This window comes from Enterobacter sp. BNK-8, assembly GCF_048685095.1.
GTDB classification, from domain to species: domain Bacteria; phylum Pseudomonadota; class Gammaproteobacteria; order Enterobacterales; family Enterobacteriaceae; genus Enterobacter; species Enterobacter quasiroggenkampii.
On sequence record NZ_JBLQTN010000001.1, the window covers coordinates 3882152 to 3939535 of the forward strand.

Annotated in this window: 57 protein-coding genes (2 of these 57 only partly in view); 27 read left to right on the top strand and 30 right to left on the bottom strand. The window is 54.9% G+C overall.

The window, feature by feature from the left end; genetic code table 11:
• On the bottom strand, nucleotides 1-12 hold the 5' end (the start) of the coding sequence (rpmA, locus tag ACMGGU_RS18770; RefSeq protein ID WP_004385076.1) for a 50S ribosomal protein L27. 246 nt of this gene lie to the left of the window's left edge; only the first 12 of its 258 coding nucleotides appear in the window; it begins with the start codon at nucleotides 10-12; its stop codon lies off the left edge, out of view.
• 19 nt (nucleotides 13-31) lie between these two features.
• Nucleotides 32-343 carry a 50S ribosomal protein L21 gene (gene rplU, locus ACMGGU_RS18775; RefSeq protein ID WP_003025032.1) on the bottom strand — a complete coding sequence of 104 codons (312 nt, stop codon included), beginning with the start codon at nucleotides 341-343 and terminating at the stop codon, nucleotides 32-34.
• Nucleotides 344-600: 257 nt separating this feature from the next.
• Here rplU and ispB point away from each other — a divergent pair, with 257 nt between their 5' ends.
• Both ispB and sfsB read left to right on the top strand, forming a co-directional pair.
• Nucleotides 601-1572, top strand: coding sequence for an octaprenyl diphosphate synthase (gene ispB / locus ACMGGU_RS18780; protein ID WP_420300840.1), 972 nt, complete (start codon nucleotides 601-603; stop codon nucleotides 1570-1572).
• A 229-nt stretch (nucleotides 1573-1801) separates the two neighbouring features.
• A complete protein-coding gene (gene sfsB, locus ACMGGU_RS18785; protein ID WP_420300841.1) occupies nucleotides 1802-2089 on the top strand; it encodes a DNA-binding transcriptional regulator SfsB in 288 nt (95 codons plus the stop codon).
• A 61-nt stretch (nucleotides 2090-2150) separates the two neighbouring features.
• On the opposite strand, the gene murA is transcribed toward sfsB, so the two are convergent.
• The 7 genes from murA to mlaF all read right to left on the bottom strand — a co-directional run bounded on the left by murA (nucleotide 2151) and on the right by mlaF (nucleotide 6944).
• Nucleotides 2151-3410: a UDP-N-acetylglucosamine 1-carboxyvinyltransferase gene (gene murA / locus ACMGGU_RS18790; protein ID WP_045910105.1), complete on the bottom strand. Its 1260-nt coding sequence runs from the start codon at nucleotides 3408-3410 to the stop codon at nucleotides 2151-2153.
• Between the two features lie 50 nt (nucleotides 3411-3460).
• On the bottom strand, nucleotides 3461-3715 hold the full coding sequence (ibaG, locus tag ACMGGU_RS18795) for a BolA family iron metabolism protein IbaG (RefSeq protein ID WP_420300842.1): 255 nt from the start codon (nucleotides 3713-3715) through the stop codon (nucleotides 3461-3463).
• 126 nt (nucleotides 3716-3841) lie between these two features.
• A complete protein-coding gene (gene mlaB, locus ACMGGU_RS18800; RefSeq protein WP_420300843.1) occupies nucleotides 3842-4135 on the bottom strand; it encodes a lipid asymmetry maintenance protein MlaB in 294 nt (97 codons plus the stop codon).
• Nucleotides 4135-4770 (bottom strand): phospholipid-binding protein MlaC, encoded by a 636-nt coding sequence (gene mlaC, locus ACMGGU_RS18805; RefSeq protein ID WP_045910107.1) that lies wholly within the window; start codon nucleotides 4768-4770, stop codon nucleotides 4135-4137. Before mlaC ends, mlaB begins: the two co-directional genes overlap by 1 nt.
• Nucleotides 4771-4788: 18 nt before the next feature.
• On the bottom strand, nucleotides 4789-5337 hold the full coding sequence (mlaD, locus tag ACMGGU_RS18810) for an outer membrane lipid asymmetry maintenance protein MlaD (protein WP_008501455.1): 549 nt from the start codon (nucleotides 5335-5337) through the stop codon (nucleotides 4789-4791).
• A gap of 4 nt (nucleotides 5338-5341) precedes the next feature.
• The gene (gene mlaE, locus ACMGGU_RS18815) at nucleotides 5342-6124 is read right to left on the bottom strand and encodes a lipid asymmetry maintenance ABC transporter permease subunit MlaE (protein WP_010436044.1); all 783 of its coding nucleotides are present in this window, start codon (nucleotides 6122-6124) and stop codon (nucleotides 5342-5344) included.
• Between the two features lie 7 nt (nucleotides 6125-6131).
• Entirely contained in the window at nucleotides 6132-6944 is an 813-nt protein-coding gene (gene mlaF / locus ACMGGU_RS18820) for a phospholipid ABC transporter ATP-binding protein MlaF (protein WP_008501452.1), read from the bottom strand.
• A gap of 227 nt (nucleotides 6945-7171) precedes the next feature.
• On the opposite strand from mlaF, the gene ACMGGU_RS18825 reads away from it, so the two are divergent.
• From ACMGGU_RS18825 to npr, 11 genes are all read left to right on the top strand, one after another.
• Nucleotides 7172-8149, top strand: coding sequence for a calcium/sodium antiporter (locus tag ACMGGU_RS18825; protein WP_045334591.1), 978 nt, complete (start codon nucleotides 7172-7174; stop codon nucleotides 8147-8149).
• Between the two features lie 13 nt (nucleotides 8150-8162).
• On the top strand, nucleotides 8163-9149 hold the full coding sequence (gene kdsD, locus ACMGGU_RS18830; protein WP_008501450.1) for an arabinose-5-phosphate isomerase KdsD: 987 nt from the start codon (nucleotides 8163-8165) through the stop codon (nucleotides 9147-9149).
• A gap of 14 nt (nucleotides 9150-9163) precedes the next feature.
• Nucleotides 9164-9730, top strand: a complete 567-nt coding sequence (gene kdsC / locus ACMGGU_RS18835) for a 3-deoxy-manno-octulosonate-8-phosphatase KdsC (RefSeq protein WP_008501449.1) — start codon at nucleotides 9164-9166, stop codon at nucleotides 9728-9730.
• Nucleotides 9727-10302 (top strand): LPS export ABC transporter periplasmic protein LptC, encoded by a 576-nt coding sequence (gene lptC / locus ACMGGU_RS18840; protein ID WP_024906353.1) that lies wholly within the window; start codon nucleotides 9727-9729, stop codon nucleotides 10300-10302. The genes kdsC and lptC overlap by 4 nt, the downstream gene beginning before the upstream one ends.
• A complete protein-coding gene (gene lptA, locus ACMGGU_RS18845; RefSeq protein WP_020883526.1) occupies nucleotides 10271-10825 on the top strand; it encodes a lipopolysaccharide ABC transporter substrate-binding protein LptA in 555 nt (184 codons plus the stop codon). Before lptC ends, lptA begins: the two co-directional genes overlap by 32 nt.
• Before the next feature lie 6 nt (nucleotides 10826-10831).
• A complete protein-coding gene (gene lptB / locus ACMGGU_RS18850; protein WP_008501446.1) occupies nucleotides 10832-11557 on the top strand; it encodes an LPS export ABC transporter ATP-binding protein in 726 nt (241 codons plus the stop codon).
• Between the two features lie 47 nt (nucleotides 11558-11604).
• Entirely contained in the window at nucleotides 11605-13038 is a 1434-nt protein-coding gene (gene rpoN / locus ACMGGU_RS18855) for an RNA polymerase factor sigma-54 (RefSeq protein ID WP_048225120.1), read from the top strand.
• Between the two features lie 22 nt (nucleotides 13039-13060).
• A complete protein-coding gene (hpf, locus tag ACMGGU_RS18860) occupies nucleotides 13061-13348 on the top strand; it encodes a ribosome hibernation promoting factor (RefSeq protein WP_013098943.1) in 288 nt (95 codons plus the stop codon).
• Between the two features lie 82 nt (nucleotides 13349-13430).
• Nucleotides 13431-13922, top strand: coding sequence for a PTS IIA-like nitrogen regulatory protein PtsN (gene ptsN / locus ACMGGU_RS18865; RefSeq protein ID WP_008501443.1), 492 nt, complete (start codon nucleotides 13431-13433; stop codon nucleotides 13920-13922).
• Nucleotides 13923-13967: 45 nt separating this feature from the next.
• Complete coding sequence (gene rapZ / locus ACMGGU_RS18870) at nucleotides 13968-14822, top strand: RNase adapter RapZ (RefSeq protein ID WP_045910110.1); 855 nt, start codon at nucleotides 13968-13970, stop codon at nucleotides 14820-14822.
• Entirely contained in the window at nucleotides 14819-15091 is a 273-nt protein-coding gene (gene npr, locus ACMGGU_RS18875) for a PTS phosphocarrier protein NPr (RefSeq protein WP_003861872.1), read from the top strand. Before rapZ ends, npr begins: the two co-directional genes overlap by 4 nt.
• Before the next feature lie 41 nt (nucleotides 15092-15132).
• Here npr and mtgA read toward each other — a convergent pair whose 3' ends face one another.
• From mtgA to lptF, 5 genes are all read right to left on the bottom strand, one after another.
• Entirely contained in the window at nucleotides 15133-15858 is a 726-nt protein-coding gene (mtgA, locus tag ACMGGU_RS18880) for a monofunctional biosynthetic peptidoglycan transglycosylase (RefSeq protein WP_063622540.1), read from the bottom strand.
• Entirely contained in the window at nucleotides 15855-16508 is a 654-nt protein-coding gene (elbB, locus tag ACMGGU_RS18885; protein ID WP_048029292.1) for an isoprenoid biosynthesis glyoxalase ElbB, read from the bottom strand. The genes mtgA and elbB overlap by 4 nt, the downstream gene beginning before the upstream one ends.
• 232 nt (nucleotides 16509-16740) lie before the next feature.
• The gene (gene arcB / locus ACMGGU_RS18890; RefSeq protein ID WP_048225127.1) at nucleotides 16741-19074 is read right to left on the bottom strand and encodes an aerobic respiration two-component sensor histidine kinase ArcB; all 2334 of its coding nucleotides are present in this window, start codon (nucleotides 19072-19074) and stop codon (nucleotides 16741-16743) included.
• A 135-nt stretch (nucleotides 19075-19209) separates the two neighbouring features.
• Complete coding sequence (gene lptG / locus ACMGGU_RS18895; RefSeq protein WP_420300844.1) at nucleotides 19210-20292, bottom strand: LPS export ABC transporter permease LptG; 1083 nt, start codon at nucleotides 20290-20292, stop codon at nucleotides 19210-19212.
• A complete protein-coding gene (gene lptF / locus ACMGGU_RS18900; protein ID WP_048028830.1) occupies nucleotides 20292-21392 on the bottom strand; it encodes an LPS export ABC transporter permease LptF in 1101 nt (366 codons plus the stop codon). The genes lptG and lptF overlap by 1 nt, the downstream gene beginning before the upstream one ends.
• A gap of 266 nt (nucleotides 21393-21658) precedes the next feature.
• Between lptF and pepA the strand changes: the two genes are divergently transcribed.
• From pepA to ahr, 5 genes are all read left to right on the top strand, one after another.
• The gene (pepA, locus tag ACMGGU_RS18905; RefSeq protein ID WP_252077685.1) at nucleotides 21659-23170 is read left to right on the top strand and encodes a leucyl aminopeptidase; all 1512 of its coding nucleotides are present in this window, start codon (nucleotides 21659-21661) and stop codon (nucleotides 23168-23170) included.
• A 119-nt stretch (nucleotides 23171-23289) separates the two neighbouring features.
• Nucleotides 23290-23733, top strand: a complete 444-nt coding sequence (gene holC / locus ACMGGU_RS18910; protein WP_008502815.1) for a DNA polymerase III subunit chi — start codon at nucleotides 23290-23292, stop codon at nucleotides 23731-23733.
• Nucleotides 23733-26588: a valine--tRNA ligase gene (locus tag ACMGGU_RS18915; RefSeq protein ID WP_420300845.1), complete on the top strand. Its 2856-nt coding sequence runs from the start codon at nucleotides 23733-23735 to the stop codon at nucleotides 26586-26588. Before holC ends, ACMGGU_RS18915 begins: the two co-directional genes overlap by 1 nt.
• Before the next feature lie 123 nt (nucleotides 26589-26711).
• The gene (locus tag ACMGGU_RS18920; protein ID WP_111967955.1) at nucleotides 26712-27215 is read left to right on the top strand and encodes a GNAT family N-acetyltransferase; all 504 of its coding nucleotides are present in this window, start codon (nucleotides 26712-26714) and stop codon (nucleotides 27213-27215) included.
• Nucleotides 27216-27298: 83 nt separating this feature from the next.
• Nucleotides 27299-28318 carry an NADPH-dependent aldehyde reductase Ahr gene (ahr, locus tag ACMGGU_RS18925; RefSeq protein WP_063622544.1) on the top strand — a complete coding sequence of 340 codons (1020 nt, stop codon included), beginning with the start codon at nucleotides 27299-27301 and terminating at the stop codon, nucleotides 28316-28318.
• Between the two features lie 43 nt (nucleotides 28319-28361).
• On the opposite strand, the gene ACMGGU_RS18930 is transcribed toward ahr, so the two are convergent.
• The gene (locus ACMGGU_RS18930) at nucleotides 28362-30002 is read right to left on the bottom strand and encodes a dihydroxyacetone kinase subunit DhaK (RefSeq protein WP_248222411.1); all 1641 of its coding nucleotides are present in this window, start codon (nucleotides 30000-30002) and stop codon (nucleotides 28362-28364) included.
• A gap of 137 nt (nucleotides 30003-30139) precedes the next feature.
• Here ACMGGU_RS18930 and ACMGGU_RS18935 point away from each other — a divergent pair, with 137 nt between their 5' ends.
• Complete coding sequence (locus ACMGGU_RS18935) at nucleotides 30140-31642, top strand: helicase HerA-like C-terminal domain-containing protein (RefSeq protein WP_008502820.1); 1503 nt, start codon at nucleotides 30140-30142, stop codon at nucleotides 31640-31642.
• Here ACMGGU_RS18935 and ACMGGU_RS18940 read toward each other — a convergent pair.
• Nucleotides 31622-32563, bottom strand: coding sequence for a TIGR01212 family radical SAM protein (locus ACMGGU_RS18940; protein ID WP_420300985.1), 942 nt, complete (start codon nucleotides 32561-32563; stop codon nucleotides 31622-31624). The two genes, ACMGGU_RS18935 and ACMGGU_RS18940, sit on opposite strands and share 21 nt — an antisense overlap.
• Before the next feature lie 687 nt (nucleotides 32564-33250).
• On the opposite strand from ACMGGU_RS18940, the gene gltB reads away from it, so the two are divergent.
• Together gltB and gltD are read left to right on the top strand one after the other, a co-directional pair.
• On the top strand, nucleotides 33251-37711 hold the full coding sequence (gene gltB / locus ACMGGU_RS18945; protein WP_262821030.1) for a glutamate synthase large subunit: 4461 nt from the start codon (nucleotides 33251-33253) through the stop codon (nucleotides 37709-37711).
• A 9-nt stretch (nucleotides 37712-37720) separates the two neighbouring features.
• Nucleotides 37721-39139 (top strand): glutamate synthase subunit GltD, encoded by a 1419-nt coding sequence (gltD, locus tag ACMGGU_RS18950; RefSeq protein ID WP_014833470.1) that lies wholly within the window; start codon nucleotides 37721-37723, stop codon nucleotides 39137-39139.
• A gap of 65 nt (nucleotides 39140-39204) precedes the next feature.
• On the opposite strand, the gene ACMGGU_RS18955 is transcribed toward gltD, so the two are convergent.
• From ACMGGU_RS18955 to zapE, 10 genes are all read right to left on the bottom strand, one after another.
• Nucleotides 39205-39879 (bottom strand): DUF1120 domain-containing protein, encoded by a 675-nt coding sequence (locus ACMGGU_RS18955; protein ID WP_420300846.1) that lies wholly within the window; start codon nucleotides 39877-39879, stop codon nucleotides 39205-39207.
• A gap of 185 nt (nucleotides 39880-40064) precedes the next feature.
• On the bottom strand, nucleotides 40065-40625 hold the full coding sequence (locus ACMGGU_RS18960) for a hypothetical protein (RefSeq protein ID WP_048028813.1): 561 nt from the start codon (nucleotides 40623-40625) through the stop codon (nucleotides 40065-40067).
• Nucleotides 40622-43036 carry a fimbrial biogenesis outer membrane usher protein gene (locus tag ACMGGU_RS18965; protein WP_420300847.1) on the bottom strand — a complete coding sequence of 805 codons (2415 nt, stop codon included), beginning with the start codon at nucleotides 43034-43036 and terminating at the stop codon, nucleotides 40622-40624. The genes ACMGGU_RS18960 and ACMGGU_RS18965 overlap by 4 nt, the downstream gene beginning before the upstream one ends.
• A gap of 15 nt (nucleotides 43037-43051) precedes the next feature.
• A complete protein-coding gene (locus ACMGGU_RS18970; protein WP_045910125.1) occupies nucleotides 43052-43756 on the bottom strand; it encodes a fimbria/pilus chaperone family protein in 705 nt (234 codons plus the stop codon).
• 120 nt (nucleotides 43757-43876) lie between these two features.
• The gene (locus ACMGGU_RS18975) at nucleotides 43877-44557 is read right to left on the bottom strand and encodes a DUF1120 domain-containing protein (protein WP_045910126.1); all 681 of its coding nucleotides are present in this window, start codon (nucleotides 44555-44557) and stop codon (nucleotides 43877-43879) included.
• 447 nt (nucleotides 44558-45004) lie between these two features.
• Nucleotides 45005-45502: a ClpXP protease specificity-enhancing factor gene (gene sspB, locus ACMGGU_RS18980; RefSeq protein ID WP_045355426.1), complete on the bottom strand. Its 498-nt coding sequence runs from the start codon at nucleotides 45500-45502 to the stop codon at nucleotides 45005-45007.
• A 5-nt stretch (nucleotides 45503-45507) separates the two neighbouring features.
• Nucleotides 45508-46146, bottom strand: coding sequence for a stringent starvation protein SspA (gene sspA / locus ACMGGU_RS18985; RefSeq protein ID WP_025756674.1), 639 nt, complete (start codon nucleotides 46144-46146; stop codon nucleotides 45508-45510).
• Between the two features lie 308 nt (nucleotides 46147-46454).
• A complete protein-coding gene (gene rpsI / locus ACMGGU_RS18990; RefSeq protein ID WP_003860436.1) occupies nucleotides 46455-46847 on the bottom strand; it encodes a 30S ribosomal protein S9 in 393 nt (130 codons plus the stop codon).
• Nucleotides 46848-46862: 15 nt separating this feature from the next.
• Nucleotides 46863-47291, bottom strand: coding sequence for a 50S ribosomal protein L13 (rplM, locus tag ACMGGU_RS18995; protein ID WP_003860434.1), 429 nt, complete (start codon nucleotides 47289-47291; stop codon nucleotides 46863-46865).
• A gap of 302 nt (nucleotides 47292-47593) precedes the next feature.
• Complete coding sequence (gene zapE / locus ACMGGU_RS19000; RefSeq protein WP_045910127.1) at nucleotides 47594-48718, bottom strand: cell division protein ZapE; 1125 nt, start codon at nucleotides 48716-48718, stop codon at nucleotides 47594-47596.
• A 189-nt stretch (nucleotides 48719-48907) separates the two neighbouring features.
• On the opposite strand from zapE, the gene zapG reads away from it, so the two are divergent.
• The 3 genes from zapG to degS all read left to right on the top strand — a co-directional run bounded on the left by zapG (nucleotide 48908) and on the right by degS (nucleotide 52004).
• On the top strand, nucleotides 48908-49306 hold the full coding sequence (gene zapG / locus ACMGGU_RS19005; protein ID WP_008502832.1) for a Z-ring associated protein ZapG: 399 nt from the start codon (nucleotides 48908-48910) through the stop codon (nucleotides 49304-49306).
• Between the two features lie 171 nt (nucleotides 49307-49477).
• A complete protein-coding gene (gene degQ / locus ACMGGU_RS19010; RefSeq protein WP_045910128.1) occupies nucleotides 49478-50845 on the top strand; it encodes a serine endoprotease DegQ in 1368 nt (455 codons plus the stop codon).
• 91 nt (nucleotides 50846-50936) lie between these two features.
• On the top strand, nucleotides 50937-52004 hold the full coding sequence (degS, locus tag ACMGGU_RS19015; RefSeq protein WP_008502834.1) for an outer membrane-stress sensor serine endopeptidase DegS: 1068 nt from the start codon (nucleotides 50937-50939) through the stop codon (nucleotides 52002-52004).
• Nucleotides 52005-52060: 56 nt separating this feature from the next.
• Here the strand turns inward: degS and mdh are convergent, their stop codons facing one another.
• Nucleotides 52061-52999 (bottom strand): malate dehydrogenase, encoded by a 939-nt coding sequence (mdh, locus tag ACMGGU_RS19020; RefSeq protein WP_045910129.1) that lies wholly within the window; start codon nucleotides 52997-52999, stop codon nucleotides 52061-52063.
• Between the two features lie 397 nt (nucleotides 53000-53396).
• Between mdh and argR the strand changes: the two genes are divergently transcribed.
• From argR to yhcN (ACMGGU_RS19035), 3 genes are all read left to right on the top strand, one after another.
• Nucleotides 53397-53867, top strand: coding sequence for a transcriptional regulator ArgR (gene argR / locus ACMGGU_RS19025; RefSeq protein ID WP_008502836.1), 471 nt, complete (start codon nucleotides 53397-53399; stop codon nucleotides 53865-53867).
• A gap of 375 nt (nucleotides 53868-54242) precedes the next feature.
• Nucleotides 54243-54506, top strand: a complete 264-nt coding sequence (gene yhcN / locus ACMGGU_RS19030; RefSeq protein ID WP_045910130.1) for a peroxide/acid stress response protein YhcN — start codon at nucleotides 54243-54245, stop codon at nucleotides 54504-54506.
• Between the two features lie 110 nt (nucleotides 54507-54616).
• Nucleotides 54617-54883: a peroxide/acid stress response protein YhcN gene (gene yhcN, locus ACMGGU_RS19035; protein WP_008502838.1), complete on the top strand. Its 267-nt coding sequence runs from the start codon at nucleotides 54617-54619 to the stop codon at nucleotides 54881-54883.
• Nucleotides 54884-54944: 61 nt separating this feature from the next.
• On the opposite strand, the gene ACMGGU_RS19040 is transcribed toward yhcN (ACMGGU_RS19035), so the two are convergent.
• The 3 genes from ACMGGU_RS19040 to aaeB form a co-directional block, all read right to left on the bottom strand.
• Nucleotides 54945-55217, bottom strand: coding sequence for a barstar family protein (locus ACMGGU_RS19040; RefSeq protein ID WP_008502839.1), 273 nt, complete (start codon nucleotides 55215-55217; stop codon nucleotides 54945-54947).
• A 45-nt stretch (nucleotides 55218-55262) separates the two neighbouring features.
• Nucleotides 55263-56717: an NAD-dependent succinate-semialdehyde dehydrogenase gene (locus ACMGGU_RS19045; protein WP_032664520.1), complete on the bottom strand. Its 1455-nt coding sequence runs from the start codon at nucleotides 56715-56717 to the stop codon at nucleotides 55263-55265.
• 90 nt (nucleotides 56718-56807) lie between these two features.
• On the bottom strand, nucleotides 56808-57384 hold the 3' portion of the coding sequence (gene aaeB, locus ACMGGU_RS19050) for a p-hydroxybenzoic acid efflux pump subunit AaeB (RefSeq protein WP_252077680.1). 1391 nt of this gene lie beyond the right edge of the window; 577 of the gene's 1968 nt are visible here — the last part of the coding sequence; its start codon lies beyond the right edge, outside the window; its stop codon occupies nucleotides 56808-56810.

Here is a 57384-nt window from a genome sequence, read left to right on the forward strand (position 1 = left end):
TTTATGTGCCATTTAAATCTCTCCTCAGGTCTTAGGCGCTGATGCCAGTAATTTTCACATCAGTGAACCACTGACGGTGGCCCTGCTGCTTACGGTAGTGCTTACGACGACGAAACTTAACGATTTTAACTTTCTCGCCACGACCGTGTGCAACAACTTCAGCTTTGATAACGCCGCCATCAACGAAAGGAACGCCGATTTTGACTTCTTCACCGTTTGCGATCATCAGAACTTCCGCGAACTCAACAGATTCGCCAGTTGCGATGTCCAGCTTTTCCAGGCGAACGGTCTGACCTTCGCTTACTCGGTGTTGTTTACCACCACTTTGGAAAACCGCGTACATATAAACTCCGCTTCCGCGCACGTCCTCGTATGAATCAGAGTGCGCTATAAATATTCACAATAGGGCGCGAATATTACGCAAAACGCGAGCCTTTGACAAGTGCTACCGTCAATACATGAAGAAAAAAAACACAACACGTACGGTAACGTTTATCTGAGCCGTTTTTTCAGTACAATCAGCACTACTATTGATAAACCGAAACCCTTCGTTACCCCATTGTAGATGGGATCAACAGGATAAAAAGCCCGGCTTTTGCGATGAATTTAGAAAAAATCAACGAGTTAACCGCGCAAGATATGGCGGGTGTGAATGCAGCAATCCTGGAGCAACTCAACTCTGACGTTCAGCTGATCAATCAGTTGGGCTATTACATTGTCAGCGGCGGCGGTAAACGCATTCGTCCGATGATTGCCATTCTGGCTGCCAGAGCCGTTGGTTATCAGGGAAATGCTCACATCACTATCGCAGCGCTCATCGAATTTATCCACACGGCGACGCTTCTGCACGACGATGTGGTGGATGAATCGGATATGCGTCGTGGCAAAGCCACGGCTAACGCCGCGTTCGGAAACGCAGCCAGCGTCCTGGTGGGGGATTTTATCTATACCCGCGCCTTCCAGATGATGACCAGCCTGGGTTCCCTGAAAGTGCTGGAAGTAATGTCTGAAGCCGTTAACGTCATCGCTGAAGGCGAAGTGCTGCAGCTGATGAACGTCAACGACCCGGACATCACCGAAGAAAACTACATGCGCGTCATCTACAGCAAAACCGCGCGTCTGTTTGAAGCGGCGGCCCAGTGTTCCGGCATTTTGGCTGGCTGTACCGAAGCACAGGAAAAAGGCCTGCAGGACTATGGCCGCTATCTGGGCACAGCCTTCCAGCTGATTGACGATCTGCTGGACTACAGTGCGGACGGCGAGACGCTCGGCAAAAACGTTGGCGATGACCTGAACGAAGGCAAACCGACCCTGCCGCTGCTCCACGCCATGCGTAACGGAACGGCAGATCAGGCGAAAATGATCCGTGAAGCGATTGAGCAGGGAAATGGTCGCCATCTTCTGGAACCTGTGCTTGAAACCATGGCGATCTGCGGCTCGCTGGAATGGACGCGTCAGCGTGCGGAAGAAGAAGCCGACAAAGCCATCGAAGCACTCCAGGTCATTCCCGACAGCCCATGGCGCGAGGCACTGATTGGTCTTGCCCACATCGCCGTTCACCGCGACCGTTAATCTTGCTTTCTCTCCCCGCGTTCCTGGCGGGGAGATTCCAGTACACACCCGTAAATTCCGCATTCACGTAAATTCATCGGTTTAGAGACCGCATGAATAAAGCCGTGTCTTATTCTGAATATTCCTTCAAGTAACGCGAACTTTTTAGAACAAGAGTTCGAAATGGGTATAGTAAACCCGTCGTTTCAGAAGAAACGGCGTAGGTGAATCCGAACTTAAGGACGGCGTTATGGATACGAAATTTATCGACTGGCACACGGCTGATATTATTGCCGCACTGCGCAAAAGAGGCACTTCACTGGCAGCAGAGTCCCGCCGCCATGGACTGAGTTCTTCAACTCTGGCAAACGCCCTCACCCGCCCCTGGCCAAAAGGAGAATTAATTATCGCGACGGCGCTGGATACGCATCCGTGGGTGATTTGGCCTTCGCGCTACCACGATCCCGTTACCCATGAATTTATCGACAGATCGCGCATGATTCGCCAGAGAAAAATAAAAAAAGAACCGCAGGAATAACGCGTTTTTTGACAGGAACAGCAACCCCCCGGTCATGTCTGGCAGGGGGCTGCCGGAACGATTACTCGCCCTTCACACGCTCGATATTGGCACCCAGCGCGCGCAGTTTATCTTCGATACGCTCATAGCCACGATCGATGTGATAAATACGATCCACGATCGTTGTACCTTCCGCGATACAACCCGCCAACACCAGGCTGGCAGACGCACGCAGATCGGTTGCCATCACCTGAGCGCCGGACAGTGTCTCAACGCCATGGCAAATCACGGTATTACTTTCGATCTCAGCACGTGCACCCATACGGATCAGCTCCGGTACGTGCATAAAGCGGTTCTCGAAAATGGTTTCAGTGATGAAGCCAGTCCCTTCGGCGACCAGGTTCAACAAGGTGAACTGCGCCTGCATGTCCGTTGGGAACGCCGGGTGTGGCGCCGTACGCACATTGACCGCTTTTGGACGCTGTCCATGCATATCGAGGCTGATCCAGTCTTCACCGATTTCGATATCCGCTCCGGCATCACGCAGTTTCGCCAGCACCGCATCCAGCGTATCAGGCTGTGCGTTGCGACAAACAATCTTCCCGCCAGAGATCGCGGCAGCGACCAGGAAGGTACCGGTTTCGATACGGTCCGGCAGTACGCGATAGACCCCCCCGCCCAGACGTTCAACGCCTTCGATGGTGATACGGTCGGTACCCTGACCGGAGATCTTCGCACCCAGCGCCACGAGGAAGTTGGCGGTATCCACAATTTCCGGTTCGCGCGCGGCGTTTTCGATGATAGTGGTCCCTTCTGCCAGCGTTGCCGCAGACATAATGGTTACCGTTGCGCCTACGCTCACTTTGTCCATAACAATGTGCGCGCCTTTCAGACGACCATTGACGGACGCTTTAACGTAGCCTTCTTCCAGCTTGATCTCTGCGCCCAGTTTTTCCAGACCAAAGATGTGCAGGTCAACCGGACGCGCACCGATGGCGCAGCCACCTGGCAGCGAAACCTGACCCTGACCGAAACGCGCCACCAGTGGGCCAAGCGCCCAGATGGAAGCACGCATGGTTTTCACCAGATCGTAAGGCGCAGAGAAGTTGTTCACCTTGCTGGCATCGATCCAGACGGAACCGTTACGCTCGACTTTCGTGCCCAACTGGGTGAGCAGCTTCATGGTGGTGTCGATATCTTTCAGCTTCGGTACGTTCTGAATCTCTACCGGCTCTTCCGCGAGCAGCGCAGCAAAGAGGATGGGCAGCGCGGCGTTTTTCGCGCCAGAAATTGTGACTTCGCCCTGGAGACGCGTTGGCCCCTGTACACGAAATTTATCCATTGTGTGCTCTCTTATAAATTCAACCGTGCTGCGGGCCTGTCGCCCTCAGCTCAAAAACCGTTTAGTTTGCGATCGCGTGCCCACTCTTGCGGGGTGTACGCTTTAATCGACAGGGCGTGGATGCGGTTATCCGCAATATATTCCATCAGCGGCGCGTACACAGCCTGCTGTTTCTTCACACGGCTCATACCGTCGAACATCTCACCCACAGCAATAACCTGGAAGTGACTGCCATCGCCAGTGACGTGGGCTTCCTGAAGGGAGAGTGCATTCATCAGCACTGTCTGGATTTCATGATTTTCCATGGGTTCTTAATCATCTGATAGTGAAAACAAGCCCAACATCTTAGAGCAAAGTGGCGTCGTCTTAAACAAGCAAAAAGCCCCGACGATGAAACTGTCAGGGCTTTCGGAAGTAACGCACTGAAAATATTAACGAGGCAATACGTCCTGAGGGAGATTGTAGAGCTGCGCAAGGGTCACGACATTCTCGCTCGCGCCGCGAAGCGTGACGCTCGCCCCCAGCTTTTTCCCTACTGCAACCAGATGGGCAAGCAGCGCAACGCCTGCCGTATCCACCCGCGTGACGTCAGTTAAGTCAATGAGCGTCACGCCCTGCATGGCCTCATGGCGTTTATCCCATAAGGGGTTCAGCAGATCCTGATCCAGCTCACCGGACAGCTTTAATGTCTCGCCTTCACGCGACCAGCTGAGTTGCTGTGACATTACTTCTTCTCGTCCAGCGTGATTTTCTGACGAGCAATGGACTGCAGCTGCGCGGTCAGGCCATCAATTCCCTTGGTGCGCAGCAGGTCACTCCACTCGTTCTGTTTGGTGGTGATCATGCTTACGCCTTCGGCGATCATGTCATACGCCTGCCAGTGGCCGGTCTGGCTGTTTTTACGCCACTGGAAATCCAGACGCACCGGCGGACGGCCGTTAGGATCGTTGATCGTTACGCGAATAGGGACGATGGTCGCATCACCCAGCGGCTGCTCCGGGGCGATCTGATAGGTCTGACCGTGGTACATTGCCAGCGCCTGACCATAAGCCTGCTTCAGGTATTCACGGAAAGCGGCAAAATAGGCCTCACGCTGCGCCGGGGTCGCGTCTTTGTAATAGCGGCCCAGCACCAGCGCTCCCGCATATTTAATCTGCACGTACGGCAGCAGCTCCTGGTCAACCACATCACGCAGGTAATCAGGATTAGCACGAATCTTAGGCTGCTCGTTTTTAAGACGATCGAAGGTTTTCTTCGCGGCCTCGTCCATCAGTTTGTACGGGTTACTCTGATCCGCCGCGTGCACCGCGGTGAGAGGGGCGATGACCAGCATGGCAACCATTAACAGTCGTTTAAACATGAATGACTTCTCCTGATATTAATTCGCAGCACCTGGGGTCGGCGCAGCGTTGGTATGGTCTTCACTCTGCGCAGGGGCATTGTCAGACTTTTTATCATCCCCTTTACTGTTGTAAAGGAACTGACCAATCATATCTTCCAGCACCATGGCGGACTTGGTGTCCTGGATCACGCTCCCGTCCTTAAGGATAGTCGTTCCCAGCTCGGGGTCTTCAAAACCGACGTTAAGCGCCAGATATTGTTCGCCCAGCAGACCGGAAGTCCGGATAGACAGGGAGCTGGTGTCCGGAATGTGGTTGTAACGCTCTTCGATATCCATCGCGACGCGCGGCAGATAGGTCTTCTCATCCAGCGTAATGTCAGATACGCGGCCGATCACCACGCCGCCAATACGGACCGGTGAACGCGCCTTCAGCCCGCCGATGTTATCGAAGGTGGCATAGATGCGATACGTCGGCTCGGTGCGTACAGACGTGATATCTGCCGCTCTCAGGCAGATAAACAGCGCGGCCAGCAGCGCCAGCAGCAGGAATACACCGACCCAAATTTCATTTTTTCTCGTTTGCATGAACTCAATTCCCAAACATCAGTGCGGTGAGCACAAAATCCAGACCCAGTACGGCCAGCGACGAATGAACGACTGTACGTGTAGTAGCGCGGCTAATGCCCGCCGACGTCGGAATCGCATCGTAACCATTAAACAATGCAATCCAGGTAACCGTAATGGCAAATACCACGCTCTTAATCAGGCAGTTAACCAGATCCATTCGCAGGTCAATGGCGTCCTGCATGGCAGACCAGAAGAAACCGGCGTCAATGCCTTTCCAGTGCACGCCAACCAGCGAACCGCCCCAGATACCCACGGCGACAAACAGAATCGTCAGCAGCGGTAAAGAGATGACCCCCGCCCAGAAACGCGGCGAGATCACGCGACGCAGCGGATCGACCGCCATCATCTCCATGCTGGAGAGCTGCTCGGTCGCGCGCATCAGGCCAATTTCAGCGGTTAAGGCTGACCCCGCGCGCCCGGCGAACAACAGCGCCGCCACAACGGGCCCCAGTTCACGCAGCAGCGAGAGCGCCACCAGCATCCCGAGGCTGGTTTCCGCACTGTAGGTAGTCAGCACCAGGTAGCCCTGCAGACCCAGCACCATCCCGATAAACAGACCGGAGACAATGATGATGAGCATCGACAGCACGCCGACATTATAAAGCTGCCGCACCAATAGCGGCGCGTGCTTACGGAATTCCGGTTTGCCGACCAGCGCGTTGAATAACATCAATCCGGCACGCCCGAACGTCCTGATGGTTTTTATGCCACGGTGTCCGAGAGCGGCCAACGCATTTAACAGCATGAGTGGCTTAACTCCCTATTCCCAGTAAATCGTCACGATAGTCGCCCGCCGGGTAGCGGAACGGCACAGGGCCATCGGCAATACCGTCAAGGAACTGCCGCACGCGTGGATCGCAATTTTCCTGCAGCGCCTGGGCGCTACCGTGTGCGACGATCTTTTTGTCCGCTACGATGTAGGCGTAATCGGCAATGCTCAGCACTTCAGGTACATCGTGAGACACCACAATGCAGGTGACGCCAAGCGCGCTATTCAGTTCAGAGATGAGCTTCACCAGCACGCCCATCGTGATGGGATCCTGCCCGACAAACGGTTCGTCGAACATGATTAAATCAGGTTCTAGTGCGATGGCGCGCGCGAGCGCGGCACGACGCGCCATCCCGCCGGACAGCTCCGAAGGCATCAGTTTCGCGGCGCCCCGCAGCCCGACGGCTTCAAGCTTCATCATCACCGTGCTTTTCAGCAGCGCAGGCGGCAGGCTGGTATGCTCGCGCAGCGGATAGGCCACGTTATCAAAGACGTTCATGTCGGTGAACAAGGCCCCCGACTGAAAGAGCATGCTCATGCGTTTGCGAACAGTATACAGGCGCGAGCGTGACATCTCCGGGATGTTTTCGCCATCAAAGAGGATCTCACCGCTATCCGGTGGGATCTGCCCACCAATAAGGCGAAGCAGGGTCGTTTTACCGATCCCGGACGGCCCCATGATGGCAGTGATCTTGCCACGCGGCACGGTCAACGAAATATCATCAAATATCAATCTGTTGGCGCGAGAAAAACTCACCCCGCGGACATCGACTAAATTCGCCATAGTTTGGCTCATTTATGGTTCCTTTCTTATCCTGCTCACGTTAAGGCATGTAGCCTGAATCAGCCCTAAACTCAGCATTTTTACAGAATAATAACCGTAGAGGTTAGCGAAAGCTGGCATTTGTTTTACTTTTCCGGCGCATAAAGTCAAAATTAGGAATTCGTTACGCCTCAGACTGTATGCAGTCCAGCCATTCCCGAGCAATGGACCGACGAGTATACCTGAAGAAAGGACTTTTGATGCTTTTAGCAACAGCACTGTTAATAATTGGTTTACTGTTGGTGGTCTACAGTGCTGACCGTTTAGTGTTTGCTGCATCTATCCTGTGTCGCCTGAGTGGCGTACCGCCTGTCGTCATCGGGATGACCGTGGTCAGCGTAGGAACGTCACTTCCTGAAATCATCGTCTCTGTCTCGGCATCGCTGCATGGCCAGGTAGACCTGGCAGTCGGCACCGCGATTGGCTCTAACATCGTCAATATTTTATTGATTTTGGGCCTGGCCGCGCTGCTCCATCCATTTCGCGTGCATTCTGATGTTCTGCGCCGTGAATTGCCGCTAATGTTACTCGTAAGCCTGCTGGCAGGGTGCGTATTTTACGATGGCGTACTGAGCTACAGCGACGGCATTTTCTTGCTGGCGCTGGCCGTTATTTGGCTGCTGTATAGTGTTAAAATCGCCCGTCAGGCTGAAAAGCAGGGTCAGGATAGCCTCACGCGTGAGCAGGTCGCCGAGCTTCCACGAGAAGGCACGCTGCCTGTTGCCCTGCTCTGGCTGGGCGTCGCGCTGATCATCATGCCGATGGCAACGCGCATGGTCGTGGATAACGCGACGGTGCTGGCGAACTATTTTGCCATCAGCGAGCTGACCATTGGCCTGACGGTGATTGCCATCGGCACCAGCCTGCCGGAGCTGGCCACCGCCATTGCGGGGGCCCGTAAAGGTGAGGATGACATTGCCATTGGTAATATCATCGGCTCTAACATTTTTAATATCGCCATTGTGATGGGCCTGCCGGCCCTGATTTCGCCAGGGCCCTTTAATCCCCTGGCGTTCTCACGTGATTACGGCGTGATGTTGCTGGTCAGCGTGATTTTTGCCCTGCTCTGCTGGCGGCGGCAACGACAGATCGGTAAAGGCGCAGGCGCGCTGCTGACGGGTGGATTTATCGTATGGATGGCGATGCTGTACTGGCTCTCGCCTCTTCTCTCTGGGTAAACGGAAACGCATTATGTCGCAAATAGAATTGCAGCCGGGTTTTGACTTTCAGAAAGCAGGCAAAGACGTTCTGGAGATTGAACGTGAAGGTCTGGCGCAGTTAGATCAGTACATAAATCAGGATTTTAGTCTGGCATGTGAGAAGATATTCTACTGTGCCGGCAAAGTCGTGGTGATGGGGATGGGCAAGTCCGGCCACATTGGACGCAAAATGGCGGCAACCTTTGCCAGTACCGGCACCTCGTCCTTCTTTGTCCACCCGGGGGAAGCCGCGCACGGGGACCTGGGTATGGTCACGCCGCAGGATATCGTCATCGCACTCTCCAACTCCGGTGAGTCCAATGAAATCCTGGCGCTGATCCCGGTACTGAAGCGACTGCAGGTGCCGCTGATTTGCATGACCAGCCGTCCGGAAAGCAGCATGGCGCGCGCCGCCGATATTCACCTGTGCGTGAAGGTTCCCAAGGAGGCCTGTCCACTCGGCCTGGCGCCGACCTCCAGCACCACCGCGGCACTGGTTATGGGCGATGCCCTTGCCGTTGCGCTGCTGGAAGCCCGTGGCTTTACGCCGGAAGATTTCGCGCTGTCCCACCCGGGCGGCGCGCTCGGGCGCAAGCTCCTGCTGCGGGTAAACGATATTATGCACACCGGGGATGAGATCCCTCACGTCAGTAAAGAAGCCTCCCTGCGTGATGCGCTGCTGGAAATCACCCGCAAGAATCTGGGGATGACGGTCGTGTGCGACGATCTGATGAAAATTCAGGGGATCTTCACCGATGGCGACCTGCGTCGCGTGTTCGATATGGGTGTCGATGTCCGCACGCTCGGTATTGCCGATGTGATGACGCCCGGCGGCATCCGCGTCCGTCCGGGTACGCTGGCCGTGGACGTGCTGAACCTGATGCAGTCCCGCCATATCACCTCCGTTATGGTTGCCGATGGCGACCAGTTGCTGGGTGTGGTACATATGCATGATCTGCTGCGCGCAGGCGTAGTGTAATGAAGGATAAGACAATGAGTAATGCGGGTGCATCCCTTGCAACCTGTTATGGGCCGGTCAGTACACAGATGATGGCAAAGGCGGAAAACATTCGTCTGCTGATCCTGGATGTGGATGGGGTCCTCTCCGACGGCCTGATTTACATGGGCAATAATGGTGAAGAGCTGAAGGCGTTTAACGTTCGCGATGGCTACGGTATCCGCTGTGCGCTCACCTCGGGGATTGAGGTGGCGATCATCACCGGGCGAAACGCTAAACTGGTAGAAGACCGCTGTGAAACCTTAGGTATTACCCATCTGTATCAGGGCCAGTCCGATAAGATGGCAGCGTTCAATGATTTACTGGGTAAACTGGCTATCGCGCCGGAAAACGTGGCCTACGTCGGGGACGACCTGATTGACTGGCCCGTGATGGCTGAAGTTGGGCTGAGCATCGCCGTTGCCGATGCGCATCCGCTGCTGATCCCGCGCGCCGACTACGTTACCCACATCAACGGTGGCCGCGGCGCTGTCCGTGAAGTCTGCGATCTGCTTCTGCTGGCGCAGGGCAAGCTTGATGAGGCCAAAGGGCAATCGATATGAGTAAAACCAGACGTTGGATTATCATTTTGCTTTCGCTTGTCGCACTGGTATTGATTGGCGTGAACCTTGCCGATCGCGACGATACGCAAACGGAAGTGATCAACAATAACGATCCAACCTATAAAAGCGATCACAGCGACACCGTGGTCTACAGCCCGGAAGGCGCGCTGAACTATCGCCTGATTGCCCAGCATGTTGAATATTTTTCAGATGACGGTATTTCGTGGTTTACCCAGCCTGTCATGACCACCTTTGATAAGGACAAAGTGCCGACGTGGTCAATTAAGTCAGATCGGGCAAAACTGACAAATGACCGTATGCTTTATCTGTATGGTCACGTTGAAGTCAACGCCCTGACCGCCGACTCGCAACTGCGAAAAATTACGACGGATAATGCCCAGATCAACCTGGTAACCCAGGACGTGACGTCGCAGGATCTGGTCACACTGTATGGCACAACATTTAATTCCAGCGGTTTGAGAATGCGCGGGAACTTACGCAGCAAGAACGCCGAGCTGATTGAAAAGGTTAGAACCTCCTATGAAATTCAAAACAAACAAACTCAGCCTTAAAGTAATTATCGCCAGCGCGATGCTGGCGACCAGTCTCCCCGCGCTTGCTGTAACGGGCGATACCGACCAGCCGATCCATATCGAGTCCGACACCCAGTCTCTCGATATGCAGGGTAACGTCGTCACCTTCACGGGTAACGTCGTCATGACCCAGGGCACCATCAAAATCAACGCCGACAAAGTGGTCGTGACCCGTCCGGGTGGCGAGCAGGGCAAAGAGATTATCGATGGCTATGGTAATCCGGCGACCTTCTACCAGATGCAGGACAACGGCAAGCCGGTGAAAGGCCGCGCCACGCACATGCACTATGAGCTGGCGAAGGACCTGGTCATCCTGACCGGCAATGCCTATCTGGAACAGCTGGACAGCAACATTACCGGCGACCAGATTACCTATCTGGTTAAAGAGCAAAAAATGCAGGCCTCCAGCGAGAAAGGCAAACGCGTCACCACCGTTCTGGTTCCGTCGCAGCTGCAGGATAAAGGCAAGGGCCAGGCCCCGGCACAGAAGAAGAGTAACTAATTCGTTATGGCAACATTAACTGCAAAAAATCTCGCGAAGGCCTATAAGGGCCGCCGTGTCGTAGAAGATGTCAGTCTGACCGTTAACTCCGGCGAAATCGTGGGGCTGCTTGGCCCGAACGGTGCGGGTAAAACGACAACCTTCTACATGGTCGTGGGTATTGTGCCGCGCGATGCCGGCAACATTATCATTGACGATGAAGACATCAGCCTTCTGCCGCTGCACGCGCGCGCGCGTCGCGGGATCGGCTATCTGCCGCAGGAAGCCTCCATTTTCCGTCGTCTCAGCGTTTACGACAACCTGATGGCGGTCCTGCAAATTCGTAACGATCTGACCAACGAACAGCGTCAGGATCGTGCCAACGAGCTGATGGAAGAGTTCCACATCGAGCATCTGCGCGACAGCCTCGGTCAGGCACTCTCCGGGGGCGAACGCCGTCGTGTTGAGATTGCGCGTGCGCTGGCCGCAAACCCGAAATTTATCCTGCTGGATGAACCGTTTGCGGGCGTTGACCCGATCTCCGTTATCGACATCAAACGTATCATTGAACACCTGCGCGACAGCGGGCTTGGCGTACTGATCACCGACCACAACGTGCGTGAAACGCTGGCCGTGTGTGAACGCGCCTATATTGTGAGCCAGGGCAATCTGATCGCCCACGGTACGCCGCAGCAGATCCTCGAAGACGATCATGTTAAGCGCGTCTATCTTGGGGAAGACTTCAGACTCTGATAGGGTAGAGGTAACGTAACGCCGAACCGGAGAAAAATGCTCTGAACATGAAGCAAGGTTTGCAATTAAGGCTCAGCCAACAACTGGCGATGACGCCGCAGCTACAGCAGGCAATTCGCCTGTTGCAACTGTCCACGTTAGAACTTCAGCAGGAGCTCCAGCAGGCGCTGGACAGCAACCCCCTGCTGGAACAAACCGATCTTCATGACGAGGTAGATACCCAGCAATCGCAGGATACAGAAGCGCTCGATACCGCGGATGCACTCGAACAAAAAGAGATGCCCGACGAGCTTCCGCTGGATGCCAGCTGGGATGAAATCTACACCGCCGGAACCCCTTCCGGTACGCGTGCAGACTACCAGGACGATGAGCTACCGGTCTATCAGGGAGAAACCACCCAGTCGCTGCAGGATTACCTGATGTGGCAGGTGGAACTCACCCCCTTCTCCGATACCGACCGCGCGATTGCCACGTCAATTGTCGATGCCGTTGACGACACCGGCTATTTGACCGTCACGCTGGACGATATTCTGGAAAGCATGGGCGACGACGAGATTGAGCTTGAGGAAGTTGAAGCCGTTCTGAAGCGCATCCAGCGTTTCGATCCGGTAGGCGTAGCCGCAAAAGATCTGCGCGACTGCCTGCTGATCCAGCTTTCTCAGTTCAGCAAAGAGACGCCATGGCTCGACGAGGCGCGCCTAATCATCAGCGATCACCTGGATCTGCTGGCGAACCACGATTTCCGCACCCTGATGCGCGTCACGCGCCTGAAAGAAGAGGTGCTGAAAGAAGCGGTGAATCTGATCCAGTCGCTCGATCCGCGCCCCGGTCAGTCGATCCAGACCAGCGAACCCGAGTACGTGATCCCGGATGTGCTGGTCAGAAAAAATAACGGCCGCTGGGTCGTTGAACTGAACTCTGACAGTATCCCTCGCCTGCAAATCAACCAGCAGTATGCCTCCATGTGCACCAGCGTGCGTAACGACTCCGACAATCAATATATTCGTAGCAATTTGCAGGAAGCGCGATGGCTGATCAAAAGTCTGGAGAGCCGAAATGATACGCTGCTACGCGTCAGCCGCTGCATTGTGGAACAGCAGCAGGCGTTCTTTGAGCAGGGTGAAGAGTATATGAAACCGATGGTGCTGGCGGATATCGCCCAGGCCGTCGAGATGCATGAATCAACCATTTCCCGTGTCACCACGCAGAAGTATCTGCACAGTCCACGCGGTATTTTTGAGCTTAAGTATTTCTTCTCCAGCCATGTGAATACCGAGGGCGGCGGCGAAGCGTCGTCCACGGCCATTCGTGCCCTGGTGAAGAAGTTGATCGCCGCGGAGAACCCCGCGAAGCCGCTAAGCGACAGTAAGTTAACCACCATGCTGTCCGATCAGGGTATTATGGTGGCACGTCGTACTGTTGCGAAGTATCGAGAGTCTTTATCCATTCCGCCGTCCAACCAGCGTAAACAGCTGGTCTGACACAACCGATAAGGAAGACACTATGCAGCTCAACATCACTGGACAAAACGTCGAAATTACTGAGGCTTTACGCGACTTTGTGAACACGAAGTTTGCAAAACTCGAGCAGTATTTCGAAAGGATCAATCAGGTCTATATTGTGTTGAAAGTGGAGAAAGTGACTCATATCTCGGATGCCACCCTGCATGTTAACGGGGGTGAACTGCATGCCAGTGCGGAAGGGCAAGACATGTACGCTGCTATCGACGGCTTGATTGATAAGCTTGCGCGACAGCTCAATAAACATAAAGATAAACTGAAACAACACTAATTGTCCGGGCAGTTAACGGGTGCAGGACGGCCTGTTGTGAAACACAACAGGCCATTTGTACAGTTAGCGCTTAGGTGAAATTATGATGAACAACGATTCCGCTCTTCAACTGAGCAATGTCCTTAACCAGGAATGTACCCGCAGTGCGGTTCACTGCCAGAGCAAAAAACGTGCGCTGGAGATCATCAGTGAACTGGCCGCAAAACAGCTGGGCCTGCCGCCGCAGGTGGTGTTCGAAGCGATTCTGACCCGTGAAAAGATGGGCAGTACCGGTATCGGCAACGGCATCGCGATCCCGCATGGCAAACTGGAAGAGGATACCCTGCGTGCCGTCGGTGTGTTTGTGCAGCTTGAAACACCGATCGCCTTCGATGCCATTGATAACCAGCCCGTCGATCTCCTCTTCGCGCTGCTGGTGCCTGCTGACCAGACGAAAACCCATCTGCATACGCTGTCGCTGGTCGCCAAGCGTCTGGCTGACAAAACCATTTGCCGTCGACTGCGCTCGGCTCAAAGTGATGAAGAGCTCTATCAAATTATCACTGAAGCAGAAGGCAATCAGGATGATGCATAACCAGGAGATGGCCTTCACATCTGTTGTCCTGAGGAGAAACGGAACATGGTGCTGATGATTGTCAGTGGCCGTTCAGGGTCGGGGAAATCCGTTGCTCTGCGCGCGCTGGAAGACATGGGTTTTTACTGCGTCGATAACCTGCCGGTCGTGTTGTTGCCCGAACTGGCCCGTACGCTGGCGGAGAGACAAACCTCGGCCGCCGTCAGTATCGACGTTCGTAACATGCCTGAATCGCCAGAGATCTTCGAACAGGCCATGAGTAACCTGCCCGATGCGTTCTCGCCGCAGCTGCTGTTCCTTGATGCAGACCGTAATACCCTGATCCGCCGCTACAGCGATACCCGTCGTTTGCACCCGCTTTCCAGTAAGAACCTCTCTCTGGAAAGTGCTATCGATGAAGAGAGCGATCTGCTGGAGCCGTTGCGCTCTCGTGCCGACCTGATTGTCGATACCTCTGAGATGTCCGTTCACGAGCTGGCAGAAATGCTGCGTACCCGGTTGTTGGGTAAACGCGAGCGCGAACTGACGATGGTGTTCGAATCCTTTGGCTTCAAGCACGGTATCCCGATCGATGCGGATTATGTTTTCGACGTGCGCTTCCTGCCGAACCCGCACTGGGATCCGAAACTGCGGCCCATGACCGGTCTGGATAAACCCGTCGCGGCCTTCCTCGACAGGCACACAGAAGTTCACAATTTTATCTACCAGACGCGAAGCTACCTTGAGCTATGGTTACCTATGCTGGAGACAAACAATCGTAGCTACCTGACGGTAGCGATTGGCTGTACCGGCGGTAAACATCGTTCGGTTTATATCGCCGAACAGCTGGCCGACTATTTCCGCTCGCGCGGAAAGAACGTTCAGTCCCGTCATCGCACGCTGGAAAAACGTAAAACATGACCGTAAAACAGACCGTTGAGATCACCAATAAGCTGGGCATGCATGCGCGCCCGGCGATGAAGCTGTTTGAGCTGATGCAGGGTTTCGATGCAGAAGTTCTGCTGCGGAATGACGAAGGTACCGAAGCGGAAGCGAACAGCGTGATCGCGCTGCTGATGCTGGATTCCGCCAAAGGGCGTCAGATTGAAGTCGAAGCCACCGGCCCTCAGGAAGAGGAAGCGCTGGCGGCGGTGATTGCGCTGTTTAACGCGGGGTTCGACGAAGATTAAGGTCTCTCCCCTTCAGGCGGGTGGCGCTGCGCTTACCCGCCCTACATAAGTTTGTTGCTCTCCATAAACCCTTCTCCTCCCAACTGACGCATCTGGCGCATAATCCACGCCTGACGGCTACGCACGTAGCCTGATGGGGCACTGGCTTTAAAACGGATGGGATTAGGCAGAACAGCCGCGAGCAGCGCCGCCTCCGACATGCTCAGCTTGCTGGCGGGTTTATTAAAATAGCGTTGTGATGCAGCTTCGACACCAAATACCCCGTCGCCAAACTCGGCAACGTTGAGATACACGGTCAGAATGCGCTTTTTGCTCCAGACCGTTTCCATGCCCAGGGTTAATCCCGCTTCCAGCCCCTTTCGCACCCAGCTGCGGCCGTCCCACAGAAACAGATTTTTGGCCGTCTGCTGCGACAACGTTGACGCGCCACGCACGCGGTTTTCATGACGTTCGTTATGCGCCAGTGCCTTCTCAATCGCGGCCACATCGAATCCCCAGTGCTCCGGGAATTTCTGGTCCTCCGCTGCGATGACCGCCAGCCCCATGAACGGCGAGATCTCGTCCATGCTTACCCAGTCAGAATGGGCGACATAGCCGAAATCACCGCTGAGCCACGCACCGAGCTGACGCTCAACCATCACGGCGGAGAACGGAACCGGCATAATGCTGAACAGGGCGAGTCCACCGCCCCAAAACACCGCCAGCACCAGAACGATGCGCAATAAAGTACGTTTTACCCACGCACCTGCGCCGGATTGACGACTCATTCAGCCAGCACCAGCACGCGGGCGACCAGCTTTTCGATTCCCGTGGCCGCTTCTGCAATATTCTGCGCCAGCATATAGGCCGGCGTGGTAACAATTTTATTATCTTCATCAACCACAATGTCATCCACCGGGCACGGAACGTGTTCGCCCCCCATTTCCTCGACGATCTCCGCGGTATCAATATCCGTCCCGATGGTCAGGCGCAGCGGGAAATCAAAAATCTTAGGCAACATCGCCGGTGCGATACAGATAAAGCCCAGCGGTTTCCCTGCCGCATGCATGGCCTGCGACAGCGCTTTGAGATGAGGATCGATCTGACACTCCGCGCCCTGCGCGGCAAAGGTACTGAGATTTTTGGCCGCGCCAAATCCACCCGGCACAATGAGCGCATCAAGCTCTGCGGCGTCTGCCTGAATAAGAGGATGGATGTCACCTCGCGCAATACGTGCGGCTTCAATCAGCACGTTACGGGTTTCCGCCATTGGTTCACCGGTCAGATGGTTAATCACATCCGCCTGATTTTTGTCTGGCGCAAAACAAATCACCTCTGCTCCCTGCTTAGCCAGGGCCAGCAGCGTAATGACGGCTTCGTGTATCTCAGAACCATCGTAAACACCACATCCGCTGAGCACGACACCAATCTTTTTCATCATGACAATCCTTTTCTGCAACTTGCTGAAGCACATTAATAATTTTGATTAAAACGCTATGCTTCACACATTTCACTGATTCATGTAACAAACCATTTAAGATTTGCTATCTTATCTGCGTGCGGCCTAAATTTTTCAGGCAGCGCCCTTTCGAAAATAACGTTTAAAAACAGGCGCAGCCACGATTTCCCTGGTGTTGGCGCAGTATTCGCGCACCCCGGTTAATCCGGGGTCATTTTTTTCTGGCGTCAACCCAGGCTTTAAGCACCGCAACATCGTTTTGCCACTCTTGCTTCATCTCTTCAACCCAATCACCCACGTTATCTTCCCATGCAGGTAAATCAGGCGACTGAATCTGTTGTCCCAGTTGCTGCAGGTGGCGTAAGCCAACCGAGCCGGCTGCACCTTTGATTTTATGTCCTTCTTCCACGATACCCTTCTGGTCACGGGCCGTCAGGTTGGATTCCAGCACGCTCAGATAGCCCGGCATCATTTTTTCGAACACGGCCAGACCGTCGGTAATCAGTTTCGGCCCCACCAGATCGATATACTGCTCCAGCATCGCGGTATCGAGTATCGTTTGGGCTTTTGCGCTATCAACAGACGTCATGGTGCTCTCCTCTTCATCATGGGTATCCCAGAACTTTTTGATCATAGCGGTCAGAGCAGGCACCGCCAGCGGCTTGCTGAGTACATCGTCCATACCGGCATCGAGATACTCTTTTTTATCTTTCAGCACGTTCGCTGTCAGGGCAACCAGCGGCGGCAGTTCGTCGGCCGCGTACTGACGCGTCAGCTCGCGCGAGATATCCAGCCCGGTCATATCCGGTAATTGAATATCCAGCAGAACAAGATCGTATTCGCCGGGTTTAAACATCTCCAGCGCGGCTTTGCCGGTCATCGCGACATCCACGCTGTTGCCCAGTTTTTCCAGCACCGAGCGCGCCACGATCACGTTCAGCTCAATGTCTTCCACCAGCAGGACGTGCAGGGCAGGTAGCGGCATATCGTCATTTTCAAAGGTATCTTCTACCTCTTCCGCCACCGCTGGCGCATGGACCGTCAGCGTGAAGGTTGACCCTTTCCCCGGCTGGCTGGCTACGGTGATATCACCGCCCATGCTCTTCGCCAGACGTTTAGAGACCGCCAGGCCAATGCCTGTTCCGGTCGCCGGTTTCCCGCCGTTGCTGTCTTTCACCTGGTAGTACATGGCAAAGATCTTGTCCTGCTCTTCCTGCGGAATACCAATTCCGGAGTCCTCTACCTCGAAGTGCAGCATGTCGCCTTCGTCATAGCGGATACGCACCGCCACCTGCCCCTTCTGGGTGAATTTCACCGCGTTGCTGATCAGGTTCCACAGGATCTGGCGCAGTCGCGTGCCGTCAGTCACCACCTTATGCGGCAGCGGCAGGGTGGGCTCCATAACAAAGCTCAGGCCCTTCTGCTGCGCCTGCAGGCCGGACAGGTTTTCCAGATCGGCAAGGAAGCTGGTGAAATCAACCGGCTGGTTATCAAGCTGAACTTTACGGCGCTCCATCTTATCCATATCAATAATATCATTGAAGATATTACCCAGCGTGACCGCTGAGACATGGATAGTCTTGAGGTATTTTTCCTGCTCTGCGGTCAGGTCGGTATCCAGCAGAATACGGCTCAACCCGACGATGCCGTTAAGCGGCGTACGCAGCTCGTGGCTGATGGTGGAGATAAAGGTGGTCTTGTCGCGGCTGGCGCGCTCCAGGGCATCCTGATAGCGCTTACGCTCGGTGATGTCGCGGCCAAAGCCCATCAGGCCGTGGCGTTTGCCCACGCGGTCATAGTAGGGCACCTTACGGATCTCAAAGCAGGCTTTGCGTCCGTCCGGGTAGTCCAGCCACTGTTCATAGGTCAGCGAGACGTTATGACGGAAGACTTTTTCGTCGGTCTCCATGACCTTGGCAGCCGCCTCTTCAGAGTAAACGTCCTGCGGCTTCAGGTGAATCAGCTGCTTCTCGCTTTTCCCGGTAAGCAACTCCATCGCCCGGTTACAGCCGGAAAATTCTTTATCTTCATTACGGTAGAACACCAGATCCGGCGACGCATCCAGGAACGACCGCAGGAAAGAAGATTGCTGCTCAAGCTGGATCTGCGTGACCTCGCGCTCTTTCATTTCGATTTTCAGCTGCTCCAGGGTGGCCTGACGCTCGGCCTCCGCCTTCTCACGATCTGAAATCTCCTGATTCAGCTGCGCAATGTTGTCTTTGAGCTGGACGTTGAGCTTCAGGTCGCGCTCGCGCATCTCTTCCAGTTTATCCACCAGCTTAGATAAACGCTGACGGGACTCTTCCAGCTGTTCAACCACTACGGAAAGGAAATAGACCGCCCAGGGAGTAATAAGCAAGCCAAAGAAGATGGAGCGGATGACGTCGATACTCTCGACCTGACCATGCAGAACCATGGTAACCGCCATTTGCACGACAATCGCCAGAACGACCAGCGCCAGCGCAAGCAGCATGGAAAAACGCACCAGCCCAAGCTTCATCATCAGGTCGACGTAATACTGGGCAAGCATTCGAATTTGCTTCATAGAGGATCCCTTCACGACGTTATCGCTCAATAATACTCAAATTCGCGGCGGGACGTTGAAGGTTGTGAGAAAAAGTGCGGGGTGAAACAGGAGATTAGCCTCGCTCCCGGGCAACCGGAAGCGAGGTAAGGTCAATCAGGAGCGTTTCAACAGCAGCCAGAGACTGATCAGGAGGAAGCTGGCGCTTGGCAGCAGCGCACCGATAATCGGCGGAATGCCATAAACCAGCGTCAGCGGACCGAAGATCTGATCGAGCACGTAGAACACAAAGCCGAAGCTGATGCCGGTCACGACGCGAACCCCCATCGGCACGCTGCGCAACGGGCCGAAGATAAACGACAGCGCCATCAGCATCATTACCGCCACGGACATCGGCTGGAAGATTTTGCTCCACATGTTGAGCTGATAGCGTCCCGCATCCTGTCCGCTCGACTTCAGGTATTTCACATAGTTGTGCAAACCACTGATGGAGAGCGCGTCAGGATCCAGCGCCACGACGCCGAGCTTATCGGGCGTCAGGTTGGTTTTCCACGTACCGGTTACCGTCTGAGAACCCGTAATCTGTTTCGGATCGGTCAGTTTAGATTCATCAACCTGGGACAACCGCCACTGCTTATGTTCGGCGTCAAACTTCGCCGAAGAGGCGTGGCGAACGGACTGCAGACGGCGCTGGTCATCGAAAGCGTAGATGCTCACTCCGCCCAGTTCATCATTCCCCTTCACCCGTTCGATGTAGACGAAGTTTTTTCCGTCTTTGGCCCATAAACCTTGCTGAGTCGAGAGCAGTGAGCCGCCGTACATCGCCTGAGCACGATAGTTACGCGCCATCTGTTCGCCCTGCGGCGCGACCCACTCGCCAATCGCCATGGTCAACAGCACCAGTGGGATGGCGGTTTTCATTACCGACAGCGCGACCTGCATGCGGGTAAAACCCGAGGCCTGCATAACGACCAGCTCGCTGCGCTGCGCCAGCATACCCAGCCCCAGCAGTGCCCCCAGCAGGGCCGCCATCGGGAAGAAGATCTGCACATCTTTCGGCACGCTGAGTAGGGTATACATCCCCGCGCCCAGCGCGTCATAGCTCCCCTGCCCGGCTTTTTTCAGCTGATCGACAAATTTGATAATGCCGGAGAGCGACACCAGCATGAACAACGTCATCATGATGGTGGTAAAAATGGTTTTACCGATATAGCGATCAAGAACGCCAAACGCCTGCATTAGATGGCTCCTTTACGCGAGAATCGGGCACGTATGCGGCGCACAGGCACCGTATCCCACAGGTTTAACCCCAGCGCCAGTAAGATGTACAGGCTGTTGACGAACCACGTCCAGATCATGGGATCCAGCTTGCCCTTCGCGCCGTTGGAGCGAATCGAGGTTTGCAGCAGGAAATAGATCAGGTAAAGCAGCATCGCCGGAAGCATAGAGAGCACGCGTCCCTGACGCGGGTTCACCACGCTCAGCGGAACGACAATCAGCGCCATCATAAACACGGTGAAGACAAGCGTAATACGCCAGTGGAACTCAGCGCGCGCGCGGTTGGTATCGGTATTCCAGAGGGTACGCATGTCCATTTGCTCGGTATCCGTTGGATCGAGCGACACCGTCTGATGGCCGATAATGGCCTGATAGTTCTGGAAATCCGTAATGCGGAAGTCACGCAACATCGCGGTGCCTTCGAAACGGGTGCCTTTGTTCAGCGTCACGACCTGAGAACCATCTTTGCGCTGAGCCAGCTGACCGGAATCTGCCACCACCACGGAAGGACGTGCGTTACCTTTAGGACGCAGCTGCGCCAGGAAGACATCGTTGAATTTACTGCCGTCAACGCTCTCAATAAACAGCACGGAGTTTCCGTCGGTTGCCTGCTGGAACTGCCCCTGGGCTAACGCCGCCATGCCGGGGTTGGCTTTCGCTTCGGCCAGCACTTCATCCTGATGGCGGGAAGACATGGGCCCCGCCCACATCACATTCACCGCCGCAACGATACCCGTGAACAGCGCCAGTATCATGGCGGCTTTCACCAGGACCGCTTTGCTCAGGCCACAGGCATGCATCACCGTGATTTCACTCTCGGTATAGAGTTTCCCAAGCGTCATGAGCAGGCCAAGGAAAAGACTTAGCGGCAGGATAAGCTGCGCCATTTCCGGGATCCCTAAACCAAGCAGGGAAAGCACCAGATTTGTTGGAATTTCGCCGTCAACGGCCGCACCGAGGATCTTAACCAGCTTCTGACAGAAAAAAATCAGCAGCAGGATGAAGAGGATCGCCAGTTGGCTTTTGAGCGTCTCCCGCACCAGATATCTTATGATTATCACTTTAAATACGCCCGTAAAAACCCGTCTCTTTGCTGGAAAATCGCTTGTTTCATGGCTTAAACGTCATTTATTCTCTTGAGTCGTCGAAATCATCGCTAAGATTAAAACATCCGGCGGATTCACGCTTCAGGACTTTTTCTGACGTGTCGAAACCGTAGTAACGTAAGATTAACACGAAGTCACCACAACAGCGGACATGAGTTACGAAAGGTTTCAATTCTATCCGTAGCAGCCGCCGTTGTCTTTAAGATTCAGGAGCGTAGTGCATGGAGTTCAGTGTAAAAAGCGGTAGCCCGGAGAAACAGCGGAGTGCCTGCATCGTTGTGGGCGTCTTTGAACCACGCCGACTCTCCCCGATCGCCGAGCAACTCGATAAAATCAGTGACGGCTATATTAGCGCCCTGCTGCGCCGTGGCGAACTGGAAGGCAAACCTGGGCAGACGCTGTTACTGCACCATGTTCCGAACGTACTCTCAGAGCGCATTCTGCTGATTGGCTGCGGCAAAGAACGCGAGCTGGATGAACGTCAGTATAAGCAGGTGATTCATAAAACAATCAATACGCTGAATGATACCGGTTCAATGGAAGCCGTCTGCTTCCTGACCGAGCTGCACGTTAAAGGGCGTAACACCTACTGGAAAGTGCGTCAGGCGGTCGAAACGGCAAAAGAGAGCCTGTACAGCTTCGATCAGCTGAAGACCAATAAAAGCGAGCCACGTCGTCCGTTGCGTAAAATGGTATTCAACGTGCCAACCCGCCGCGAACTGACCAGCGGCGAACGCGCGATCCAGCACGGTCTGGCGATTGCTGCCGGCATTAAAGCGGCTAAAGATCTCGGCAATATGCCACCCAACATCTGTAACGCGGCGTATCTGGCCTCTCAGGCACGTCAGTTGGCCGACGCCTACAGCAAAAACGTCATTACCCGCGTCATCGGCGAACAGCAGATGAAAGAGCTGGGAATGCACTCTTACCTGGCAGTCGGTAACGGCTCGCAGAACGAATCCCTGATGTCCGTCATCGAGTACAAGGGCAACCCGGCCGAAGACGCGCGCCCTGTCGTGCTGGTCGGTAAAGGCCTGACCTTCGATTCCGGCGGTATCTCCATCAAGCCTGCCGAAGGCATGGACGAGATGAAGTATGACATGTGCGGCGCGGCGGCGGTTTACGGCGTCATGCGCATGGTCGCGGAACTTCAGTTGCCCATCAACGTGATCGGCGTCCTGGCGGGCTGCGAAAACATGCCCGGCGGTCGCGCTTATCGTCCGGGTGACGTCCTGACCACCATGTCCGGCCAGACCGTTGAAGTACTGAACACCGACGCCGAAGGCCGTCTGGTACTCTGCGATGTGCTGACCTACGTTGAGCGCTTCGAACCTGAAGCGGTCATTGACGTCGCCACGCTCACCGGCGCCTGTGTGATTGCGCTGGGCCACCACATCACCGGCCTGATGTCGAACCACAATCCACTGGCGCACGAGCTGATTGGTGCCTCGGAGCAGGCCGGTGACCGCGCATGGCGTCTGCCGCTGGGCGACGAATATCAGGAGCAGCTGGAGTCTAACTTCGCGGATATGGCGAACATCGGCGGACGTCCTGGCGGGGCGATCACTGCGGGCTGCTTCCTGGCGCGCTTCACCCGTAAGTACAACTGGGCGCACCTGGATATCGCGGGTACCGCATGGCGCTCCGGCAAGGCCAAAGGCGCAACCGGTCGTCCGGTAGCGCTGCTGTCGCAGTTCCTGCTCAATCGTGCGGGTTTTAACGGCGACGAATGATATAAAATGCCGGGTGGCGGCTTCGCCTTACCCGGCCTACAACGTCATTCAACCGTAGGCCGGGTAAGCGTAGCGCCACCCGGCTTTGCATTTGAATCCAAAACTAAGAAGCCCCATATATGAAGAATGCAACGTTCTACCTTCTGGACAACGACACCCATCAGGATGGCCTCAGCGCCGTCGAACAGCTGGTGTGTGAAATTGCCGCAGAACGTTGGCGCGCAGGCAAACGCGTGTTGATCGCCTGTGAAGATGAGCAGCAGGCCATTCGTCTCGATGAAGCGCTGTGGGCTCGCCCGCCGGAGAGTTTTGTTCCGCATAACCTGTCAGGCGAAGGGCCACGCGGCGGGGCACCGGTTGAAATTGCCTGGCCGCAAAAGCGCAACAGCAGCGCGCGCGACATTCTGATTAGCCTGCGGATAGATTTTGCAGATTTTGCCACCGCTTTCACAGAAGTGGTAGACTTTGTCCCTTACGAAGAATCTTTGAAACAACTGGCGCGCGAACGCTATAAAGCGTACCGCCTGGCTGGTTTTAACCTGAATACGGCAACCTGGAAATAATGGAAAAGACATATAACCCACGCGATATCGAACAGCCGCTTTACGAGCACTGGGAACAGCAGGGCTATTTCAAGCCTAACGGCGACGAAAGCAAAGAGTCCTTCTGCATCATGATCCCGCCGCCGAACGTCACCGGCAGTTTGCATATGGGTCATGCTTTCCAGCAGACCATCATGGACACCATGATCCGCTACCAGCGCATGCAGGGTAAAAACACCCTGTGGCAGGCGGGGACTGACCACGCGGGTATCGCGACCCAGATGGTGGTTGAGCGTAAAATTGCCGCTGAAGAAAGGAAAACCCGCCACGACTACGGTCGCGACGCGTTCATCGACAAAATCTGGCAGTGGAAAGCGGAATCCGGCGGCACGATTACCCGTCAGATGCGCCGCCTCGGCAACTCCGTGGACTGGGAGCGCGAGCGCTTCACCATGGATGAAGGCCTCTCCAACGCCGTGAAAGAAGTCTTCGTCCGTCTGTACAAAGAAGACCTGATTTACCGTGGCAAACGCCTGGTCAACTGGGATCCGAAACTGCGCACCGCAATTTCTGACCTGGAAGTGGAAAACCGCGAGTCCAAGGGCTCCATGTGGCATATCCGCTATCCGCTGGCCGACGGCGCAAAAACCGCCGACGGTAAAGATTACCTGGTGGTCGCGACCACCCGTCCGGAAACCCTGCTGGGCGATACCGGCGTGGCCGTTAACCCGGAAGATCCGCGTTATAAAGATCTGATTGGCAAATTCGTGGTGCTGCCGCTGGTAAACCGCCGTATTCCGATTGTGGGCGACGAACACGCCGATATGGAAAAAGGCACCGGCTGCGTGAAAATCACCCCGGCGCACGACTTCAACGACTATGAAGTGGGTCGTCGTCACGCCCTGCCGATGATCAACATTCTGACCTTCGACGGCGATATCCGCGAAAGCGCAGAAGTGTACGACACCAAAGGCAACGAATCCGACGTTTATTCCAGCGACATCCCGGCCGAGTTCCAGAAGCTGGAACGCTTTGCCGCGCGTAAAGCGATTGTGGCTGCCGTTGACGCACTTGGCCTGCTGGAAGAGATCAAACCTCACGACCTGACCGTGCCGTACGGCGACCGTGGTGGCGTGGTTATCGAGCCAATGCTGACCGACCAGTGGTACGTGCGTGCCGACGTGCTGGCGAAACCGGCTGTGGAAGCGGTTGAAAACGGCAGCATTCAGTTCGTACCGAAGCAGTATGAAAACATGTACTTCTCCTGGATGCGCGATATTCAGGACTGGTGTATCTCCCGTCAGCTGTGGTGGGGTCACCGTATCCCGGCATGGTACGACAACGACGGCAACGTTTACGTTGGCCGCAGCGAAGATGAAGTGCGTCAGGAAAACAACCTGAGCGCAGACGTAGCCCTGCGTCAGGACGAAGACGTGCTGGATACCTGGTTCTCCTCCGCGCTGTGGACCTTCTCCACCCTCGGCTGGCCAGAAAACACCGACGCGCTGCGTCAGTTCCACCCAACCAGCGTGATGGTGTCCGGCTTCGACATTATCTTCTTCTGGATTGCCCGCATGATCATGATGACCATGCACTTCATCAAAGACGAAGACGGCAAGCCGCAGGTTCCGTTCCATACCGTCTATATGACCGGTCTGATCCGCGACGACGAAGGCCAGAAGATGTCCAAATCCAAGGGTAACGTCATCGACCCGCTGGATATGGTTGATGGTATCTCTCTGGAAGAGCTGCTGGAAAAACGCACCGGCAACATGATGCAGCCGCAGCTGGCGGAGAAAATCCGCAAGCGCACCGAGAAGCAGTTCCCGAACGGGATTGAGGCTCACGGTACCGACGCCCTGCGTTTCACCCTGGCGGCGCTGGCCTCGACCGGTCGTGACATCAACTGGGACATGAAGCGTCTGGAAGGTTACCGTAACTTCTGTAACAAGCTGTGGAACGCCAGCCGCTTCGTGCTGATGAACACCGAAGATCAGGATTGCGGCTTCAACGGCGGCGAGATGACTCTCTCCCTGGCTGACCGCTGGATCCTGGCGGAATTCAACCAGACAGTGAAAGCGTTCCGCGAGGCGCTGGACAGCTACCGCTTCGACATCGCGGCGGGCATTCTGTATGAATTCACCTGGAACCAGTTCTGTGACTGGTATCTGGAGCTGGCGAAGCCGGTCATGAACGGCGGCACTGAGGCAGAGCTGCGCGGCACGCGCAACACGCTGATTACCGTTCTGGAAGGCCTGCTGCGCCTGGCGCACCCGGTTATTCCATTCATCACCGAGACCATCTGGCAGCGCGTGAAGGTGATTGCAGGCATCAACGCCGACACCATCATGCTGCAACCGTTCCCGGCATTCGATGCGTCGAAAGTCGATGAAGCGGCGTCTGCGGATACCGAGTGGCTGAAGCAGGCGATCGTGGCGGTACGTAACATTCGTGCTGAAATGAACATCGCGCCTGGCAAACCGCTGGAGCTGCTGCTGCGCGGCTGCAGCGAAGCGGCCGTTCGTCGCGTCACCGAGAACAACACCTTCCTGAAAACCATGGCGCGTCTGGAAAGCATCACCGTGCTGCCTGCGGATGATAAAGGTCCGGTTTCCGTGACCAAAATCATCGACGGTGCCGAGCTGCTGATCCCGATGGCAGGTCTGATCGACAAAGACGCCGAGCTGGCTCGTCTGGCGAAAGAAGTGGCGAAAGTCGACGTGGAAATTGGCAAAATCGAAAGCAAACTGGCAAACGAAGGCTTTGTTGCCCGCGCGCCGGAAGCGGTCATCGCGAAAGAGCGTGAGCGTCTGGTTGCCTTCGCCGATGCGAAGACCAAGCTGATTGAGCAGCAAGCGGTTATCGCTGCCCTGTAATGCTTTTACCCCTTACGCTTCAGGGCGTAAGGGGTAACCTTCCTGAAAACTCCTCGCTTGCACTCCCCTTTCTGCGGTGCTATTAACAGCAGTTATGTGTCAATTTTTGTAATGAGTAATGCTATGAGCGTGATTACCCCCGTCGCGACGACGATGCGTCGGATCACTGAGCAGGATAATCCGGCTATCGCCGCCGTTATTCGCACCGTTTCTGCCGAATATGGCCTGACGGCTGACAAAGGCTACACGGTTGCCGACCCGAATCTGGACGCGCTTTTTCAGCTTTACAGCCAGCCGGGGCATGCCTACTGGGTAATAGAGCAGAACGGCCAGGTAGTCGGCGGCGGCGGCGTGGCGCCCCTCAGTTGCAGCGAGCCGGATATCTGCGAACTGCAAAAAATGTATTTCCTGCCAACGGCACGCGGACAAGGACTGGCCAAAAAGCTGGCGCTGATGGCGCTGGACCACGCGCGCAAGCAGGGCTTTACCCGCTGCTACCTGGAAACGACCGCCTTCCTAAAAGAGGCCATCGGCCTGTATGAACATCTGGGCTTTGAGCATATCGATGCGCCGCTGGGCTGTACCGGCCACGTTGATTGCGAAGTCAGGATGCTGAAAAGTCTGTAACTTTCGTTCCTGCCCTCTTCTGTTAAGCGGCTGTAAACTGAATGCTCTACACTCTCAGTTCACACCACAACGGGGGAAACACGATGTCGAAGATAAAAAGCTACGCCGCACCGCAGGCGGGTGCAGAACTTGAGCTGTACGAGTACGATGCGGGCGAACTAAAAGCAGAAGACGTCGAAGTACAGGTTGATTACTGCGGGATCTGCCACTCGGATCTCTCGATGATCGATAACGAATGGGGCTTCTCCAGCTATCCGCTGGTTGCCGGACACGAAGTCATTGGCCGCGTCGTGGCGCTCGGTAGCGCCGCGCAGGACAAAGGGCTGAAAGTGGGCCAGCGCGTAGGCATTGGCTGGACAGCGCGCAGCTGTGGTCACTGCGATGCCTGTATCAGTGGCAATCAGATCAACTGCCTCGAAGGCGCCGTTCCCACCATTCTGAACAAAGGCGGTTTTGCCGATAAACTGCGCGCCGACTGGCAATGGGTTATCCCGCTGCCGGAAAGCATTGATATCGAATCCGCCGGCCCGCTGCTGTGTGGTGGTATCACCGTCTTCAAACCGCTGCTGATGCACCATATCACCGCCACCAGCCGCGTCGGCGTCATCGGTATCGGCGGACTGGGGCATATTGCCATTAAGCTGCTGCACGCGATGGGCTGTGAAGTCACGGCGTTCAGCTCGAACCCGGCGAAAGAGAAAGAAGTGCTGGCGATGGGGGCGGATAAAGTGGTGAACAGCCGCGATCCGCAAGCGCTGAACGCGCTGGCGGGCCAGTTTGACCTGATCATCAACACCGTTAACGTCGATCTCGACTGGCAGCCGTACTTTGAAGCGCTGTCCTACGGCGGTAACTTCCACACCGTGGGTGCGGTGATGAAGCCGCTGCCGGTTCCGGCGTTTACCCTGATCGGCGGGGATCGCAGCATATCCGGTTCTGCAACCGGTACGCCGTACGAGCTGCGCAAACTGATGAAATTCGCCGGACGCACCAAAGTGGCGCCGACCACCGAACTGTATCCGATGTCGAAAATCAACGAAGCGATCCAGCACGTGCGCGACGGCAAAGCTCGTTACCGCGTGGTGTTGAAAGCAGATTTCTGATGTGACAGTGCCGGGTAATGGCTTCGCCTTACCCGGCCTACTTTCACCGCTGCGCCAATACGTTAAATACTTCCGCTACCGCGACCGCTCCCGGATCCATCACCCCATCCAGGTTCTCTTTATTGACATACGACGAGCGTCCCGCGCCGGCTTTTGCCATTTTCGACGTTGCTTCTGCGCCCTGCTGCGCGGCCTGCGCTGCCGCCTGAATATTGCCTTTCTGTAACGCTTCCAGCGCCGGTTGCAGCGCATCGATCAGCGTGCGATCGCCAAGATCCGCTCCGCCGTACTGCTTCATCTGCGCAAGTCCACTGAGCAAGGCCTCCGGGAGCGTCTGACCATCGTGAAGCTTTTGCCCGGCCGCGGTGAAGAAGATCGACATCAGCACCCCGCTCGACCCGCCCATCACCGTAGCCAGCCGCTCGCCAACCAGCAGTAGCAGCTTAGACACGTCATTAAGCGGGAGCGTGTTCTCCTCCAGGCGCTGCGCAATATCCCGCGCCCCTTGCGCAAAGGTAGAGCCGGTATCGCCATCCCCCACTTTGGCATCCAGCGCGTTCAGGCGGTTTTCCAGCTGGATCAGCGTTGTCGACACGGAGGAGACAAACGCACGCACCTGGGGATTGTCAGACGGGGTGTACTCCACACGGTCATGAATGGCGCTATGCGCCACGGTACGCAGTGGCGCAAACGCGACGGGCTTCTGCCAGCCCAGCGTCTCGACGTCGGCGTGAATCGCCTTTTCGAAGAAATCGTTGAGCTTCAGCAGCGTCAGAGAAAAGCCTTTCATATCCAGCGCGCTGACCAGCGGCGCAGGGCCGATCAGGTACGCGATACTCTCTTTCAGCGCCGAATGCGCCAGCTCTTTGGTCAGCAGCGCCATCTCCAGCGCCGATACGCCGCCAAGATTGTTAATCAGCACCGCAAAACGCCCCTTACCCGCCTGCGTGCTTAACGGCGTCACCAGAGTGTCGATAATGGCTTTGCTGTTTTGCGTATCTACCACGGAAGCCCCGGGTTCGCCGTGAATGCCCAGGCCCAGCTCGACATGGCCTTGTTTAATGCGCCCCTCTTCATCGTCGCTGCCCGGCAGGTTACAGGTTTGCATCGCCACGCCCAGGCTCCAGAGGTTATCGCAGGCCTGTTGCGCAATATCCCGCACCTCGCTCAGCGATTTCCCCTGCTCCGCCGCATAGCCCGCAATCTTGTGCACCAGTGCCGTACCGGCAATACCGCGCGGCTGCTTGTTATCCGGCAGCGCGATGTCGTCTGCCACAATCACCATCTCCACCTTCAGGCCGTAGCGCTTGGCCTTTTCGGCCGCCAGGCCAAAATTCAGGCGGTCGCCGGTGTAGTTTTTGACGATCAGCAGACAGCCGCGATCGCCCGTGACCGCCACAATGGCATTCAGCACCGCATCCACGCTCGGCGAGGCAAACAGATCGCCGCACACTGCCGCCGTCAGCATCCCTTTGCCGACAAACCCGGCGTGCGCGGGTTCGTGGCCTGAGCCGCCGCCGGAGATCACCGCCACGCGGCTTTTGTCCCAGTCGCCGCGTGCGACGATCCTGATGGCCGGATCGATATCAAGCTTGACGAGATTGGCATGTGGCGCAGAAAGCAGTATGCCTTCAATGGCATCGTTGACCAGCTGTTTGCGATCGTTAAAGAAGAATCTGGACATAGTTTCCCACTATTTTGTGAACCGTATGCAAAAGCATAGTCCGCGCTGGATAATGCGCCGCAAAGTCAGGAATTTACTCAACCAAATTGCTATCAGGTTGCCTATACTCCACCCAGGACTAAGAGAGGAAGCGCATCATGAGTACACCATTGTTAATTGCCCGGACGCTGGAAAAAGAGCTCTATTTACTGCCCGCGATGGCGAACCGCCACGGTCTGATCACCGGCGCGACCGGGACGGGGAAAACCGTCACCCTGCAAAAGCTGGCGGAGTCGCTTTCGGAGATTGGCGTACCAGTCTTTATGGCTGACGTAAAAGGCGATTTAACCGGTGTGGCTCAGGAAGGGACGGCCTCTGAAAAACTGCTCGAACGGCTGAAAAATATTGGCATCACGGACTGGACGCCGCACGGTAACCCGGTGGTGGTGTGGGACATCTTCGGTGAAAAAGGCCACCCGGTACGCGCCACCGTCTCCGATCTTGGCCCGCTGCTGCTGGCCCGTCTGCTTAACCTCAACGACGTGCAGTCCGGCGTGCTGAATATTATCTTCCGCATTGCCGATGACCAGGGGCTACTGCTGCTTGATTTCAAAGATCTGCGCGCCATTACACAGTACATCGGCGATAACGCCAAATCCTTCCAGAACCAGTACGGCAACATCAGCAGCGCCTCGGTGGGCGCTATTCAGCGCGGGCTACTGACGCTTGAGCAACAGGGCGCTGAGCATTTCTTTGGTGAACCCATGCTGGATATCAAAGACTGGATGCGCACCGACAGTAGTGGCAAAGGCATTATTAACATCCTGAGCTCAGAGAAGCTCTACCAGATGCCGAAACTTTACGCCGCCAGCCTGCTGTGGATGCTCTCCGAACTCTATGAACAATTACCCGAAGCAGGCGATCTGGAAAAACCGAAGCTGGTGTTCTTCTTTGACGAAGCGCATCTGTTGTTTAACGATGCACCTCAGGTCCTGCTGGATAAGATCGAACAGGTTATCCGCCTGATCCGCTCCAAAGGCGTCGGCGTCTGGTTTGTCTCGCAAAACCCGTCGGATATCCCCGACAACGTGCTCGGGCAGCTCGGCAACCGCGTGCAGCATGCCCTGCGTGCCTTTACGCCGAAAGATCAGAAAGCGGTGAAAGCCGCCGCGCAAACCATGCGCGCCAACCCTGCCTTTGATACCGAAGCGGCGATTCAGGCGTTAGGCACCGGTGAAGCGCTGATCTCGTTCCTCGATGCGAAGGGCAGCCCGTCCGTGGTGGAACGCGCCATGGTCATTGCACCTTGCTCGCGCATGGGGCCGGTGACCGACGATGAGCGCAACGGCCTGATTAACCACTCTCCGGTTTACGGGAAATACGAAGACGAGGTGGATCGCGAGTCCGCGTTCGAGATGCTGCAAAAAGGGGTCCAGGCGACAACGGAATCGCAGGATGCACCTGCCGCTAAAGGGCAATCAGTCGCCGTGGATGACGGCATTCTCGGTGGACTCAAAGACATTCTGTTCGGCAGCACCGGGCCGCGCGGCGGCAAACGCGATGGCGTGGTGCAGACCATGGCGAAAAGCGCAGCCCGACAGGTCACCAATCAGATCGTGCGCGGCATGCTGGGGAGTTTGTTAGGCGGCCGTCGCCGGTAGACGCGGAACCCACGGGCGGCCCAGCGCCGAACCCTGAACGCCATTCTCCTGCAGGTAGCGGTCGATTTCCACCATCCCCGTCCAGCGGTTCTCACACCACAGCGGTGCCAGAAGCGTTGGACGGCGGGCGCTGGCCGAGATGCGGTGGTAGACAATATCCTGCGGCGTGTGGCGAATCATCTCCCCCGCCGTCACCGTATAGTCCTCAAGCTCGATACCGCTTAACCGCCCGGCCTCCCAGGCTTTCGCCATAATGCTGCCCTTCACGATATGCAGCGGATGCAGCTTGATGCCGTCCACCCCGGTTTCAACGACCCTTTCCAGCGTTTCAAGGCCATGCTGTTGACCTTCGCCGGGTAACCCAACAATCAGGTGCGAACAGACCTTCAGCCCGCGCTCGCGGGCCAGGCGCGTGGTGCGTTGGTAGCAGGCAAAATCATGCCCACGGTTAATGCGGTGCAGCGTTTTGTCATGTGCCGTTTGCAAGCCCAGCTCCAGCCAGATCTCGTAGCCTTGTTCTTTGTACTCGCTGAGCAGGTCCAGCACCGCGTCCGGTACGCAGTCCGGGCGCGTTCCCACGCACAGCCCAACGATACTGGCCTGGCTGACGGCCTGCTGATACATCGAACGCAATACCTGCACCTCCGCCCACGTGCTGGTATAAGCCTGAAAATAGGCCAGATACTGCTTCGCGCGGTTCACCAGGCTGGCCTGGTGGGCAAGCTGCTCAGCGATAGAATGGTGCTGCTGCGCTTCATCGGCAAACGACGCGACGTTACAGAAGGTGCAGCCGCCGCGCCCGATGGTGCCGTCGCGATTCGGGCAGCTAAACCCGCCGTGCAGCGTCAGCTTATGAACCTTTTGCCCGTACCGCTGCAAAAGATCCCCACCAAACATATTGACTAATTTCTGTAACTGCATAATCTGATAGACCGTCCCGGAGAAAGGGGACAAGCCTGCCATTTTTAGCCTCTGTCGGCGATGACCTGGATCAATCGCCCTGGACGGCCTTTATCTATATGAATAAATACTCAGGATTACTGCAATTTCATTCACGCCGTACGTGATTACTTTTCCTTATGTTCTGATTGTTTTTTTCATTTATAGCGCCAGCACTGAAAAACAGTGTGTTTATGCGGGTTTGCAGATAATGCCAGATTATTATTCTGCTATAAAACCGCTATTCAGCACGCTACATTGATAATACCGCTTTCATATAGTGAGTCAGATCACACTCCGTTGCGCTCTTTCAGGGCATTCAATCAATGTAAAACTAGTTAAATAACCTTTAAATACAATTGGATAATATCTCTTTAGCACATTTTTGTATAAATAAGATTGCCATTTGACCTGTGTACCAATTCCCGATAAGTTGGAAATCCGCTGGAAGCTTTCTGGATGAGCGGCCTGCTCATCATATTTATGCAGTAATTGAGATTCCCTCTGAAGCAAGTCCTCAAACTTGTTTACCTGCGCGAAAGGATGAAAAAGAGGGCGAATGCGAGGTCCGCGTATGAAACGCAAACCCCGTCGCCATGCTCTTTCTGTGCCTGTGCGCCACGGTAAAGTTCAGTGGGAAGCCCGACGAGCCTGGGGAGGTTCACTGATATGTTGTACGATAAATCCCTTGAGAAGGATAACTGTGGTTTCGGCCTGATCGCCCACATAGAAGGCGAACCTAGCCACAAGGTAGTGCGTACTGCTATTCACGCACTGGCCCGTATGCAGCACCGTGGCGCCATCCTTGCCGATGGTAAAACCGGCGACGGTTGCGGCCTGCTGCTGCAAAAACCGGATCGTTTCTTCCGTATCGTGGCGGAAGAGCGCGGCTGGCGTTTAGCCAAAAACTACGCTGTCGGCATGCTGTTCCTGAATCAGGATCCTGAAAAGGCTGCCGCCTCACGCCGCATCGTCGAAGAAGAACTTCAGCGTGAAACCCTGTCGATTGTCGGCTGGCGCGATGTGCCAACCAACGAAGGGGTGCTCGGTGAAATCGCCCTCTCCTCGCTGCCTCGTATTGAACAGATTTTCGTCAACGCGCCTGCGGGCTGGCGTCCGCGTGATATGGAACGCCGTCTGTTTATTGCCCGCCGCCGCATTGAAAAACGTCTCCAGGACGATAAAGAGTTCTACGTCTGTAGCCTCTCTAACCTGGTGAACATCTATAAAGGTCTGTGTATGCCGGCTGACCTGCCGCGCTTCTACCTGGACCTGGCGGATCTGCGTCTGGAATCGGCCATTTGCCTGTTCCACCAGCGCTTCTCCACCAACACCGTACCACGCTGGCCGCTGGCTCAGCCGTTCCGCTACCTGGCGCACAACGGCGAGATCAACACCATCACCGGTAACCGCCAGTGGGCCCGCGCCCGTACCTATAAATTCCAGACGCCGCTGATCCCCGATCTGCACGATGCCGCGCCGTTCGTGAACGAAACCGGCTCGGACTCCAGCTCGATGGATAACATGCTGGAACTGCTGCTGGCGGGCGGGATGGATATCGTGCGTGCCATGCGTCTGCTCGTGCCGCCGGCCTGGCAGAACAACCCGGATATGGATCCTGAGCTGCGCGCGTTCTTCGACTTTAACTCCATGCACATGGAGCCGTGGGATGGTCCGGCGGGCATCGTCATGTCCGACGGTCGTTTTGCCGCCTGTAACCTGGACCGTAACGGTCTGCGTCCGGCGCGCTACGTCATCACCAAAGACAAGCTCATCACCTGTGCCTCTGAAGTCGGCATCTGGGATTACCAGCCAGACGAAGTGGTCGAGAAAGGCCGCGTCGGTCCGGGCGAGCTGATGGTGATCGACACCCGCGGTGGGCGCATCCTGCACTCCGCCGAAACCGACAACGATCTGAAGAGCCGCCACCCGTACAAAGAGTGGATGGAGAAAAACGTGCGTCGTCTGGTGCCGTTTGAAGATCTGTCGGACGAAGAAGTGGGCAGCCGCGAGCTGGACGATGACACCCTCGCCAGCTACCAGAAGCAATTTAACTACAGCGCGGAAGAGCTGGACTCCGTCATCCGCGTGCTCGGTGAAAACGGCCAGGAAGCGGTCGGCTCGATGGGTGACGATACCCCGTTTGCCGTGCTCTCCAGCCAACCGCGCATCATCTATGACTACTTCCGTCAGCAGTTCGCGCAGGTGACTAACCCGCCAATCGATCCACTGCGTGAAGCACACGTGATGTCGCTGGCCACCAGCATCGGTCGCGAGATGAACGTCTTCTGCGAGGCCGAAGGCCAGGCGCACCGTCTGACCTTTAAATCGCCGATCCTGCTGTACTCCGATTTCAAACAGCTCACCACCATGAAAGAGGAGCATTACCGCGCCGACACGCTCGACATTACCTTCGACGTGAACGAGGCGAGCCTCGAAGAGACGGTGAATGCGCTGTGTGACAAAGCCGAACAGATGGTGCGTAACGGTACCGTGCTGCTGGTATTGTCCGACCGCAACATCGCGAAAAACCGTCTGCCGGTACCGGCCCCGATGGCAGTGGGCGCTATCCAGACGCGTCTGGTCGATAAGAGCCTGCGCTGCGACGCCAACATCATTGTTGAAACCGCAAGCGCGCGCGATCCGCACCACTTTGCCGTGCTGCTGGGCTTTGGCGCGACGGCGATCTATCCGTACCTGGCCTACGAAACGCTGGCCCGTCTGGTGGATACCCGCGCGATCGACAAAGATTACCGCGCGGTGATGCTGAACTACCGTAACGGCATCAACAAAGGTCTGTACAAGATCATGTCCAAAATGGGCATCTCGACCATTGCCTCCTACCGCTGCTCGAAGCTGTTTGAAGCGGTCGGCCTGCATGACGAGGTCGCCAACCTCTGCTTCCAGGGCGTGGTCAGCCGCATCGGCGGCGCCGGTTTTGCTGACTTCCAGCAGGATCTGGTGAACCTGTCCAAACGCGCCTGGCTGGCACGTAAGCCGCTGGATCAGGGCGGTCTGCTGAAATACGTTCATGGCGGCGAATACCACGCCTACAACCCGGACGTGGTGCGCACGCTGCAGCAGGCGGTTCAGAGCGGCGAATACCGTGATTATCAGCAGTACGCTGAGCTGGTGAACAACCGTCCGGCGGCAACGCTGCGCGACCTCATTGCCCTGAATCCAGGTGATGAAGCGGTCAGCATTGACGACGTTGAGCCGGCATCCGAACTGTTTAAACGCTTCGATACCGCGGCGATGTCCATCGGCGCCCTGAGCCCGGAAGCCCACGAAGCGCTGGCGGAAGCCATGAACAGCATCGGCGGCAACTCTAACTCCGGCGAAGGCGGTGAAGATCCGGCGCGCTACGGCACCAACAAGGTGTCTCGTATCAAGCAGGTGGCATCCGGCCGCTTTGGCGTGACGCCAGCGTACCTGGTCAACGCCGACGTGATTCAGATTAAGGTCGCTCAGGGTGCGAAACCGGGCGAAGGCGGTCAGTTACCGGGTGATAAAGTCACGCCGTACATCGCCAAACTGCGCTACTCGGTACCGGGCGTGACGCTGATCTCCCCGCCGCCGCACCACGATATCTACTCTATCGAGGACCTGGCGCAGCTGATTTTCGACCTGAAGCAGGTCAACCCGAAGGCGATGATCTCCGTGAAGCTGGTTTCCGAACCGGGCGTCGGCACCATCGCGACCGGCGTGGCGAAGGCCTATGCGGACCTTATCACCATCGCCGGTTATGACGGTGGTACCGGTGCAAGCCCGCTCTCCTCCGTGAAATATGCGGGTTGTCCGTGGGAGCTTGGCCTGGTGGAAACCCAGCAGGCGCTGGTGGCTAACGGTCTGCGTCATAAGATCCGTCTGCAGGTGGATGGCGGTCTGAAAACCGGCCTCGACATCATCAAGGCGGCGATCCTCGGTGCGGAAAGCTTCGGTTTCGGTACCGGTCCAATGGTCGCGCTGGGCTGTAAATACCTGCGTATTTGCCACCTGAACAACTGCGCAACCGGCGTTGCAACCCAGGACGAGAAGCTGCGTAAGAACCACTATCACGGCCTGCCGTTCAAAGTGACCAACTACTTTGAGTTCATCGCCCGCGAAACCCGCGAGCTGATGGCGCAGCTGGGCGTGAAGCGTCTGGTAGACCTGATTGGCCGAACCGACCTGTTGAAAGAGCTGGAAGGCTTCACCGCCAAACAGCAAAAGCTGGAGTTGGGCAAGCTGCTGGAAACCGCGCAGCCGCATCCTGGCAAAGCGGTCTACTGCACCGAGAACAACCCGCCGTTCGATAACGGCGTGCTGAACGCGCAGCTGTTGCAGCAGGCGAAGCCGTATGTGGACGACAAGCAGAGCAAAACGTTCTGGTTTGATATCCGCAACACCGACCGTTCCGTGGGTGCCTCCCTCTCCGGTTACATCGCGCAAACGCACGGTGACCAGGGGCTGGCGGCCGATCCGATTACCGCGCACTTCAGCGGTACCGCGGGCCAGAGCTTCGGTGTGTGGAACGCAGGCGGCGTTGAGCTGTATCTGACCGGCGATGCCAACGACTACGTCGGCAAAGGCATGGCGGGTGGTCTGCTGGCGGTGCGTCCTCCGGTCGGCTCAGCCTTCCGCAGCCATGAAGCCAGCATTATCGGTAACACCTGCCTGTACGGCGCGACCGGCGGTCGTCTGTTCGCAGCAGGTCGTGCGGGCGAGCGTTTTGCGGTGCGTAACTCCGGTGCCATCACCGTGGTGGAAGGCATTGGCGATAACGGTTGTGAGTACATGACGGGCGGGATTGTTTGCGTTCTGGGTAAAACCGGCGTGAACTTCGGCGCAGGCATGACGGGTGGTTTTGCCTACGTCCTGGATGAAGACGGTGAGTTCCGCAAACGCGTGAACCCGGAGCTGGTGGAAGTGCTGGACGTTGACACGCTGGCTATCCACGAAGAACACCTGCGCGGTTTGATTACCGAACACGTGCAGCATACCGGTTCTTCGCGCGGCGAAGAGATCCTGGCGAACTGGCCGGCGTTCTCTGCGAAATTCGCGCTGGTTAAGCCGAAGTCCAGCGATGTTAAAGCCCTGTTGGGTCACCGTAGTCGTAGCGCAGCAGAGCTGCGCGTGCAGGCGCAGTAAGGAATTCAGATGAGCCAGAACGTATACCAGTTTATCGACCTGCAGCGTGTTGATCCGCCAAAGAAACCGCTGAAGATCCGTAAAATTGAATTTGTTGAAATCTACGAGCCGTTTTCAGAAGGCCAGGCCAAAGCACAGGCAGATCGCTGCCTGTCCTGCGGTAACCCTTACTGCGAATGGAAATGTCCGGTACACAACTACATCCCGAACTGGCTGAAGCTGGCCAACGAAGGACGTATTTTCGAAGCCGCCGAGCTCTCTCACCAGACCAACACCCTGCCGGAAGTGTGCGGTCGCGTGTGTCCTCAGGACCGTCTGTGCGAAGGTTCCTGTACGCTGAATGACGAGTTCGGCGCGGTGACCATCGGCAACATCGAGCGCTATATCAACGATAAAGCGTTTGAGATGGGCTGGCGTCCGGACATGACCGGCGTGAAGCAAACCGACAAGCGCGTGGCGATCATCGGCGCGGGCCCGGCGGGCCTGGCCTGTGCGGACGTGCTGACCCGCAACGGCGTGAAGGCGGTGGTCTTTGACCGTCATCCGGAGATCGGCGGCCTGCTGACCTTCGGTATCCCGGCCTTCAAGCTGGAAAAAGAGGTCATGACCCGTCGCCGCGAAATCTTCACCGGCATGGGCATTGAGTTCAAACTGAACGTGGAAGTGGGCCGCGACGTGCAGCTCGACGACCTGCTGAAGGATTACGACGCCGTGTTCCTGGGCGTGGGCACCTATCAGTCCATGCGCGGCGGTCTGGAGAACGAAGACGCGCCGGGCGTGTACGACGCGCTGCCGTTCCTGATTGCCAACACCAAGCAGATCATGGGCTACGGCGAAACCGCCGATGAGCCTTTCGTCAGCATGGAAGGCAAACGCGTGGTGGTGCTGGGCGGCGGAGATACCGCGATGGACTGCGTGCGTACCTCGATTCGTCAGAATGCGGCACACGTGATCTGCGCCTACCGTCGTGACGAAGAGAACATGCCGGGCTCTAAGCGCGAAGTGAAAAACGCGCGTGAAGAGGGCGTGGAGTTCCAGTTCAACATCCAGCCTCTGGGTATTGAAGTGAATGCCAACGGTAAAGTGAGCGGCGTGAAGATGGCGCGTACCGAGATGGGCGCACCGGATGCGAAAGGCCGTCGTCGCGCCGAGATCGTGGCCGGTTCTGAACACGTGATCCCGGCCGACGCCGTGGTGATGGCGTTCGGTTTCCGCCCTCACAGCATGGAATGGCTGGCGAAGCACAGCGTTGAGCTGGATTCACAGGGCCGTATTATTGCGCCAGAAGGTAGCGATAACGCATTCCAGACCAGCAACCCGAAAATCTTCGCCGGTGGCGATATCGTTCGCGGTTCCGACCTGGTGGTGACGGCGATTGCCGAAGGCCGCAAGGCGGCTGACGGTATACTAAATTACCTGGAAGTGTAAGAAAAAAAGGGAATAAACCTTCCGGTTTATTCCCTTTGCTAAATAAAGCGTAATTAAAATATAAATTACAGATATTTCAGCGTAAAAGTTGCCTGCCCATCAATGCTGGTATCATCGGTAATTGCCAGCGTCGTGGTGTCCTGAATCGCAAGCGAAATAGCCATTGGTACAACGGCCTGAGTAAAGGCCAGTGGTGCCGTTTCTCCGGTGGTTGCAACAGTCACAATTTCACTGGCGTTATTCTGCATCAGCGAACCCACGTTAGACCAGGACGTTCCATTATCAGAGCTATAGGTCGCCCCGACTGCGTTACCATCCGCCGTTATGCTGTCGGTTTTAACAAACATGCTGTAGTTACCAATCTTCACGTTGCCTGCCGTGGTACTCACGCCAAACAGGTTTACCGGCTGGAGGACGTCAACACCGGCTACGGTACCGTTTTTAACGACCACATTCGCCGCCGTGCCGCTACGGTCATCATTCACGCTAAAGCCCACTTTGACAGGCGCCTGGCAGTTAATCGTCAGGGAGAAGTCTTTTTGTCCCAGTTGGTTAACTGCGGTGGCGCTCAGCGAGCCCAGATTGACGGTGCCGTAGTCAATGGTGCCACCGCCGCTCAGCGTTGGGGTACAGGACGAGTTAGTTAACGTACCTTTTAACTTCAAAACGGCGCTCGGGTCAGCTGCAAATGCAGAAGAGACACAAAGAGACAGAACAGTTGCAAGCCATACTTTTTTCATTCGTTAATCCTTAACGTTTAATCTATTTATAACAAACCAATTACGGCATTCATGCCGTTAAATGAATATATATCTTTCCTCACAACGCATTCACTTATCAGAAAGGATAAAAATATTCATTTCATCGACGATAAAAATAATGAAGCTTATTTTCTCTTCATGATTTTTATTTATTACCCGAACCGCTACTTCGTCAGCAGGGTCCAGGTTAAATCACTTTCCAGTGCGGTTTGATCGGTGATGCGGCTAAACGCATTGTCATCCAGCACGGGTGATAGCGTCACCCGGAAATTCATCTGCTGGCCTGAAGGCACCTGATTATTATCAACCGCAATAACCGCTTCATTATTACGCACATAAAACGGCGAAGGCGTGCCGCTTTGCGGAGTAAAATTGAGCTGGTCGACCGTTTTACCGACGGTATAATTTTTACCGTCAACGGTCATCTCATCGATTTTCACCGCCATCCCGCCAGACTGGCCGAATGTGAAGCGCCCTTTATCGCCTGCCGTCCCCTGCAGCAACACCGCCATTTGCTGCGGCTGCGGACAGTAAACGTTAACGTTGAGGGTACGGTCCGCCATTTTGTGCCAGTTCTGCTGGGTTTTATCGATATTATCTCGACGCATTTCGTGGTAATCCACCACCGGCTGCGAGAGCGTTATTTGGCAATCTTCCGCATGTGCAGTCGCCGCGAAGAAAAGTATCCCCAGCGCGGTTAATCCAACTGTTTGTTGATAATTCATCGGCATACTCCGTTTACTTCTTCATAGAAGGCATCTTCATCGCGTTTCTCTGGAAGAGCGAAATCGAGTTTGCACAGACGATTGTTGTTGGCATCCATGGCGTAGAGCGCCGATAGCTGATCCGCATCGTTGATAAAGACATGACCATCATCAACGACCGTAACAATGTAGTTGCCCTTCTCATCCACGACCGTCAGCCCTTTTTTCAGCGGCTGACCATCGGCTTGCTTCATACGCAGCATCACACGACGGCTGTTTAGCACCCTGAAGTCAAGCTCGCTGACTGAAGCGTGACCTGCGGCGATATATCGGGTGCCGTTTGCCAGCGTCATATTCTGCGGCAGCTTGTTGGCATCCACTTCAATACGCGAATTGCGCCACTCGTTTAGCGAAGGTACGACCGCCTGTCCCCAGGCATCGGTCCAGACCGTACCCTGTGGCGTGGCGATTTCTACCCCGCTTTTCTTCTCGCTCAGTCTGGCAATGGCAAAGGTATCGCGAATCGCATACGGCGAGAACGTCACGCCATTTTTGTGCATAGCGATGCCGCCCGCCAGGGTGGCGTTATAGTTACGCTGATTATCACCGCTGGTGCCGCCACCCACGCTCAGCTGGGTATAGTGCAGGTTGGTGTTAATGTTACCGTTGAAGCTATTATCACTGGAGGACTGGTCACGATCCGCGGCGATATAGTAGTGCGTGTTGTCGCCCAGCGAGCCGCTGTTGGCGACACCGTAAGTGGTATTGTCGCCCTGCTTGCGCATGTAGGTGCTCAAAGATTGCCCTGGACTCAACGGAATGCTGACGTTGATGTACAGCATTTCATCATCCTGGTCGTCATCGACGTTGCCCACAGCGCTTTGCCAGTTGGCAGTCACGCTGGCATATTTGAACGTCTTACCCCACGACAGAAGCAGATAGCGGGAATCTTCATAGTCCCCGCTGCTCTGGTTGTAGTTGAAGCCTGCTGAGAAAACGCCTGCCAGATCGGATGAAAAATGTACGCTGCCGGAATAGGCGTTATCGTATCCCTGGTAATCGTCGTCCATTGCTTCTGCCATCTCACGATAGCCGCCGCTGTAGTGCGTCGCGCTGGTGGAAAGCGAGACATGGGAGGAAAGCGTAAGGTCGCTTCCCAGCTCGGTTTTAAGGCCACTGTTGCTGTCACCAAACGATTCCTGGCTTGCCGCAACCGTCGTGGAGACAGACCAGAGGTCGTTAATCAGAAAATCGGTGCGACCGCCAGCCGCCTGGTAATCCTGAGCGGCAGTACCGGAGGCCAGAAGATTCATCCACGGGAAAATGCGCCAGCCGTCGGACACGTTCATCACCAGCGGATCGCTGTAGTCGCTGTCGATGCTGCGCACCTGACCCGCTGACACGGTAAGCCCCTGCGGACGTGAAAGGTTGCGCTGCTTCACGGCGGCTGCAGGAACAATAAAGTGATTCGTTGAGCCGTCAGACTCCACGACGGAAACGTCCAAATCGACGTTGTTACGCGCAATCGGGACGTCATCCAGCGTAAATGGCCCTGCGGGCACGAGCGTACTGAAAATCAGCTGATTATTCTGGCGAATCTCCACGCGAGCCTGGGAAGAACGGGCAATGCCGGACACGCTGACGCCGCTACCGTCTCTTGTCAGCCCGTTGGTCGGCATAAGCTGGATGCCGGTAATGGGTATGCCGCTCAACACATTAGACATGGCGTTAATTTCACCGACCTGCATGGTTAACTTCTGCGGGACAAAAACATGCTCCGCATAGGTGTAAATGCTGTCGGCATTTTTCTTGCCATTGTCATCCGTCAGGATGTAATTACTGCGAAGCGACCAGTCAAAAGCGTTGAAACCCGCTTCCAGATTGGCCTGCGAATAGCGGGAATTGTCGCTACCGCCATATTCATTACGGGTACTGAACAGCGAATAGTTGAGCATCCCGGCGGCACCGCCGTGCTGGAAGTTTCGGATATCCGACGACAGGCTGTTTACCGCTTCAGGCGGCAGGTATAACTCAACGGCTTCCTGGTTTGGCAACGCGTTGATTACCGCTTTCGGGTAATCGTCACGGATGTCATGGCACGCCTCGCCTGCCTTCAGCGGAACCGGCATAAGACCGGCGAAATCAAGCAGATCGTTATCAAAACACAGCACGCCGTCCTTATCGAAACGGACGGCGGCCATGCCGCGATCTTCACCATTCACTTTGACGTTCACGGAATGGGTTCCGGGCAGAAAACGCGGTGCTTCAGCGAAGTAATGGTTCAAATCGCTCGTTAACCCCAGCGTTTTCATTACTCCCGTATCAAACGTCACTTCCCTTGCGAGTACGGAAGCGGAGTCAAACATCATCAGAGGCAAGGTGCCGCAGAGAACTGCGCGGACACAAAGTGCAATACGGCTTTTTTTATTCACCGTTTTATCCCTATTTTATTTATTTAATTCAGAGGTAAAGCTCGGCACTTCAACGCCATAGCGGCTGGCCGGGAAAAATTTAACGTGGCTGTCACCACTGGTTGTTTTATTCAACGCAGCCGTCATCGTCTCACCTGGCAGAAGGTAAGTTTTGGAAAGCGTGGCGTTTGCGCCTGAAGGCTGTAATACGACTTTTTGTGCCAGACGGACAACGTACTTACTTGGATTGGTGACTTTTACAGACGACCCGACGGTTGACCATTTGAGGTATTTCCATGCGTCCGTCACAACCCCCAGCGTAGCCGGGCGTATTAGCACTGGAATATCCTGGCGGATGTTAATACCAATTTTAATTTTTTTATCGTCATTTTTTGGCGGAATGCCGTCAAACGTTACGCGTTTGAAATGCTCAACGTCCAGCGGTTGCTTGCTTTGCAAAATAAAACGAAGTTGCTGCGTTTGACCGGGTTCAAGGCGAACTACAGGCTGCGTGACGATCAGCTTAAGCCCCTGATCATCCGGCAGGTCAACCACGTTCGTATATAAAAGGGATGGGTGTGAATCCGTATTTTTTACGTTGATGGTACCGCTGTGCGTGGCTTCATCAATAATCAGCAGGCTGGTTTCCGGCACCATACCTTCTGCATGTACTGCAAAATGGGTAGAAAATAAAGCGAGGGTGAAAAGTGTTTTAAATATATTCGATTTTACGCATTGCATAATATTATCTCCTTGATAGCCCAACAGAACATTCCATGTTTATCGCGCTGTTAAAAAGAGAGTAAATGCAGAACATTCACTCTCTGGATTATTTTAAAATTACTTTTACTCAATAAAGTCTTACAGATAACGCAGGCTGATGGTCAACTGACCGTCAAGCTGAGTATCATCGGTAATCGCCAGAGTTGCGGTGTTCTGAACAGCCAGTGAGGTCACCAGTGGGAAGGTCGCAGTCTGGAAAGCCAGCGGGTCCAGAGTACCCGTAGACGCGACGGTGAAGTCACGAATATGGCTGCCCTGAGTAGAACCATTGGTGGTTTTGGTCCAGTTACCCGTTGCGTTCTGCTGATAGATTGGATCTGCCGCAGCACCATCAGCCGTTACGCTGTCTGCTTTAACAAACATAGCGTAAGTACCGATGTTAACGCCACCTTCGGTTTTGCCCACACCGTAAGTTTGGCCAGTGCCGCTACCTTGAGAGCCACCACCAAACTGACCGTTTGTTACCGTCAGGTTCGCGTTAGAATCCACGCGGTCGTCTACCATATTCCAGGACACTTTTGTTGCCGCGGTGCAGTTAATGGTCAGGTCGATATTTTTCTGGCCCAACTGGTTGGTTGCAGTCGCACTCAGATCGCCCAAGTTAATTGTACCGTAGTCAACAGTACCACCGTTGCTCAGAACGGGTGTACATGCTGCATTGGTCAGCGTACCTTTAACCTTCAGTACCGCTGAAGGGTCTGCAGCAAATGCTGATGTCACACACAGAGAAAGCGCAGTTGCGAGTAAAACTTTTTTCACTTGTTAATCCTTAACATATGAGTAATTGCAATATTTAATCCAGTAATGATAAATACCTTTACCAGTTACTGATTGTCGTCATGCTTGTCAGCATGTGCACATAGTATTGTTTTTATAAATACATGCAATTTAGCAAAATTAACGATTCTATTAAGGATAACGAAAAACTGATCTTTTCCTTAATTTATTAAGGAATTACCCATTTAAAAAAGAGATTAACATCAAAAAAAGAATACTACTCTGAATTTAACTTTACTTTTCTTAGCGCTTTGATATTACTTTACACCTCATTGATTCACACCATTTATAAATCTAGTTAATTATTAACCAGACAATAAAGAAATAAGAGATATAAACAATGCTTATTTAAAAATGTTGCAGCGGTTGATGGATATAAAGAAAAAAGCCAGTGAATCACTGGCTTTTATAAACGGACGACAAAGGGATTTATTTGACGACGCGTAGCGCCGGGCGACCACCGCGCGGAGGCGGATCGTCATCAGGGTCATTGTCGTCGTGATGATCGGGTTTGTCGCCATCGATAAGTGACATCACCGTGTCGCTTTCGCGCTCATCAGATGCATTGTCATCATTTAGGCTGGCAACCTCTTCATCATACGCCGCTTCCGGCTCAAACATAGTACCCGCCCCGTTTTCACGGGCGTAGATAGCCAGCACAGCGGCCAGCGGCACGGAAACCTGACGCGGTACGCCGCCGAAACGCGCGTTGAAGCGCACTTCATCGTTCGCCAGTTCCAGGTTACCCACCGCGCGCGGGGCGATGTTCAGTACGATCTGTCCGTCACGTGCGTATTCCATTGGAACCAGCACGCCCGGCAACGTCACATCCACAACCAGGTGCGGCGTGAGCTGGTTATCCAGCAGCCATTCATAGAAGGCGCGCAGCAGATACGGACGGCGTGGGGTAAGTTGTGACATTTCCACAGTCATTAGCCTCGGCCGAGACGCATTTCACGTTCCGGTTCAGTTAAAGATGCCAGGAAAGAGTCGCGTTCGAATACGCGAGTCATGTAGCCTTTCAGCTCTTTCGCGCCAGGACCGCTGAACTCTACGCCCAGGGTTGGCAGACGCCACAGCAGCGGTGCCAGGTAGCAGTCTACCAGGCTGAACTCATCGCTCAGGAAGAACGGCTTCTGACCAAACACCGGGGCGATTGCCAGCAGCTCTTCACGCAGTTGCTTACGCGCAGCGTCGGCTTCGGCAGCGGATCCGCTGGTAATCACGTTCATCAGCGAATACCAGTCTTTCTCGATACGCTGCATGTACAGGCGGCTTTCACCACGCGCAACAGGGTAAACAGGCATCAGCGGCGGATGTGGGAAACGTTCATCCAGATATTCCATAATGATACGGGATTCCCACAGGGTCAGCTCGCGATCCACCAGCGTCGGTACGCTTTGGCTCGGGTTGAGATCGATCAGATCCTGAGGCGGGTTATCCTTTTCCACATGCTCGATCTCAAAACTGACACCCTTCTCGGCCAGCACGATACGAACCTGATGGCTATAAATGTCAGTAGGACCAGAAAACAGCGTCATTACCGAACGTTTGTTGGCAGCGACAGCCATGAAAACCTCCAGGTATATTCAGAATTTTTACTGCTACCAGCCCAACAGGGGCCAGCCAGATGTTGTATCGCCCATCCCAGAGAAGACACATTGTTCAAGAATCGAACAAAAATCGAGTATTCACCGATATTTGGGCAGAAAATTGGATGATAGTTTACCAGATTTTGATGGCTTTGTGGTGAGGGGATTCTGGAAATGTGGAAAAAGAGAAGATATATGCATGGATATTGTGGATAACCTGCGCATTATCCATAAAAAAACCCGCCGAAGCGGGTTTTTCGCCAATCGTTCTGCGTAAGCAGAATGGATTAACGTTTGGAGAACTGTGGACGACGACGTGCTTTACGCAGACCCACTTTCTTACGTTCAACCTGACGCGCGTCACGAGTAACGAAGCCAGCTTTACGCAGTTCAGAACGCAGGGATTCGTCGTACTCCATCAGAGCGCGGGTGATACCGTGACGGATCGCACCTGCCTGACCGGAGATACCACCACCTTTAACGGTGATGTACAGATCCAGTTTTTCTACCATATCAACCAGTTCCAGCGGCTGGCGAACTACCATGCGGGCAGTTTCGCGACCGAAGTACTGTTCCAGAGAACGCTGGTTGATTACGATTTTACCACTGCCCGGTTTGATGAAAACGCGAGCTGCGGAACTTTTGCGGCGACCAGTGCCGTAGTATTGATTTTCAGCCATTGCCTATAATCCCGATTAGATGTCAAGAACTTGCGGTTGCTGTGCCGCGTGGTTGTGCTCGTTGCCTGCGTAAACTTTCAGTTTACGGAACATAGCACGACCCAGCGGGCCTTTTGGCAGCATGCCTTTAACCGCGATTTCAATCACACGCTCAGGACGGCGAGCAATCATCTCTTCAAAGGTCGCTTCTTTGATACCACCGATGTGGCCGGTGTGGTGGTAGTACATTTTGTCAGTACGCTTGTTGCCGGTAACAGCAACTTTGTCAGCGTTCAGAACGATGATGTAATCACCGGTATCAACGTGCGGAGTGTATTCCGCTTTGTGCTTACCGCGCAGGCGACGAGCCAGTTCAGTAGCCAGACGGCCCAGAGTTTTACCGGTCGCGTCAACAACATACCAGTCGCGCTGTACGGTTTCTGGTTTAGCTGTAAAAGTTTTCATTAAAAGCTTACCCAAATAATAAGTTACACGTTGGTGAACACCCAAACGTTTAGTCAGTTGAGGTTCACACGACAAAGTCCGGCAAACCTACCCCTTCGAATAGCTCATGCCGACACATAGAAAGTTTCGGGAAAAAAACCTTCTCGTAACGTGGGGTCGCAAGATTATAGAGAAGTTGAGGTCAAAGATCGACCCTTAAATGTGATTTGGAATGGGTTTTTCGAGGGGGCTGAAAATGCCGGGTGGCGGCTGCGCCTTACCCGGCCTACAAGGCTCCCTTCTCAGGGAGAGGGTGGCATTTGTTACGGCATATGCTCCAGCTTCAGGTATTCCTCGCTCTGCATCTCCTGCAGACGAGACAGGCAGCGCTGGAACTCAAACTTCAGCCGCTCGCCCTGGTAGATCTCATATAAAGGAACCTCGGCGCTGACCACCAGCTTGACGTGGCGCTCATAAAACTCGTCCACCAGAGCGATGAAGCGCCGCGCCTCGCTCTCCATCAGCCGCGTCATCACCGGTACATCCAGCACCATCACGGTGTGGAACAGACGCGAAAGCGCAATGTAGTCGTGCTGGCTACGAGCATCGACACAGAGCGTCGTAAAGGAGACCGCCAGCGTTTGGTTTTCAACGCCGAGCGTAGGCAACGGACGATGGTTAATCTCAAGTTCCGGGGCGTGCTCGCGTTTTGCCCCCGCCAGCGCCAGCCAGAGTGTATCCATCTCGCGGGTGGTCTCTGCATTTAACGGCGAGAGCCACAGGTGCGCCTGGGTTAACGTGCGCAGACGATAATCGACACCGGCATCGACGTTCATAATGTCGCAGTGCTGCTTAATGGCGTCGATGGCGGGCAGGAAGCGTGCCCGCTGCAGGCCGTTGCGGTACAGCTCGTCCGGCGGGATATTCGACGTGGCCACCAGCGTAATCCCGCGGGCAAATAACGCCTTCATCAGGCCGCCTAACAGCATGGCATCGGTGATGTCAGACACAAAAAATTCATCGAAGCAGAGCACGTCCGTTTCCGCCTTGAAGCGGTCGGCCACAATCTCCAGCGGATCGCTTTTACCCTGCAGCGCAGTCAGCTCTTCATGCACCCGCAGCATAAAGCGGTGGAAGTGCAGACGCTGTTTACGCTCCCCCGGCAGGCTCTGGTAGAACATGTCCATCAGCCAGGTTTTTCCGCGACCGACCCCGCCCCACATATATAAACCGCGCACCGGCGCGTGAGCCTGTGGCGCTTTTTTTCCGAGCAACCGCCCAAATGCCGCCTTTAGCCCGCCATTCTGTTCGGTTTCAGCGGGTTTGGCCGTGAGTTCCTGATAAATCATCTCCAGACGGCTTACCGCCTCACGTTGAACGTCATCCGGCTGATGGGTACCCTCGTTAAGGGCCAGTTGATATCGCGATGCAGGGGACAGGTTTTGCATAATCTTATTGTTATTCCTTCAATTAACGCTCACCAGCAGACGTGACTGATGAAAAAAAGGCCGTTCTACACTACGCGATGATACGTCAGGATTCCACTTCTACGGAAATAGCGGTTATAGTGGCATTATCAGGCACAGGCAGGAGCCGAGCCAACACCCTACGGAACAACAAGACAACGGGAGAAGTTCATGACCTGGGAATATGCGCTAATCGGTTTAGTCGTCGGCATCGTCATCGGTGCTGTGGCCATGCGTTTCGGTAATCGCAAATTGCGTCAGCAGCAGTCACTGCAGTACGAACTGGAAAAGAACAAAGCCGAGCTGGAAGAGTATCGTGAAGAGCTGGTCAGCCATTTTGCCCGTAGCGCCGAGCTGCTGGACAACATGGCGACCGACTATCGTCAGCTGTATCAGCATATGGCAAAAAGCTCCAGCAGCCTGCTGCCGGAAATGACGGCGGAAACCAACCCGTTCCGCAACCGTCTGGCAGACTCTGAGGCCGGTAACGATCAGGCGCCCGTTCAGATGCCTCGCGACTATTCAGACGGCGCGTCCGGCCTGCTGCGTGGCGGTGTAAAACGCGATTAATCGCACAACCTGAATTTATTTTACGGGCGCAGCGATTGCGCCCGTCCTTTCTTCATGACCCCAGCTATCATTTAGTTAAACACCTCATTGTTCAGCGGTTTAAAATTCAATAACATCAACGTGTTTTTGGGGCCGTTTTTCCTTTATTCCAGGTTACGAGAGTCAACATCGATGAAGAAAAAAAACCAGCTGTTGAGCGCTATCGCGTTAAGTGTCGGGTTATCTCTCTCGGCGTCCGTTCCTGTATTTGCCGCCATTCCCTCCCAGGTGCCTGGCCAGGCGGCCATTCCAAGCCTTGCACCCATGCTGGAAAAAGTGTTGCCTGCGGTCGTCAGCGTTCAGGTTGAAGGCACGGCGGTACAAAGCCAACGCGTCCCTGAAGAACTGAAGAAGTATTTTGGTGATGAGTCTCCCGACCAGCAGGCCCAGCCTTTTGAAGGCCTGGGGTCTGGCGTCATTATCGATGCGGCAAAAGGCTATATTCTGACTAACAATCATGTCATCAGCCAGGCCGATAAAATCAGCGTCCAGCTAAACGATGGCCGCGAATTTGATGCCAAACTGATTGGCGGCGATGACCAGAGCGACATCGCGCTGCTGCAGGTGCAAAACCCGAGCAACCTGACCCAGATTGCCATCGCGGATTCCGACAAACTGCGCGTCGGCGACTTTGCCGTCGCCGTAGGCAACCCCTTTGGCTTAGGGCAAACCGCCACCTCCGGGATCGTCTCCGCGCTGGGACGTAGCGGCCTCAATCTGGAAGGGCTGGAAAACTTTATCCAGACCGATGCCTCAATCAACCGCGGGAACTCCGGCGGGGCATTGCTCAACCTTAACGGTGAGCTGATTGGGATCAACACGGCGATTCTGGCCCCGGGCGGCGGCAGCATTGGGATCGGTTTTGCGATTCCCAGCAACATGGCCAAAACGCTGGCACAGCAGCTCATTCAGTTCGGTGAAATCAAACGCGGGCTGCTGGGTATTAAAGGTATGGAGATGAGCGCGGATATCGCAAAAGCGTTCAACATCAACGTTCAGCGCGGGGCGTTTGTCAGTGAAGTGCTGCCAAACTCCGGCTCGGCAAAAGCAGGTATCAAATCGGGCGATGTGATCGTCAGCCTCAACGACAAGCCGCTGAGCAGCTTTGCCGAGTTGCGCTCGCGGATAGCCACCACCGAACCCGGCGCCAAAGTGAAGCTGGGTCTGATCCGTGACGGTAAACCGCTGAACGTTGAAGTGACGCTGGATAAGAGCACCTCCTCCTCTGCCAGTGCGGAGCTGATCGCCCCGGCGCTGCAGGGTGCGACGCTGAGCGATGGACAGTTGAAAGACGGTACGAAAGGCATTCGCATCGACACCGTTGAAAAGAGCAGCCCTGCCGCTCAGGCCGGGTTGCATCAGGAAGATGTGATCATTGGTGTAAACCGCAATCGCGTGCAGTCCATTGCCGAACTACGCAAGGTGCTGGAGAGTAAACCAGCGGTTATTGCCCTGCAGGTCATGCGCGGCAATGAGTCTATCTATATTCTGTTGCGCTAAGCATTTGCGACCCGGACATCACCGCTGCGTGTGATGTCCGGATAACTCATGTTATGCTGCAAATCGTTCCTTTTTTAACGACACGCGCATCATGCTTTTAAAGCTCTTACGTTCTATTGTCATCGGTTTGATTGTCGCTGGCCTGCTGCTGCTGGCGCTGCCGTCTTTACGTCAGTTCAATAAACTGTCGGCTCCCCAGTTCGATAGCACGGATGAAACACCGGCCACTTATAATCAGGCCGTCCGCCGAGCCGCACCTGCCGTGGTTAACGTCTATAACCGTGGCCTGAATACCTCAGCCCACAACCAACTGGAGATCCGCACGCTCGGCTCCGGCGTGATCATGGACGAGCGCGGCTACATTATTACCAACAAGCACGTGATAAACGATGCCGACCAGATCATCGTCGCCCTGCAGGATGGCCGCGTTTTTGAGGCATTACTCGTTGGCTCTGACAGCCTGACCGACCTCGCCGTCCTGAAGATTAACGCCACGGGCGGTTTGCCGGTCATCCCGATCAACCGTAAACGTACCCCGCATATAGGCGACGTCGTCCTGGCGATTGGTAACCCTTACAACCTGGGCCAGACCATCACTCAGGGGATCATCAGCGCGACCGGCCGTATTGGTCTGAACCCCTCCGGGCGGCAGAACTTCCTGCAAACCGATGCCTCCATCAACCACGGTAACTCCGGCGGTGCGCTGGTCAACTCGCTGGGCGAACTGATGGGCATCAACACCCTGTCGTTCGATAAGAGTAACGACGGTGAGACGCCGGAAGGGATCGGCTTTGCCATTCCGTTCCAGCTGGCGACCAAAATTATGGATAAGCTGATCCGCGACGGACGCGTGATCCGCGGCTATATCGGTATCGGTGGCCGCGAAATTGCGCCGATGCATACCCAGGGTGGCGGTATCGATCAGATCCAGGGCATCGTGGTGAACGAGGTGGCGCCAGGGGGGCCGGCGGCCAACGCGGGGATTCAGGTCAATGACGTCATTGTGTCGGTCAACGGCACGCCAGCGGTTTCTGCGCTGGAGACGATGGACCAGGTGGCAGAAATTCGCCCGGGCTCTATCATCCCAGTTGAAGTCATGCGCAACGATAAGAAACTGACGCTGCAAGTCACCATTCAGGAATACCCGGCAACAAACTGACAGGCATAAAAAAACGGAGCGATAAGCTCCGTTTTTTTGCCGGGGGACGGTTCGTATTACTTGTTAACGAACTCTTCACCCAGGGTGATATCTTTCTTCAGCGTATCCAGCATGCCTTCCATCGCGTGTTGCTCAAACGCGCTCAGCTTGCCAATGGATTTACGCTCTTCGATACCATTTTTACCCAGCAGCAGCGGCTGAGAGAAGAAGCGAGCGTGTTCGCCATCGCCTTCAACGTAAGCGCATTCAACAACGCCTTTCTCGCCCTGCAGCGCGCGAACCAGTGACAGACCGAAACGTGCAGCCGCCTGGCCCATAGACAGAGTTGCAGAACCGCCACCCGCCTTCGCTTCCACCACTTCGGTGCCCGCGTTCTGGATGCGTTTGGTCAGGTCAGCCACTTCCTGCTCGGTGAAGCTTACGCCTGGGATCTGCGACAGCAGAGGCAGAATGGTAACGCCAGAGTGACCGCCGATGACCGGCACTTCCACTTCTGTTGGCTGTTTGCCCTTCAGCTCAGCAACGAAGGTATTGGAGCGGATGATATCCAGCGTGGTCACGCCGAACAGTTTGTTTTTGTCGTAAACGCCCGCTTTCTTCAACACTTCTGCCGCGATAGCAACGGTGGTGTTCACCGGGTTAGTGATGATACCGATGCATGCTTTCGGGCAGATTTCTGCAATCTGCTGCACCAGGTTTTTCACGATGCCCGCGTTGACGTTGAACAGGTCTGAACGATCCATGCCTGGCTTACGCGCCACGCCTGCAGAAATCAGCACCACGTCGGCACCCTGCAGTGCAGGACGCGCATCTTCACCGGAGAAGCCTTTGATTTTTACAGCAGTTGGGATGTGGCTCAGGTCAACCGCCACACCTGGGGTTACCGGAGCAATATCGTACAGGGAGAGTTCTGAGCCTGAAGGCAGTTGGGTTTTCAGTAGTAGGGCAAGCGCCTGGCCGATACCACCAGCAGCGCCGAGGACTGCGACTTTCATCCTAAACTCCTTATTATGGTTAACTTAAGTATCTGTAAATCCGTTGCGGCGACCATAATTCAGCAAGTAAATAATTACAATTTTCGTAGCTAAAGAATTTGAGGTCACGCGACTTTATCTCTCTTCAGAAGACGCTCTGACGACAGACGGCGACGAATTAAGAGGTGGTTACAATACACCCTGCCCCGCCACCAAAACAACATCATTTTGATAACATTTAATTTACTTTTAAGCTTATTTGCGCGGCGTGACCCAGGCATGTTTTCTGATAACGAATTCTGATAAAATCACTCCCTTTCATAACATTATTTCAGCCTGGCGCTGAGTAGATAATTTGCATAAAAATTCATCCACATGCATAATAATGTTGTTTCTATCGTCATATTCCGGGTGACTTATGCGAAGCTCGTCTAAGCAAGAAGAATTAGTCAAGGCGTTTAAAGCGCTACTTAAAGAAGAGAAATTCAGTTCTCAGGGAGAAATTGTTCAGGCGCTGCAGGAACAAGGCTTCGATAACATCAATCAGTCGAAAGTCTCCCGCATGTTAACGAAATTTGGCGCGGTGCGTACCCGTAACGCCAAGATGGAGATGGTCTATTGCCTGCCGGCGGAACTTGGCGTGCCGACCACCTCCAGCCCGCTGAAGAATCTGGTTCTGGATATCGACTACAACGACGCCGTTGTGGTGATCCACACAAGCCCTGGGGCCGCACAGCTGATTGCCCGCATGCTGGACTCGTTGGGTAAAACAGAAGGCATCCTCGGGACTATCGCCGGCGATGACACCATCTTTACCACGCCGGCTAGCGGTTTCTCCGTTAAAGATCTCCACGAAGCGATTCTGGTTCTGTTCGAACAGGAACTCTAATCCCCTTTCCCCGTAGCGCCGCTGCGGGGATCGTTCTGCCCCCACGCCGTTTCCCCCTCTTTTCCACTGCCCCTGACTTTGACAAATAGTGCTTTTTACCACCCATTAACATTCATCTGGTGAATGCTAAATCAAAAAATCGCACAAAAAATCAAAAGCTGATATCCATATGATTTTATTAGATATAACCAACATAAATGCGCAAAAAATGCCCAATATTATGCAATTTGGTTATAAAAAACTGAGTGGTTAACACGTAATAACAATAGAAACCATTAGTCTGGTATTAATTTTTACCGTTATTAGTGTATACTTGATTTTGTGATGAGGGTCACGAAACAAGACCCCACTAAAAAATTCGACGAGGTAAAAATCATGAAAATCAAATCAACTGTAGCGGCGCTGAGCGTCCTGTCTGTCCTGTCATTCGGTGCTTTCGCGGCTGACGCTATCAATGCTGATCAGGCGCAATCACGCGAGACCATCGGTACGGTTTCTGTCGGCGCGGTCGGCACATCGCCAATGGACATGCGTGAGATGCTGAACAAAAAAGCGGAAGAAAAGGGTGCGTCATCCTACCGCATCATCGAAGCGCGTTCTGGTGCCCACTGGCACGCCACCGCTGAGCTGTACAAATAAGTTTGAGCAATAACTGAAAACGTAAATCTCCACTCAACGGCACCAGGCATAAAAATAGCGGTTCAACCCTTCTCGCCGTTGAGCAAAAACCCTATTCAGGAGTAAAGACTATGAAAACCAAATTGATCATCGCAACCCTCGGTCTGGCATCTGTTCTCTCTTTCGGCGCAAGCGCAGCCGTACAGCAGGTGAATGCCGACCAGGCACAAAATCTGCAGCCTATGGGCAGCATCTCCGTGACGTCTGTTACCGGCTCTCCGATGGATATCCGTCACGAACTGGCTGCCAAAGCTGAAAAAGCAGGTGCCAGCAGCTATCGCGTCACCGAACTGAATCAGGGTGACCACTGGCATGCAACTGCAGAACTGTATAAATAAACCCTCGTCGTATCTCATCATACGACTTGCCCCTGGCCTCATAGTCAGGGGCTTTTTTCATTCAGTGCCGCGCGTTAAAACGCAGCTGCCCTTCCAGCTCTTCTTCCGCTTCATCGAACAGTAATATCAGTGCGCCAAAGCGTCTGCGCAGCTTATCGGGCAAATGAATGAACTCAATTTCCAGCGGTAGCGGCAGCAGACTCCCGGTCACCACGTCCCACAGCGTATCCAGATTCGTCACGCTTTCCCGTTCAAGATCAAACACCCGGATAAATTCACGGTAGAAGTCTTCCTGACTGTCGATCTCGTCAAAATCAAAAGTATAGGTTTTCATTGCCAGCCACCCAGTCCAGGCGAGCGGCAGATGCCGCCCTGTCTATTATAATCCCCCGATGTGAAGGGTTTTCACTTCCAGGTACTCTTCCAGGCCCAGCACGGAGCCCTCACGACCCAGGCCTGACTCTTTTACGCCGCCAAAGGGCCCCAGTTCCGTGGAGACGGCACATTCGTTAATGCCGATCATCCCACTCTCGATCGCCTGGGAAACGCGGAAAACACGTGAGAGATTCTGGGTGTAGAAGTAAGCCGCCAGCCCATAGGGCGTATTGTTGGCGCGCTGGATAACTTCATCTTCCGAGGTGAAACGGAAACATGCCGCAACCGGGCCAAACGTCTCTTCTTCTGCCAGCTTCATGCCTTCATGGCAGTCGCCCAGCACGGTTGGCATCCAGAAATTCCCGCCAAGCGGATGGGGCTTACCCCCTGCCAGTACGGTTGCCCCCCGAGAGACGGCATCGTCGACATGCTCACGCACCTTGTCGACCGCAGCAGATTCAATCAGCGGCCCGACGACAACGCCCTCGTCAAGGCCATTCCCCACCTTGAGCGCTTTCACGGCATCGGCCAGTTTATTCACAAACTTGTCGTAGACGGTTTCCTGAATATAAAAACGGTTCACGCTGACGCAGACCTGCCCGGCATTGCGGAACTTGTTGGCAATCGCCCCCTTCACCGCCGCGTCGATGTCTGCATCCTCAAAAACGATATACGGGGCATTTCCCCCCAGCTCCATCGAGACTTTCTTCATGGTTTCGGCAGCATTACGCACCAGCGTTTTGCCGACGGAGGTCGAGCCGGTAAAGGAGATTTTACGCACGTCGCGGCTTGCCATGATCGCATCGCTGATTTCATGCGTATTCCCGGCCACGGCGTTGAGCACGCCGTCGGGCACGCCAGCCTGTTTTGCCAGGGTAAGCAGCGCAAAGGCACTGAGCGGCGTGTTATTGGCCGGTTTGATCACTCCGGTACACCCTGCAGCCAGCGCCGGGCCTAACTTGCGGGTGAGCATGGCCATCGGAAAGTTCCACGGCGTTATCGCCGCGACCACACCAATGGGTTCACGGGTCGCCAGAATGCGCGAGCCGGGTTTGATCGGCGGAATAATTTCACCGTTCGCGCGCTTGGCCTCTTCGGCAAACCACTGGATAAAGCTGGCAGCGTACTCCACCTCGCCTTCGGCCTCTTTCAGCGGCTTACCCTGCTCGGTGGTCATTAACTGCCCGAGCCAGCTTTTATTCTCAATGATCAGTTCGTACCAGCGATAAAGAATCGCCGAGCGCTCTTTCGCGGTTTTGGCACGCCAGGCCGGGAAGGCTTTGGTGGCCGCTGCGATAGCATCTTCGGTTTGTGCTTTACCCGCTTTGGCGACTTTCGCGATGACTTCCCCGGTTGCGGGGTTAAGCACATCGAAGGTCGTGTCCAGCGTTTTCCAGATTCCGTTGACCAGATAACCGGTCTGAAAAAGGATGTGATCCTGAAGCGCCTGGGTCGTCATGTGTCCTCCCTTCCTGAAATGTAAGAACGTGCTGGAATAAGTATAGCCACAAAAAAACCGACGCTTTTGGCGTCGGTTTTTTTACTTCGGTCAGCTATCCGTGAGGGCATTCTGGTAGCGATGCAGCATCAACACCAGCCGTCCTACCGGCTCGGTCACCTGTGGCGGCGCTTCCCAGGTTTTAAGCTTCTCCTGGTAGATATCCAGCTCTTCAAGCAGTTGCGTAAAGTAGCGACGTCGTTTGTCATCACTGCTGGCGGAAAGCACGTGGTCAGCGGTACGACGCAGCTGGCGGTGCCAGGCCGACAGATCGTCGTTGATCGGCACCGGTGCGTTACGCAGACGCTGATGTGCAATGATCATGGTCAGCGCCAGCCGGAACTTGCCGATATCGCCCGGAAACTTGTTCAGCAGTAAAAACAGCTGCTGGTAGAGCGCGGGCAGATGGTTCTCTTTACGGCGCGCGGTGTTGGTTGTCATCGACGACACGGCGGCCGACACAAACTGGTTCAACAGCACGCGGCCCGTTCTTGCCTGCGAATTATCGCGGACCAGCAGAATCACCATCATTGCCAGGAAACAGCCCACCAGCTGACCTAACGCGCTGTCGAGGAACTGGCTGAAATGGAAGGTCATCGGGTTATCGAGCACGATGATGTTAATCGTA

Coding starts and splice junctions, on each gene's coding strand:
- ACMGGU_RS19045 (WP_032664520.1), bottom strand. CDS start 56,717: ATGACGACCCAGGCGCTTCAGGATCACATCCTTTTTCAGACCGGTTAT.
- degQ (WP_045910128.1), top strand. CDS start 49,478: ATGAAGAAAAAAAACCAGCTGTTGAGCGCTATCGCGTTAAGTGTCGGG.
- ACMGGU_RS18940 (WP_420300985.1), bottom strand. CDS start 32,563: ATGCAGTTACAGAAATTAGTCAATATGTTTGGTGGGGATCTTTTGCAG.
- ACMGGU_RS18955 (WP_420300846.1), bottom strand. CDS start 39,879: ATGAAAAAAGTATGGCTTGCAACTGTTCTGTCTCTTTGTGTCTCTTCT.
- kdsC (WP_008501449.1), top strand. CDS start 9,164: ATGAGTAATGCGGGTGCATCCCTTGCAACCTGTTATGGGCCGGTCAGT.
- elbB (WP_048029292.1), bottom strand. CDS start 16,508: ATGAAAAAGATTGGTGTCGTGCTCAGCGGATGTGGTGTTTACGATGGT.
- ACMGGU_RS18970 (WP_045910125.1), bottom strand. CDS start 43,756: ATGCAATGCGTAAAATCGAATATATTTAAAACACTTTTCACCCTCGCT.
- degS (WP_008502834.1), top strand. CDS start 50,937: ATGCTTTTAAAGCTCTTACGTTCTATTGTCATCGGTTTGATTGTCGCT.
- npr (WP_003861872.1), top strand. CDS start 14,819: ATGACCGTAAAACAGACCGTTGAGATCACCAATAAGCTGGGCATGCAT.
- rpoN (WP_048225120.1), top strand. CDS start 11,605: ATGAAGCAAGGTTTGCAATTAAGGCTCAGCCAACAACTGGCGATGACG.
- pepA (WP_252077685.1), top strand. CDS start 21,659: ATGGAGTTCAGTGTAAAAAGCGGTAGCCCGGAGAAACAGCGGAGTGCC.
- lptA (WP_020883526.1), top strand. CDS start 10,271: ATGAAATTCAAAACAAACAAACTCAGCCTTAAAGTAATTATCGCCAGC.
- mlaE (WP_010436044.1), bottom strand. CDS start 6,124: ATGCTGTTAAATGCGTTGGCCGCTCTCGGACACCGTGGCATAAAAACC.
- ACMGGU_RS18825 (WP_045334591.1), top strand. CDS start 7,172: ATGCTTTTAGCAACAGCACTGTTAATAATTGGTTTACTGTTGGTGGTC.
- argR (WP_008502836.1), top strand. CDS start 53,397: ATGCGAAGCTCGTCTAAGCAAGAAGAATTAGTCAAGGCGTTTAAAGCG.
- rplM (WP_003860434.1), bottom strand. CDS start 47,291: ATGAAAACTTTTACAGCTAAACCAGAAACCGTACAGCGCGACTGGTAT.
- mlaC (WP_045910107.1), bottom strand. CDS start 4,770: ATGTTTAAACGACTGTTAATGGTTGCCATGCTGGTCATCGCCCCTCTC.
- ptsN (WP_008501443.1), top strand. CDS start 13,431: ATGATGAACAACGATTCCGCTCTTCAACTGAGCAATGTCCTTAACCAG.
- gltD (WP_014833470.1), top strand. CDS start 37,721: ATGAGCCAGAACGTATACCAGTTTATCGACCTGCAGCGTGTTGATCCG.
- hpf (WP_013098943.1), top strand. CDS start 13,061: ATGCAGCTCAACATCACTGGACAAAACGTCGAAATTACTGAGGCTTTA.
- lptC (WP_024906353.1), top strand. CDS start 9,727: ATGAGTAAAACCAGACGTTGGATTATCATTTTGCTTTCGCTTGTCGCA.
- gltB (WP_262821030.1), top strand. CDS start 33,251: ATGTTGTACGATAAATCCCTTGAGAAGGATAACTGTGGTTTCGGCCTG.
- kdsD (WP_008501450.1), top strand. CDS start 8,163: ATGTCGCAAATAGAATTGCAGCCGGGTTTTGACTTTCAGAAAGCAGGC.
- ACMGGU_RS18935 (WP_008502820.1), top strand. CDS start 30,140: ATGAGTACACCATTGTTAATTGCCCGGACGCTGGAAAAAGAGCTCTAT.
- zapE (WP_045910127.1), bottom strand. CDS start 48,718: ATGCAAAACCTGTCCCCTGCATCGCGATATCAACTGGCCCTTAACGAG.
- mtgA (WP_063622540.1), bottom strand. CDS start 15,858: ATGAGTCGTCAATCCGGCGCAGGTGCGTGGGTAAAACGTACTTTATTG.
- arcB (WP_048225127.1), bottom strand. CDS start 19,074: ATGAAGCAAATTCGAATGCTTGCCCAGTATTACGTCGACCTGATGATG.
- ibaG (WP_420300842.1), bottom strand. CDS start 3,715: ATGGAAAATCATGAAATCCAGACAGTGCTGATGAATGCACTCTCCCTT.
- sspA (WP_025756674.1), bottom strand. CDS start 46,146: ATGGCTGTCGCTGCCAACAAACGTTCGGTAATGACGCTGTTTTCTGGT.
- rplU (WP_003025032.1), bottom strand. CDS start 343: ATGTACGCGGTTTTCCAAAGTGGTGGTAAACAACACCGAGTAAGCGAA.
- mdh (WP_045910129.1), bottom strand. CDS start 52,999: ATGAAAGTCGCAGTCCTCGGCGCTGCTGGTGGTATCGGCCAGGCGCTT.
- murA (WP_045910105.1), bottom strand. CDS start 3,410: ATGGATAAATTTCGTGTACAGGGGCCAACGCGTCTCCAGGGCGAAGTC.
- ACMGGU_RS19040 (WP_008502839.1), bottom strand. CDS start 55,217: ATGAAAACCTATACTTTTGATTTTGACGAGATCGACAGTCAGGAAGAC.
- mlaD (WP_008501455.1), bottom strand. CDS start 5,337: ATGCAAACGAGAAAAAATGAAATTTGGGTCGGTGTATTCCTGCTGCTG.
- ACMGGU_RS18915 (WP_420300845.1), top strand. CDS start 23,733: ATGGAAAAGACATATAACCCACGCGATATCGAACAGCCGCTTTACGAG.
- holC (WP_008502815.1), top strand. CDS start 23,290: ATGAAGAATGCAACGTTCTACCTTCTGGACAACGACACCCATCAGGAT.
- rapZ (WP_045910110.1), top strand. CDS start 13,968: ATGGTGCTGATGATTGTCAGTGGCCGTTCAGGGTCGGGGAAATCCGTT.
- ACMGGU_RS18960 (WP_048028813.1), bottom strand. CDS start 40,625: ATGAATTATCAACAAACAGTTGGATTAACCGCGCTGGGGATACTTTTC.
- ispB (WP_420300840.1), top strand. CDS start 601: ATGAATTTAGAAAAAATCAACGAGTTAACCGCGCAAGATATGGCGGGT.
- yhcN (WP_008502838.1), top strand. CDS start 54,617: ATGAAAACCAAATTGATCATCGCAACCCTCGGTCTGGCATCTGTTCTC.
- lptB (WP_008501446.1), top strand. CDS start 10,832: ATGGCAACATTAACTGCAAAAAATCTCGCGAAGGCCTATAAGGGCCGC.
- yhcN (WP_045910130.1), top strand. CDS start 54,243: ATGAAAATCAAATCAACTGTAGCGGCGCTGAGCGTCCTGTCTGTCCTG.
- ahr (WP_063622544.1), top strand. CDS start 27,299: ATGTCGAAGATAAAAAGCTACGCCGCACCGCAGGCGGGTGCAGAACTT.
- ACMGGU_RS18930 (WP_248222411.1), bottom strand. CDS start 30,002: ATGTCCAGATTCTTCTTTAACGATCGCAAACAGCTGGTCAACGATGCC.
- zapG (WP_008502832.1), top strand. CDS start 48,908: ATGACCTGGGAATATGCGCTAATCGGTTTAGTCGTCGGCATCGTCATC.
- ACMGGU_RS18920 (WP_111967955.1), top strand. CDS start 26,712: ATGAGCGTGATTACCCCCGTCGCGACGACGATGCGTCGGATCACTGAG.
- rpsI (WP_003860436.1), bottom strand. CDS start 46,847: ATGGCTGAAAATCAATACTACGGCACTGGTCGCCGCAAAAGTTCCGCA.
- sfsB (WP_420300841.1), top strand. CDS start 1,802: ATGGATACGAAATTTATCGACTGGCACACGGCTGATATTATTGCCGCA.
- mlaB (WP_420300843.1), bottom strand. CDS start 4,135: ATGTCACAGCAACTCAGCTGGTCGCGTGAAGGCGAGACATTAAAGCTG.
- lptG (WP_420300844.1), bottom strand. CDS start 20,292: ATGCAGGCGTTTGGCGTTCTTGATCGCTATATCGGTAAAACCATTTTT.
- mlaF (WP_008501452.1), bottom strand. CDS start 6,944: ATGAGCCAAACTATGGCGAATTTAGTCGATGTCCGCGGGGTGAGTTTT.